The sequence below is a fragment of the Nocardia sp. NPDC019323 genome, from assembly GCF_044389845.1.
Taxonomy (GTDB): domain Bacteria; phylum Actinomycetota; class Actinomycetes; order Mycobacteriales; family Mycobacteriaceae; genus Nocardia; species Nocardia implantans.
The window spans coordinates 388,329-445,999 of sequence record NZ_JBIRYN010000006.1 but is presented as its reverse complement, the minus strand read 5'-3'; the positions used below and the strand labels follow the sequence as shown (position 1 = coordinate 445,999).

Annotated in this window: 41 protein-coding genes (2 of these 41 cut by a window edge); 32 read left to right on the top strand and 9 right to left on the bottom strand. The window is 69.1% G+C overall.

What is annotated here, in order from left to right; genetic code table 11:
• The 16 genes from rplC to ACH49X_RS23935 all read left to right on the top strand — a co-directional run.
• Positions 1-448, top strand: partial view of a 50S ribosomal protein L3 gene (rplC, locus tag ACH49X_RS24010; RefSeq protein WP_195080338.1) — the 3' portion only. The gene continues 218 nt to the left of window position 1, outside the view; the window shows 448 of its 666 coding nt (coding positions 219-666); its start codon lies beyond the left edge, outside the window; the stop codon is at positions 446-448.
• The gene (gene rplD, locus ACH49X_RS24005; protein ID WP_195080339.1) at positions 445-1,140 is read left to right on the top strand and encodes a 50S ribosomal protein L4; all 696 of its coding nucleotides are present in this window, start codon (positions 445-447) and stop codon (positions 1,138-1,140) included. The genes rplC and rplD overlap by 4 nt, the downstream gene beginning before the upstream one ends.
• A complete protein-coding gene (gene rplW / locus ACH49X_RS24000; RefSeq protein ID WP_011207266.1) occupies positions 1,137-1,442 on the top strand; it encodes a 50S ribosomal protein L23 in 306 nt (101 codons plus the stop codon). Before rplD ends, rplW begins: the two co-directional genes overlap by 4 nt.
• Before the next feature lie 33 nt (positions 1,443-1,475).
• Complete coding sequence (gene rplB / locus ACH49X_RS23995; RefSeq protein ID WP_039795441.1) at positions 1,476-2,312, top strand: 50S ribosomal protein L2; 837 nt, start codon at positions 1,476-1,478, stop codon at positions 2,310-2,312.
• Between the two features lie 15 nt (positions 2,313-2,327).
• Positions 2,328-2,609 carry a 30S ribosomal protein S19 gene (rpsS, locus tag ACH49X_RS23990; RefSeq protein WP_043719741.1) on the top strand — a complete coding sequence of 94 codons (282 nt, stop codon included), beginning with the start codon at positions 2,328-2,330 and terminating at the stop codon, positions 2,607-2,609.
• Positions 2,606-3,010, top strand: coding sequence for a 50S ribosomal protein L22 (rplV, locus tag ACH49X_RS23985; RefSeq protein ID WP_039795443.1), 405 nt, complete (start codon positions 2,606-2,608; stop codon positions 3,008-3,010). The genes rpsS and rplV overlap by 4 nt, the downstream gene beginning before the upstream one ends.
• Positions 3,011-3,805 (top strand): 30S ribosomal protein S3, encoded by a 795-nt coding sequence (gene rpsC / locus ACH49X_RS23980; protein ID WP_067808069.1) that lies wholly within the window; start codon positions 3,011-3,013, stop codon positions 3,803-3,805.
• Between the two features lie 3 nt (positions 3,806-3,808).
• Positions 3,809-4,225 (top strand): 50S ribosomal protein L16, encoded by a 417-nt coding sequence (rplP, locus tag ACH49X_RS23975; RefSeq protein ID WP_063021258.1) that lies wholly within the window; start codon positions 3,809-3,811, stop codon positions 4,223-4,225.
• The gene (rpmC, locus tag ACH49X_RS23970; RefSeq protein ID WP_040864843.1) at positions 4,225-4,464 is read left to right on the top strand and encodes a 50S ribosomal protein L29; all 240 of its coding nucleotides are present in this window, start codon (positions 4,225-4,227) and stop codon (positions 4,462-4,464) included. The genes rplP and rpmC overlap by 1 nt, the downstream gene beginning before the upstream one ends.
• Complete coding sequence (gene rpsQ, locus ACH49X_RS23965) at positions 4,461-4,733, top strand: 30S ribosomal protein S17 (protein WP_043719750.1); 273 nt, start codon at positions 4,461-4,463, stop codon at positions 4,731-4,733. Before rpmC ends, rpsQ begins: the two co-directional genes overlap by 4 nt.
• Before the next feature lie 214 nt (positions 4,734-4,947).
• On the top strand, positions 4,948-5,769 hold the full coding sequence (locus ACH49X_RS23960; protein WP_357207734.1) for a phosphatase: 822 nt from the start codon (positions 4,948-4,950) through the stop codon (positions 5,767-5,769).
• Positions 5,770-6,335: 566 nt separating this feature from the next.
• Positions 6,336-6,914 (top strand): helix-turn-helix transcriptional regulator, encoded by a 579-nt coding sequence (locus ACH49X_RS23955; protein WP_357207732.1) that lies wholly within the window; start codon positions 6,336-6,338, stop codon positions 6,912-6,914.
• A 277-nt stretch (positions 6,915-7,191) separates the two neighbouring features.
• Positions 7,192-7,347: a hypothetical protein gene (locus ACH49X_RS23950; protein ID WP_157111988.1), complete on the top strand. Its 156-nt coding sequence runs from the start codon at positions 7,192-7,194 to the stop codon at positions 7,345-7,347.
• 180 nt (positions 7,348-7,527) lie between these two features.
• Positions 7,528-8,697 (top strand): asparagine synthase-related protein, encoded by a 1,170-nt coding sequence (locus tag ACH49X_RS23945; protein ID WP_357207729.1) that lies wholly within the window; start codon positions 7,528-7,530, stop codon positions 8,695-8,697.
• Between the two features lie 7 nt (positions 8,698-8,704).
• Positions 8,705-10,462, top strand: a complete 1,758-nt coding sequence (locus ACH49X_RS23940; protein ID WP_357207726.1) for an ABC transporter ATP-binding protein — start codon at positions 8,705-8,707, stop codon at positions 10,460-10,462.
• Positions 10,459-12,153 carry a bis-aminopropyl spermidine synthase family protein gene (locus ACH49X_RS23935; protein WP_357207723.1) on the top strand — a complete coding sequence of 565 codons (1,695 nt, stop codon included), beginning with the start codon at positions 10,459-10,461 and terminating at the stop codon, positions 12,151-12,153. The genes ACH49X_RS23940 and ACH49X_RS23935 overlap by 4 nt, the downstream gene beginning before the upstream one ends.
• Positions 12,154-12,214: 61 nt before the next feature.
• Here ACH49X_RS23935 and ACH49X_RS23930 read toward each other — a convergent pair whose 3' ends face one another.
• Positions 12,215-13,144: an NAD-dependent epimerase/dehydratase family protein gene (locus tag ACH49X_RS23930; protein ID WP_357106739.1), complete on the bottom strand. Its 930-nt coding sequence runs from the start codon at positions 13,142-13,144 to the stop codon at positions 12,215-12,217.
• Positions 13,145-13,387: 243 nt separating this feature from the next.
• On the opposite strand from ACH49X_RS23930, the gene ACH49X_RS23925 reads away from it, so the two are divergent.
• From ACH49X_RS23925 to ACH49X_RS23915, 3 genes are all read left to right on the top strand, one after another.
• Complete coding sequence (locus ACH49X_RS23925; RefSeq protein WP_195080343.1) at positions 13,388-13,867, top strand: EXLDI protein; 480 nt, start codon at positions 13,388-13,390, stop codon at positions 13,865-13,867.
• 43 nt (positions 13,868-13,910) lie between these two features.
• Positions 13,911-16,061: an MMPL family transporter gene (locus ACH49X_RS23920; RefSeq protein WP_357106736.1), complete on the top strand. Its 2,151-nt coding sequence runs from the start codon at positions 13,911-13,913 to the stop codon at positions 16,059-16,061.
• Positions 16,062-16,374: 313 nt separating this feature from the next.
• Positions 16,375-18,417: an ATP-binding protein gene (locus ACH49X_RS23915; RefSeq protein WP_357106733.1), complete on the top strand. Its 2,043-nt coding sequence runs from the start codon at positions 16,375-16,377 to the stop codon at positions 18,415-18,417.
• A 64-nt stretch (positions 18,418-18,481) separates the two neighbouring features.
• Here ACH49X_RS23915 and ACH49X_RS23910 read toward each other — a convergent pair whose 3' ends face one another.
• From ACH49X_RS23910 to ACH49X_RS23885, 6 genes are all read right to left on the bottom strand, one after another.
• A complete protein-coding gene (locus ACH49X_RS23910) occupies positions 18,482-20,992 on the bottom strand; it encodes a hypothetical protein (RefSeq protein ID WP_357207721.1) in 2,511 nt (836 codons plus the stop codon).
• Between the two features lie 399 nt (positions 20,993-21,391).
• Entirely contained in the window at positions 21,392-22,135 is a 744-nt protein-coding gene (locus ACH49X_RS23905; protein ID WP_195080347.1) for a CPBP family intramembrane glutamic endopeptidase, read from the bottom strand.
• A 270-nt stretch (positions 22,136-22,405) separates the two neighbouring features.
• Positions 22,406-23,335, bottom strand: coding sequence for an RluA family pseudouridine synthase (locus tag ACH49X_RS23900; protein WP_357207719.1), 930 nt, complete (start codon positions 23,333-23,335; stop codon positions 22,406-22,408).
• A gap of 112 nt (positions 23,336-23,447) precedes the next feature.
• Positions 23,448-24,029, bottom strand: a complete 582-nt coding sequence (locus ACH49X_RS23895; RefSeq protein ID WP_195080349.1) for a putative glycolipid-binding domain-containing protein — start codon at positions 24,027-24,029, stop codon at positions 23,448-23,450.
• A gap of 5 nt (positions 24,030-24,034) precedes the next feature.
• The gene (locus tag ACH49X_RS23890; protein WP_195080350.1) at positions 24,035-24,487 is read right to left on the bottom strand and encodes a TIGR03667 family PPOX class F420-dependent oxidoreductase; all 453 of its coding nucleotides are present in this window, start codon (positions 24,485-24,487) and stop codon (positions 24,035-24,037) included.
• Positions 24,488-24,585: 98 nt separating this feature from the next.
• On the bottom strand, positions 24,586-24,780 hold the full coding sequence (locus ACH49X_RS23885) for a hypothetical protein (protein WP_195080652.1): 195 nt from the start codon (positions 24,778-24,780) through the stop codon (positions 24,586-24,588).
• A gap of 352 nt (positions 24,781-25,132) precedes the next feature.
• Between ACH49X_RS23885 and ACH49X_RS23880 the strand changes: the two genes are divergently transcribed.
• Positions 25,133-26,986 carry an ABC transporter ATP-binding protein gene (locus ACH49X_RS23880; protein WP_195080351.1) on the top strand — a complete coding sequence of 618 codons (1,854 nt, stop codon included), beginning with the start codon at positions 25,133-25,135 and terminating at the stop codon, positions 26,984-26,986.
• Complete coding sequence (locus ACH49X_RS23875) at positions 26,983-28,719, top strand: ABC transporter ATP-binding protein (RefSeq protein ID WP_195080352.1); 1,737 nt, start codon at positions 26,983-26,985, stop codon at positions 28,717-28,719. Before ACH49X_RS23880 ends, ACH49X_RS23875 begins: the two co-directional genes overlap by 4 nt.
• Positions 28,720-28,773: 54 nt before the next feature.
• Here ACH49X_RS23875 and ACH49X_RS23870 read toward each other — a convergent pair whose 3' ends face one another.
• Entirely contained in the window at positions 28,774-29,475 is a 702-nt protein-coding gene (locus tag ACH49X_RS23870; RefSeq protein ID WP_357207716.1) for a siderophore-interacting protein, read from the bottom strand.
• Positions 29,476-29,591: 116 nt separating this feature from the next.
• Positions 29,592-30,056: a hypothetical protein gene (locus ACH49X_RS23865; RefSeq protein ID WP_195080354.1), complete on the bottom strand. Its 465-nt coding sequence runs from the start codon at positions 30,054-30,056 to the stop codon at positions 29,592-29,594.
• 214 nt (positions 30,057-30,270) lie between these two features.
• Here ACH49X_RS23865 and ACH49X_RS23860 point away from each other — a divergent pair, with 214 nt between their 5' ends.
• The 11 genes from ACH49X_RS23860 to nbtC form a co-directional block, all read left to right on the top strand.
• Complete coding sequence (locus ACH49X_RS23860) at positions 30,271-31,557, top strand: SidA/IucD/PvdA family monooxygenase (protein WP_357207713.1); 1,287 nt, start codon at positions 30,271-30,273, stop codon at positions 31,555-31,557.
• 43 nt (positions 31,558-31,600) lie between these two features.
• Positions 31,601-32,539, top strand: a complete 939-nt coding sequence (locus tag ACH49X_RS23855) for a methionyl-tRNA formyltransferase (protein ID WP_357106715.1) — start codon at positions 31,601-31,603, stop codon at positions 32,537-32,539.
• A gap of 9 nt (positions 32,540-32,548) precedes the next feature.
• A complete protein-coding gene (locus ACH49X_RS23850) occupies positions 32,549-36,661 on the top strand; it encodes an amino acid adenylation domain-containing protein (protein WP_357207710.1) in 4,113 nt (1,370 codons plus the stop codon).
• Positions 36,658-37,653 (top strand): ABC transporter substrate-binding protein, encoded by a 996-nt coding sequence (locus ACH49X_RS23845; protein WP_195080358.1) that lies wholly within the window; start codon positions 36,658-36,660, stop codon positions 37,651-37,653. The genes ACH49X_RS23850 and ACH49X_RS23845 overlap by 4 nt, the downstream gene beginning before the upstream one ends.
• A 12-nt stretch (positions 37,654-37,665) precedes the next feature.
• On the top strand, positions 37,666-39,297 hold the full coding sequence (locus ACH49X_RS23840; RefSeq protein ID WP_195080359.1) for a condensation domain-containing protein: 1,632 nt from the start codon (positions 37,666-37,668) through the stop codon (positions 39,295-39,297).
• Positions 39,294-43,586, top strand: a complete 4,293-nt coding sequence (locus ACH49X_RS23835; RefSeq protein WP_323124522.1) for an AMP-binding protein — start codon at positions 39,294-39,296, stop codon at positions 43,584-43,586. Before ACH49X_RS23840 ends, ACH49X_RS23835 begins: the two co-directional genes overlap by 4 nt.
• A 142-nt stretch (positions 43,587-43,728) precedes the next feature.
• Entirely contained in the window at positions 43,729-47,184 is a 3,456-nt protein-coding gene (locus tag ACH49X_RS23830; RefSeq protein ID WP_357207706.1) for an amino acid adenylation domain-containing protein, read from the top strand.
• A 42-nt stretch (positions 47,185-47,226) separates the two neighbouring features.
• Complete coding sequence (locus tag ACH49X_RS23825; protein ID WP_357207751.1) at positions 47,227-53,349, top strand: amino acid adenylation domain-containing protein; 6,123 nt, start codon at positions 47,227-47,229, stop codon at positions 53,347-53,349.
• A 7-nt stretch (positions 53,350-53,356) separates the two neighbouring features.
• Positions 53,357-54,109 carry an alpha/beta fold hydrolase gene (locus ACH49X_RS23820; RefSeq protein ID WP_357106701.1) on the top strand — a complete coding sequence of 251 codons (753 nt, stop codon included), beginning with the start codon at positions 53,357-53,359 and terminating at the stop codon, positions 54,107-54,109.
• On the top strand, positions 54,109-55,428 hold the full coding sequence (locus tag ACH49X_RS23815) for a polyketide synthase (protein ID WP_357207703.1): 1,320 nt from the start codon (positions 54,109-54,111) through the stop codon (positions 55,426-55,428). The genes ACH49X_RS23820 and ACH49X_RS23815 overlap by 1 nt, the downstream gene beginning before the upstream one ends.
• Positions 55,421-57,671: the 5' portion of a nocobactin polyketide synthase NbtC gene (nbtC, locus tag ACH49X_RS23810; RefSeq protein ID WP_357207701.1), read on the top strand. The gene runs 836 nt beyond the window's last position; only the first 2,251 of its 3,087 coding nucleotides appear in the window; its start codon is at positions 55,421-55,423; the stop codon falls past the right edge of the window. Before ACH49X_RS23815 ends, nbtC begins: the two co-directional genes overlap by 8 nt.

The window sequence follows — 57,671 nt, the reverse complement described above, 5'->3', positions numbered from 1 at the left end:
CGGTCAGTTCACCAAGGCCGGGGTCACCCCGCGCCGCCACGTCGCCGAGATCCGCGTCGCGGACGCCTCCACCTTCGAGGTCGGCCAGGAGATCAACGCCGACGTGTTCGAAGAGGGCACCTACGTCGACGTCACCGGCACCAGCAAGGGCAAGGGCTTCGCGGGCACCATGAAGCGCCACGGCTTCCGTGGCCAGGGCGCCTCGCACGGTGCGCAGGCCGTGCACCGCCGTCCGGGTTCGATCGGTGGCTGCGCCACTCCCGGCCGCGTGTTCAAGGGCATGCGCATGTCGGGCCGGATGGGTAACGACCGGGTCACCACGCAGAACCTGTCGGTGCACAAGGTGGACGCCGAGAACGGCCTGCTGCTGATCAAGGGAGCGATCCCGGGTCGCAAGGGCGGCGTCGTGATCGTCAAGAGCGCCGTGAAGGGTGGTGCGCACGCATGACGAGCCTCGAGAAGAAGGCCAACCTGACGCTGCCGGTCAAGGAGATCGGCGGCAAGACCAACGGCACCGTCGACCTCCCCGCGGAGATCTTCGACGTGACCGCCAACATCGCGCTGATGCACCAGGTCGTCGTGGCCCAGCAGGCCGCGGCCCGCCAGGGCACGCACGCGACGAAGACCCGTGGCCAGGTCTCCGGCGGCGGCAAGAAGCCGTACCGGCAGAAGGGCACCGGTCGCGCCCGCCAGGGTTCGACCCGCGCGCCGCAGTTCACCGGCGGTGGCACCGTGCACGGCCCGCAGCCGCGCGACTACACCCAGCGCCTGCCCAAGAAGATGAAGGCCGCCGCCCTGCGTGGCGCCCTGTCCGACCGGGCGCGCAACGAGCGCATCCACGTGATCACCGAACTGGTGGCCGGGCAGACCCCGTCCACCAAGACCGCCAAGAGCTTCCTGGCCGAGCTGTCGGACCGCAAGAAGTTCCTGGTCGTGGTGGGCCGCGAGGACGTCGCCGCGTGGAAGAGCGTGGCGAACCTGCAGAACGTGCACCCGATCGCTCCCGACCAGCTCAACACCTACGACGTGCTCAACAGCGACGACGTGGTGTTCAGCGTCGAGGCGCTCAACGCGTTCGTGCACGGCCCCGCGGAGTCTCCGCAAGACACTGCGGCGATTGCACAGGAGGAGAGCAAGTGACCACCATCGCCGACCCCCGCGACATTCTGCTGGCGCCGGTCATCTCCGAGAAGTCCTACGGACTGATCGAGGAAGGCACCTACACCTTCCTGGTGCACCCGGACTCGAACAAGACGCAGATCAAGATCGCCGTGGAGAAGGTCTTCGGTGTGAAGGTGACCAGCGTCAACACCGCCAACCGTCAGGGCAAGCGCAAGCGGACCCGCTTCGGTTACGGCAAGCGCAAGAACACCAAGCGCGCGCTCGTGACCATCTCGGCCGACAGCAAGCCCATCGAGATCTTCGGAGGCCCGGTCGCGTAAGCGCCCGGGAGTCCAGAAAGCAGAGAAGAACTCATGGCAATCCGTAAGTACAAGCCGACTACGCCGGGCCGTCGCGGCTCCAGCGTCTCGGACTTCGCCGAGATCACCCGGTCGACCCCGGAGAAGTCGCTGCTGCGCCCGCTGACCAAGTCCGGCGGCCGCAACGCCCACGGCCGGATCACCACCCGGCACCGCGGTGGCGGGCACAAGCGCGCCTACCGCCTGATCGACTTCCGTCGCCTGGACAAGGACGGGATCCCGGCCAAGGTCGCGCACATCGAGTACGACCCGAACCGCACCGCCAACATCGCGCTGCTGCACTTCGTGGACGGCGAGAAGCGCTACATCATCGCCCCCAAGGGCGTGACACAGGGCACCCGCATCGAGTCCGGCCCGACGGCCGACATCAAGCCGGGCAACAACCTGCCGCTGCGCAACATCCCGACCGGTACCACCATCCACGCGGTGGAGCTGCGTCCGGGCGGCGGCGCCAAGCTGGCCCGCTCGGCCGGCATGAGCATCCAGCTGCTGGGCAAGGAAGGCCCCTACGCCACGCTGCGTATGCCCTCCGGTGAGATCCGTCGCGTCGACGTGCGCTGCCGCGCCACCGTCGGCGAGGTCGGCAACGCCGAGCAGTCGAACATCAACTGGGGCAAGGCCGGCCGTATGCGCTGGAAGGGCCGCCGCCCCACGGTCCGTGGTGTCGTCATGAACCCGGTCGACCACCCGCATGGTGGTGGTGAGGGCAAGACCTCCGGTGGTCGCCACCCGGTCTCGCCGTGGGGTCAGCCGGAAGGCCGCACCCGCAAGCCCAACCGTCCGAGCGACAAGCTCATCGTCCGCCGTCGCAAGACCGGCAAGAAGCGCTGAAGGAGGAGGTAAGAAATGCCACGCAGCCTCAAGAAAGGCCCGTTCGTCGACGACCACCTCCTGAAGAAGGTGGACGTGCAGAACGAGAAGGGCACCAAGCAGGTCATCAAGACCTGGTCGCGTCGTTCGACCATCATCCCCGATTTCATCGGGCACACGTTCGCGGTGCACGACGGCCGCAAGCACGTGCCGGTGTTCATCTCGGACAACATGGTCGGGCACAAGCTCGGTGAGTTCGCGCCGACCAGGACGTTCAAGAGCCACGTCAAGGAAGACCGGAAGAGCAAGCGGCGATGACGACGACCGAGACTCAGAACCCGACTGCGCGCGCGACCGCCAAGCACGTTCGCGTCACCCCGATGAAGGCACGCCGGGTCGTGGACCTGGTCCGCGGCAAGCGCGTCGAGGATGCCCTCGCCCTGCTGAAGTTCGCGCCCCAGGCCGCGAGCGAGCCGGTCGCCAAGGTCGTCGCCAGCGCCGCGGCCAACGCCGAGAACAACCTCGGCCTGAACCCGGCCACGCTGGTCATCTCGACGGCGTACGTCGACGAGGGCGCCACCCTGAAGCGGTTCCAGCCGCGTGCCCAGGGCCGTGCGTTCCGCATCCGCAAGCGCACCAGCCACATCACCATCGAGGTCGAGAGCATCCCCACCGCCGGTGGAGCCACTCGTAACCGCCGGAAGGGAGGGGCAAAGTAAATGGGACAGAAGATCAACCCCCACGGCTTCCGCCTCGGTATCACCACCGACTGGAAATCGCGTTGGTACGCGGACAAGCAGTACGCGGACTACGTGAAGGAAGACGTCGCGATCCGTAAGCTGCTGGCCACCGGCATGGAGCGGGCCGGCATCGCCAAGGTCGAGATCGAGCGCACCCGTGACCGCGTGCGGGTGGACATCCACACCGCGCGTCCGGGCATCGTGATCGGCCGCCGCGGCGCCGAGGCCGACCGCATCCGCGCCGAGCTGGAGAAGCTCACCGGCAAGCAGGTGCAGCTGAACATCCTCGAGGTGAAGAACCCCGAGTCGGATGCGCAGCTGGTGGCCCAGGCCGTCGCCGAGCAGCTGTCCAACCGTGTGGCGTTCCGTCGCGCGATGCGCAAGGCCATCCAGTCGGCCATGCGTTCGCCGAACGTCAAGGGCATCCGTGTGCAGTGCTCGGGCCGTCTCGGCGGCGCCGAAATGTCGCGCTCGGAGTTCTACCGCGAGGGTCGGGTGCCGCTGCACACGCTGCGCGCCGACATCGACTACGGCCTCTACGAGGCCAAGACCACCTTCGGTCGCATCGGCGTGAAGGTCTGGATCTACAAGGGCGACATCGTCGGTGGCAAGCGTGAGCTCGCCGCCGCTGCCGCCGCGCCCGAGCGTCCGCGCCGGGAGCGGCCGAGCCGCCCGCGTCGGTCCGGTTCGACCGGCACCACGGCGACCAGCACCGAGGCCGGGCGCGCCGCCACCGCGGTGGCCGACGCTCCGGCAGAGACACAGGAGGGCTGACGCATGCTGATGCCTCGCAAGGTGAAGCACCGCAAGCAGCATCACCCGGGCCGTTCCGGTACGGCCAAGGGCGGCACCTCGGTGGCGTTCGGCGATTTCGGCATCCAGGCGCTGGAGCCGGCCTACGTCACCAACCGGCAGATCGAGTCGGCGCGTATCGCGATGACTCGCCACATCCGCCGTGGCGGCAAGATCTGGATCAACATCTACCCGGATCGCCCGCTGACCAAGAAGCCCGCCGAGACCCGTATGGGTTCGGGTAAGGGTTCGCCGGAGTGGTGGGTCGCGAACGTCAAGCCCGGTCGCGTGATGTTCGAGATGAGCTACCCGAACGAGGAGACCGCTCGCGAGGCCCTGCGTCGCGCGATGCACAAGCTCCCGATGAAGTGCAGGATCGTGACCAGGGAGGAGCAGTTCTGATGGCTACCGGAACACCGGCCGCAGAGCTCCGCGAGCTCACCGAAGAGGAGTTGGTGGCCAAGCTGCGCGACTCCAAGGAAGAGCTGTTCAACCTGCGCTTCCAGATGGCGACGGGTCAGCTGGACAACAACCGTCGTCTGCGCGTCGTCCGTCACGAGATCGCGCGCATCTACACGGTCATGCGTGAGCGTGAGCTCGGTCTGGCCACCGGACCCGCTGGCAAGGGAGATGCCGCATGAGCGACAAAGCAGAAGGGCAGCGCGGCACCCGCAAGGTGCGGGTCGGCTACGTTGTCTCGGACAAGATGAACAAGACGATCGTCGTCGAGCTGGAAGACCGTAACCGGCACCCGCTTTACGGCAAGATCATTCGCACCACCTCGAAGGTGAAGGCGCACGACGAGAACGAGATCGCCGGCATCGGCGACCGCGTTCAGCTGATGGAGACCCGTCCGCTGTCGGCCACCAAGCGCTGGCGTCTGGTCGAGGTCCTGGAGAAGGCCAAGTAAGCCTTCCTGCCACGGCGTGCAACCCGAAGGCCCGCTTCCCGTTCCGGGAGGCGGGCCTTCGCCGTGTCCGGGCGCGTCCGGGAATTACGCTGCGGTACACCCCTGGATCGGTACTGTCGGGTTCGTGTTGCGGGTAGCGATCGAGCGCACCGGCGTCCCGGCCGGACCGAAACCGCGATCGCTGGCGCCGACGGCCGATGCGGAGGTATGAGCGGTGGGGAAAGCGACTCGACCCGACCGGCCCGGTGACCGGGAGCGGCTGCGGGACCATCTGCTGAAGACGCGGATCGCGGGGGATGTCGCGACGCCTCGGGAAGGGAATCTCGCGAACTATCGCAAGATGGTGAACAAAGACCCGGGGTACCAGTTCGGGCTGACGCTGCGGGATTGGACGTTCGCCGAGACCTTGGAGATGATGGCGCGTCTGTGCGGGGTCGGGGCCGATCCGCGTCATACGCGAGGTCCGGACACCATCGACGTCGACCTGACGCTCGACGCGCTCGACGCGATGGGAGAGCGGATCGGGCTCGCGGCCCGCCGCGGGGAGACGGTGATCCTGGCGACCGGGCATCCGGACACGCTGATGGGCGTCTATCGCGCCGTCGAAGACGCGCTGCGGGCGGCGGGCTGTGCGGTGCTCACCCCTGCCGCCGGGTGGTCCTACCGGGCCGGCACGCCCTTCGGTCCGCAGCATCGCGAAATCGTCTACACCTCAGGAGTCGCCGCGCTCGCCGCCGACGGCACGCTGCGGCACACTCACGACCCGCATCCGATGCGGGCGGTTCTGCGGGAACTGCGCGACGCCGCGACCGGCCGATGGCCCGGTCTGGTCATCGCCGACCACGGCTGGGCCGGAGCGGCGGGCGAGGCGGGTATCGACACCGTCGGATTCGCCGACAGCAATGACCCCGCTCTGTTCGCCGGTCAGGCCGAGGGAAAGATCGCGGTCACGGTACCCATCGACGACGGCGTCCACCCCGGCCACTACCGGCCTCTGACCGCGTATCTGCTCGACCGCGCGGGGCTCGGCGGGTAACGCCGACCGTGTGTCGCGGCCAAGGCTTCGCCGCTCGGACCATGGGCGCCAACGAATCTCGGCTTGTTCGGCGAACCGCTCGGCCGGTATTTGCGTCTATTGTGGACGGTGGGCCGACTCCAGGACGGAGGTGAGGTGTGCAGGAGACGGGAGACTCCAGCCCCGCACGGGCGAGCATGCCTCGAGTATGGGCGGCCGCAGTCAAGGGGGTGGGATGTCGGTTCGAGCGTATCGGGCACGCCTGCGCGGGGGAGCGCTCCTCCGCGATCCGGAGGTCGGATCGACCTCGGTCTGTCGATGTCGGCATGTGATGCCCCCGTGAGCGTCGCGAACTGATCGCGAGTGCGGGCGGCTCTGCCGCGGCGGGCGGCGCGCGGCGGTATCGAACGAGTGGCGGGCGCGCGGTTCGGCCGCGTTCGAGATGTCCGGCCTCGGCGTGTGCGTCACCATCGTAACGGGGGCGACAAGCGAGAAAGTCGCGCATTCTTTTCGAGTGGGAGGAGGCTCGATAGGTCATTGTGGCGGTTCGGCTAAGTGACAAATCAGTGATCTCGCGAAGGATGATCATGGGGCGGGCGTTGAAGAAATTGAATCCTGACCAGTCGGCACAACACAGATTCGGGGCGGAATTGCGGCGATTGAGAATATCGCGCAATTTATCACAGGTCGAGCTGGGGCGCCTGCTGATGCACAGCGGATCGACTGTGGCGAAAATAGAGAAAGCCGAGCGATGGCCTAGTTCGGAATTCGCCGAACGCGCCGACGAAGTCCTCGGCGGTGGGGGGAAACTACTCGAACTACTGTCCATGGCGCGTCGTGAACGGGCGATCGGACTATCCAATGTGCGGAGTGGCATCACCTGGAATTCGAGAAGCAATTCCGAAGCCTCCGCGCGGACGCGCGGTCGGTGCGACGGTTTCGGCGGCCAGTCGACCGGCGATCCATCCGCGCCGGGCTCGGCGGAAGCCACAGAGTTGGACAGCGTGGTCGCGGAATGCCTGGCTGCGCTGCGCAGCGCGGTCGAGGAGCATCCCGAGGGAGAGTACCTGACCAGGCATGTCGACTTCGTCATCGACGTGATCGACTACCACTTCGGCGGCCGTGTGCGGACGGCCTACCGGTTCGCCTACCGCGCGGGTGCGTGATGGCGTAGGTGGGTGTGAACGCTTCATCGAAGCCGGGGGCCGCAGTACGCTGCGGCCCCCGGCTCGCGTTTCGGCACGCCGCGGGCAAAGCGGCTCGCGCATCCGTCCAATTCCTGTGCAAAACCGTGTCGGTGCTCGAATACTCCCAGCATCCATTCGTACATCCGTATCGTCCGATTCGAAATCATTGAAACCTCATTCTGGTCCGGGTTTCATGGGAATCGGCGCTCGGTTGAATCAACCGGACGCACCGAAGAAATTGATGAAGGAGATATCGATGGCGAAGAAGAGCAGCCCCGGCGACGGCACCCACGGCAAGGGCGTGCGCGGCGGTCGTGCCGATGCCTACGACCGCACCGCGGCGGAGGGAATTCAGAGCAACATGGTCGCTCTGGCGGAGACCGTGAAGTCCTTGCAGAAGGCGCCCAAGTAGGGCGGAACTCCGGAGGCTTGCCCAGGTCCGCTCGGACCGGGCAGGCCTCCCTTCTGTAAAGGGGGGAATATCATCGTGCTGACGAATAGCATTTCGCGGAGAAAGCTGGCGCTCTGGCTCGCCCTCCCCGCGATCAGAGGCGAGTTCGGCCCAACGCATCCATTCGAAAACGAGCCGGACATGGTGCTCGAGCAGCCGTGGCCCGCGCCCGACCGGAGCCTGCGAGACCTGCGCGCGGAATTCGTCGCGGCCATCGAACGTGTGGTCGGCGACAGCGCCGATATCGCCGTGTCCACGTCGGGCGGGCTCGACTCGCTCGCGGTCCTCGTCAACGCCGTACGCGCTTTCGGCGACGAGCGGAAGGTGAGGGCGGTCGCCATCGAGATGATCGACGATCGGGGCCGGTCCAACATCCCGGTCATCGAGCGGGTTTTGCGCGGTCTCGATCTGCGTTGCGAACTGCGCACGGCCCCGCTGTCGCAAAGGCCGGCAGGCCGCCCGCAGTGGCACCCGGAAGGTCCGCGGCTGGACGCGCTGCCGGACGCCAACCGCGTTGTCGCCGAGCTCGCGCATGCCGCGGGCGCGGAGGTCATCCTCTCCGGCGACGGCTCCGACGAACTGCTGGGAAGTACGCAATTCCTCACCCTCGAGCTGTTGCGCGCGGGCCGGTGGCGTGACCTTCCCGGCTACTGGCGCGATCATCCGGGCGAGCACTACTCCACGGCGAAGCTGGAAGCCGTCGCGCTGCGGGCCGCGTTCGAACGGAAGCGGAAGCGGGCGATGCTCTATCTCGCCTCATCCTGGCCCGAACTGTGCCGCAACCCGTCGCACGACTTCTTGCGAGAGCCCTACCGCGGCCTCGCCGACGAATGGGCGGGGTCCTGGATCGGATCGTTGGTCGCCATGCACGAGCACCACCACGCCACCTTCGCGACGATGGATGCCTGGAGCAGCCTCTATCCGCATCAGAGGCTGCGCACTCCAGGATTGGTCCGCGCCGAAGATCCCTTCCTGGAACCAGGATTCGTCGCCGACGCCCGCAGACTGCCCCTGCACATGCGGTACGACCCTGGCTACCCGTGCGCGTACTGGCGGAGGAAGTCGCAGGTCGTCAAGCTGCTGCCGGCCGAGGCCGTGCCATACCTGCCCACGGAGAAGCAGATATTCTCCCGAGCGATCCTGGATCGTGTCGATACCGAGGTACTCGCAGCGGACACGCTGGTGGACTGCGGAATCCTCGACGCGGGGGCGCTGCGCAAAGAAATTGATCCGATGGTAGCCACCCGTATCATGGAAGTCGAGCTGTGGCTTGCCGAAGCGATTGATCTCGGCTACGAGATCGTGGATTGACGGGATCATGAATTCGACAGTGGACACGCCGGCGCGAACTTCGCTGCGGGATCTGCTCGCTTGGACCAAAGGCAATCGGATCAGATTGTCTTTCGCCGGATCGGCGGCCTTGCTCGCGGCGGGTCTCGGGTTGCTGCAGCCGATGATCGTCAATTGGACCATCGACCGGGCGATCGCCAAGAATTCGGTAGTCCTGTTTCTCGTGCTGCTGGTGGCGGTTTTCCTCGCCCAGGCCATCCTGCAGGCCTACGCGCTGTTCCGGCTCGATCAAGCGGGGGAGCGCATGATCCTTCGCATCCGAAGAGCCCTTGTCGATCGCCTGATCAGGGTCGATTTAGCCGTGCTCGCAAAGCAGCGGCTCGGCGACTTGATTTCGCGCGCGACGACCGATACGACCCTGTTGCGCGACGCGTTGGTCTATGACGTGGTCGGCGCCGCCGTCAACGGTGTGATCATCATCGGCGGAATCGGGATGCTGCTGTGGCTCGACCCTCTGCTCGCCGTCATCGTGCTGACCTTGGTGTTCGCCGCCGGCTTCGTCGTCGCCGGTGCGCTGAAAGGCATTCGCCGGGCCGTGACGGCCGCGCAGGACAGCACCGGTGCGCTCGCCTCCGACCTGGAGCGGGTACTCAGCGCGGTGCGCATGGTTCGCATCCATCGAATGGAAGAGCGGGAATCGGACCGATTGTCGCGGGTGGCCGGTGAGATCTACCAGCACAACGTGCGGGCGGCTCGGTTGAGCTCGGCGATATCGCCCGCCATCGAAATGGGCATCCACGCCTCCTTCGTCGTCGTGATCGTCGTCGGCTTGCAGCGTGTCTCCAGCGATCAGATGATGATCGGCGAACTCGTCGCTTTCCTGCTGTATGTGAATTATTTGTCCGCGCCGATGATGGGGCTCTTGGATTTCGGACGGGCACTGCAGACGGGACTCGCGGCGCTCCAGCGGGTGGACACGGTCCTCGATCTTCCCGCCGAGACGGATCGGCAACCTGAAACGGATCGGCCGGGTGGGGCGAACCGTCCTTCTGAAACGTCCGGCCTGATTCTGCGGAATGTTCGATTCAGCTACGGGGACCGGCCCGTGCTGCGCGGCATTGATTTTCGTGTCGCGCCGTGCACTATGGTCGCCATCGTCGGACGTTCGGGCGCAGGGAAGAGCACGATACTGAGCTTGCTCGCCAGATTCTACGATCCGTCCGAAGGCTCGATCGTGTTGAACGGGCGCGACGCGCACAGTGCGCATTCCCTGAGTGACTGGCGCGCACGAGTCGGCCTCGTCGAGCAAGATTCTCCGATCATGTTCGGAACGCTGCGCGACAATATCTGCTATGGCACGCGGGAGCCCGCAGAGAATTGGTTGGAGCAGGTCGTGGAAATGGCGGGCCTGGCCGATCTGCTCGAACGTCTCCCCGAAGGCCTGGACACACCGGTCGGCGAGCACGGGACGTCGCTGTCCGGCGGTGAACGGCAGCGCGTCGCGATCGCGCGGGCCGTATTCGGGCGGCCCGAACTGCTGCTGCTCGATGAGCCGACCGCGCATCTGGACGGCATCACCGAGGATCTGATCGCCGAGAACTTGCGGCGCCTCGCGCAGGAGTGCACCGTGCTGGTCGTCGCGCACCGGCCTTCCACGGTTCAGGCGGCCGATCAGATCGTGGTGATCGAGGACGGGCGCGTGGCCGCCGCGGGTGGTTATGCGGAGGTGTACGACCGGCTCCCGACGTCGATGCGAGGTGGACCGGCCACTATCGTGAGGACGTGACCGATAACAACCGTCTCGACAGTGGGGGTCTGGCGATCGAGAGGGTGGCCGCAGTTGTCGAAGCTGCCGGTGTGGCCGGACGTCAGCTGCGGGAAGTCGTCTACGCGGTCGGCACGGAGGAGCACACGCTCGCTTCGCTGGTGCGGTCGACGGCCGTCCCGCGGCGGACCGTGGAAGAGGTCTTGTCGGCGCTGGGGGACGACCTGGAGTATCAAGGGGAAACCTTCCGGCTGCGCGGCGAGCGGGTGGAAAGCTACGCCGCGCGATTCGATTTTCCGCAATTGCGGAGTACCGTGCTGACCGATCCGCTGGCGGCGCGGATGGCGCAGTACGCCGACACCATCCGGATCGTGCGGGACCTGATCGAGCGGGCGCCTGCTTCGCGCCAGGACATCGACCACGTCTCGGCCACAGCGGAAACCGTTGTGCGGCGGGCGCTGTGGATGGATTCCACTTTCGACTTGGCCGGGTCGCGGATTCTCTTCGTCGGCGATCACGATCTCACCTCGATCGCCACCGCGCTGGTGTGCCCGCGGGCGAGTATCACGGTGGTCGATCTGGACGAACGGATTCTCGAGTTCATCGATACCGAGACCGCGCACCTGCCCAACGAGGTGCAGTGCCTGTTCGCCGATCTTCGTCTCGGCCTGCCGACAGCCGCCGCACGGTCCGCCGATCTCGCGGTGACGGATCCGCCCTACACGCCGGAAGGCATCAAGCTTTTCCTCGCCCGAGGTCTTGCCGGCCTTCGCGACAAAGAGAATTCGCGGATTCTCATGGCTTACGGCTTCAGCGCACGGCAACCCGCCTTGGGGCTCAAGGTGCAGAACACCGTCCGCGATCTGCATCTGGCGACCGAGGCGATGCTGCCGAGATTCAACCGGTATCTCGGTGCGCAGGCGGTCGGGAGTTCGGCCGATTGGTACGTGTGCAGGCCGACCTCGCGGACCTGGCGTTCGCTCGAGTCCGCGCAAGGCGGCGTCGCTGCGAACATCTATACCCACGGTCCGCAATCCCTCGAAGGAGGTACCGGGCAGCTCGACGGCGAGTTCGTAAAGTACCTGCTGGAGCAGACCACGGGGGAGGCCACGGTGCTGGTCGGCGACGGATGGGGTGGCAGTGCCGAAGGTCGGGCGAAAGTCGGGCTGGACACGTTGCTCGCCAACGGCATACCCGCCGCGCACAGTCGGCGTGGACTCTGCACTGTCGTCGCGAACTTGGCGAAGGACCCCGGCGGCTGGCTGCTGCGGGTCTTGCTGGCCGCCAACTGCCGCGAGGTGGTCGCCGTGGTGCCCGATTCGCATCCCGACGTGCGCGACGCTCGGTCCCTGCAGCGATTGTCTTCGCTGGTATCCGCCAAGTACGCGCTGCGAATCGTCCGAGATACACCGCGAGCCGGATATCTGATCGTGCGGGCGGAGGCGGTCGACGCTGCCGGCCCGGACGACGCGGTCGTCGGTTTCCTGTTGAGCCGTGCGCACGGCAAAGTCGGAAACGTGTGGCGAGACGGGTTGATTCGCCATGCATCAGATGAAACCGAGCTGACCAAGCGGCAGGCGAGAGATCTGGTGCAGACGACGGCGTCGAAGAGCAAGCTGCTCGGACTGCCGCTGATCGAACTCGCCCGCCACGACGTCGCCACGGTGGTGGCGGATGCGCGCGCGTCGATGCACGCACTCGCGCACGGTTGACCGGCGCGGGAGTGATGCGCTCGGAAGGGCTGGTTCGCGGGCGATGGTGGGATCGCAGCGATCAAGACGGGCCGGGTGATCCTTTGGTCTCGTCGGACCGGGCGATATGCCAGGTATCGCGAACGATCGTTTCGATGTCGGAATGGCGAGGACGCCACGGTAGTTCGTTCGTCGCCTTGGTGGGATCGCTGATGAGGGCGGCCGGTTCCGGCGCAGGCGGCCGGTGGGTCAGCCGGATCCGGCGGCCGGTCTGTCGTTCGACCGCGGCGACGACGTCGAGGATGCTGCTGCCGCGGCCGCTGCCGATGAGGTAGCGCCGCCATTCGCCGTTCGGCGGCATACTTTCGACGCACGCGACGAAAGCGGCCGCGGCGTCGGCGATGTGCAGGTAGTCGCGCACCGCGCTGCCGTCGCCGTTGACTTCCAGAGCCGAGCCGTTCATCGCGGCGGCGAACGCCCGGGGCACCAAACGCGTCGGATCGGGGTCCGCGCCACCGGCTACGTTCGTCAAGCGCAGCACGGTAGCGGACAAGCGACCGGCGCCCGCCTGCGAACTGATCGCCCACTCGGCCGCCAGCTTGCTCGCCGCGTAAGGATGCGGCGGTGCGTCGGGCAGACCTTCGGTCATCGGCTGTCGTTCGGGAGTTCCATATATCGATCCGGTCGAAGCGAAGACGATCCGCGACACTCCGGCGGCGGCCATGGCATCCAGCAACGCGACGGTCCCGCCGGTATTGACGCGAAAGTAGCCCAGCGGATCGGCCGTCGACTCCCGGGCCCGAGTGAGCCCGGCGAGATGGCACACCGCCTCGACCCCCTCCAGCGCTTCGCGCAGCCCGGCCTCGTCCAGCAGGTCGGCGACCCGGGTCACCGCCCGCAGGGCCGAACCCCTCGCGCGCACCATCGCGATCGGCTCGTGCCCGGCCCCGGCCAGCAGTTCCACCACCGCCCGGCCGAGATATCCGTTCGCTCCGGTCACGAGAACTCGCACCACACGATCTTGTCATCGAGTGGGGGTAGCACCTGGACAACGTCCGGCCGGTCGGACTGGTCGAGTAGGCGAGCGGTTCGGTGTTCGGGCAGGCTGGCAGGTCTTGCGCTATACGTATACATCTACTTATAGTGAGATGACGGCCCGGAGGGTCCGGGAGCATCGAATCCGCATCGGTAGAGCGGGCCGGTCCACGGTAGACGCATGCCCACATGCGCACTGATCTATGAAACGGGGACAGTTATGACCAGTGATCCGAACAAGCCGCTTGATGCGGAGACCGTCGAGGCTCCGGCCTACGGCGTCACCATCGTGAAGGAATCGGCCGAGCCGGGCGACGCGGAGGAGCTGCGCCAGATCGTGTTGCGCGTGGGGCCGGGAGGCGGACGGCAGCAGCGGTTCTTCGGCAGGCTGCTCGGCGAATCCCGCGAATACGGCAAAGCCGGGATGAACGTGGTGCGGGTCTATGTGAGCCGCAAGGGCAAATTCGTGGTGCACCGCCGGGAGTCGGACTGGCGCGAAATGTCGGTCGCGATCGACTGGACCGAATGGAAGAATTGGCGCGAGCTGCTGCGGCCGGGCAGCGGCGAGCGTGAGTGGGGCGATTACACGGTGGAGATCGTGGACTCGCCCGCTGAGTTGCGCGGCCGGATTCCGGAGCACATCTACCGGACGGTCGTCGACGTGGCCGAGAACCCGAACTCGCAGGACCTGCAGATCTGAGATACCGCCGCTTTTCCACTTTCCGGAAAGGATCTATTCGCAGATGTTCGCACGACTGGGGGCCGTGGTCGTCCACAATCCGTGGAAGGTGATCGGCCTGTGGGTGCTGCTCGCCATCGCGGTGGTGGCCGCGGCGCCGGAGCTGAAATCCACCACAGACCAATCCGCGTTCCTACCCTCGCATTACGAGTCGATTCAAGCGCTGGAGTTGCAGCAGAAGGCTTTCCCGGACAGCTCGGCTCCCGCCGCGATCATCGTGTTCGCCCGGAAGGACGCCGCGCCGTTGACCGACGCGGACGCCGCCTCGGTCGTCTCGATCGGCAACGGCCTGCGCGAGGCGCAGATCAAGGACGTCATCGGGATACAACCGACGCCGCCGTCACAGAACCGCTTGGTGCAGATCATCGCGGTGCAGATGACGAAGGTGACCAATCCGAACGACACCACGCAGGGCGACGCGGTCAAGGCGCTGCGCAAGGAGTTGAAGGACCGCGTCGCGGGCACCGAGCTGAAGGCGGGCATCACCGGCCAAGCGGCGCAGGTGCTGGATCAGCGGGAATCGGGCGACAAGGGCTTGGCGATCGTCGGCATCGCCACCGTCGTGCTGATCCTGGTGCTGTTGCTGATCATCTTCCGCAGCCCCGTGATCGCGTTGCTGCCGATCGTCGTGATCGGCGCGATCTCCAGCATGGTCAGCGGGTTGATCGCCGTGGTCGCCAAGGCCTTCGACTTGCAGATCGACGCATCGATCAACGCCATCCTGGTGGTCGTGCTGTTCGGCGTCGGCACCGACTACATCCTGTTCCTGATGTTCCGTTACCGGGAGCGGCTGCGAGCCGGCGAGGATTCGAAGACCGCCATGGTCAGCGCCGTCACGCGGGTGGGTGAGGCGATCACGTCGGCGGCGGGCGCGGTGATCATCGCGTTCATGGCGCTGGTGTTGTCCACCCTCGGCATGTTCCGCGCCATGGGACCGGCGCTGGCGATCGCGGTGGCGGTCGCGCTGGCGGCGGGGCTGACGCTGGTTCCCGCGGTGGTCTCGCTGCTGGGCACCAAGGTGTTCTGGCCGTCGAAGGCGTGGCGCACCGAGCCGAAGGGGGCGCGGTTCACCGCGATCGGCAACGCGCTCGGCCGGCGGCCCGGTCTGTTCGCCGCGGTCTCCGGCGGAGTGCTGGTGGTGCTCGGGATCTTCGCCCTGGGGTTCCACCCGACGTTCGACCTCAGCTCCGGATCGACCTCGGAGGCCTCGGAATCCGTCGTCTACAGCAAGGAGTTGGTTAAGGGCCTGCCCGCCGGGACAACCCAGCCGACGGACGTCCTGTTGCAGTCCGGCGCAGGCGAATTGGCGGCCGACCAACTCACCGCCTATCGCGCCGCGCTGGCCGCGGTGCCGGGCGTGGGTCAGGTGGCCGAGCCGAAATTGTCCACGGACAAGTCGATCGCCGACTTCGCGGTGACGCTCGACGCCGCACCGGAATCGGACGCCGCGCTGGACACCGTCTCCGGCCCCCTGCGCGATGTCGCCCATTCGGCCGCGCCCGCAGGCGCCACCGCCGCGGTGGGCGGTCTGACTTCGGTCTTCGTCGACTTCCAAGAGGCGATGGCGCGTGACTACTCGATCGTCTTCCCGGTGGCGGCGATCCTGATCATGATCGTGCTGGGATTGCTGCTGCGCAGCCTGGTGGCGCCGTGGTACCTGATGGCCTCGGTGTTCCTCGGCTTCGCCGCCACGCTCGGCGCGGCGGTGCTGGTGTTCCAGCACTTCCGGGGCGAGACCGGCCTGATCTTCACGCTGCCGGTGATCATGTACCTGTTCGTGGTCGCGCTGGGCACCGACTACAACATCCTCATGGTCGCCCGGTTGCGGGAAGAGGCGCGCGAGGGCAACGAACCGAAACAGGCCGCGGCGCTGGCGGTGCGGCACACCGGCCCGACCATCGCGGCGGCCGGCGTGATCCTGGCGGGCACCTTCGCGTCGATGATGCTCGCGGGCAACAACGTCCTCGCGCAGATGGGCTTCGCCATCTCGGTGGGCATCGCGATCGCCGCCTTCGTCATGGCGATGTTCTTCACGCCCGCGCTCACGGCGCTGATCGGGCACAAGGCGTGGTGGCCTGGGCACGGGGACGAGAAGCCCGGTGGGGCGGGGCGGGAGTCTCGGGAGGTCGTCGGGAGTTCGGTCGGCGAGGGCTGATCGAAGCCGGAGCGTTCACCACCGACGCTCGCGAGATCGGAATAGAGCTGTGCGCCCATATCGTTGGGCGCACAGCTTTTCGTTCGATAACGCTCGTAGTGCGACGATCACCGATTGCGAAAACTACGGCACTACCCACCCGGTTCGAGTGAAGAGTCGGCTAATGAAGTAGTGGCGCGAGATTTCCTCGTAAGACGTCCCGTTTCGTCGGTGCTGACGAGTCCTGTCTTCTTTCCGCCAACTGGCCATGCTGCCTGGGATATCAAGCAGCGCCCCGCTAGAGTGGGGCTTCACAGCATCGAGGGAGGGCATGATGGCGCTGACAACTTCTCTGGCAGGCAGGGTACGGAATACCAGCCTCCCTAAAAGCCATTCGCTGTTGCCGCTGCTGGAGGCCGTCGTCAACGGTCTGCAAGCGATCGATGCACGCTTTGGTGAGGACACCGAACACGGCCACCTTCGGGTTACGATCCGGCGGAGCGGACAGGATGAGCTCGACTTCGACTTGTCCGACGCGGGCCGTGTGACGCTGAAACCGATAGCAGGATTTCTCATCGAGGACAACGGCGTGGGATTCACCCCAGCCAACATGAGCTCGTTCGAGACACTGGACAGTGACTACAAGGCGGAGATGGGTTGCCGCGGCGTAGGACGCCTGCTCTGGCTCAAGGCGTTCGACAGGATTTCGATACGGAGTACGTACCTCGACGACGACGGCGATCTTCGCGCACGGCAGTTCAAGTTCTCCGTAGACCGCGAAGTCGAGCACGACGAGGCGCCGGAGTGCTTCGATGAACCAGGCACAGTCGTCCATCTGGACGGATTCAAAGACGCCTTCCAGAGAAGCGCGCCGAAGACGGGCGAGACCATCGCCCGTGCGGTGTTCGAACACTGCATTTGGTACTTCCTCAGGCCCGGCGGCGCCCCTGACGTGACGATCGTCGATGACGAGGATGCGATCTCGCTGGCGAAACTGATGGAAGAATTCGTCTTCTCCGAGTTGCCTCAGACCGCCGTCGAGGTCAAAGGCAAAAAGTTCGACATGGTCAATCTTCGCCTCAAGTCCTCGACACGCAATTTCACGCCTCGGCTGTACTGGTGTGCGGCCAACCGCGTCGTTGTCGAGGAAAACCTCACCGGGAAGGTCCCAGGGCTGTACGGAAGGCTGAAGGACGACTCAGCAACCGAGTTCACATATGTCTGCTACCTGTCGTCCGATTTTCTGGACGCCCACGTTCGAGCTGATCGCACCGCGTTCGACATCAACGAACGACTGGCGGATCCGACGTTGGAAGACGATATCTCGCTGGAAGATATCCGTTCGGGCGTGCTGCGGGAAGTAGAACAGCTCCTTGCCGACTCACTCGCCGCAGCCCGCGACGCAGGCAAGCTGCGAGTCCTCGAGTTCGTCAGCAACCACGCGCCTCGGTATCGCCCGGTCCTTTCCAGGCTCGAGTCACTCGGTGTGACCGTGGACCCGTCGATCAAGGATGCAGACCTCGAACTCCTGCTTCATCGCAATCTACAGAAGCTGGAGGCCGATACCATCACTCAAGGCCAGGCGATCTTCGCAGAGGCCGGCTTCGCTCCCCTGGAGGAATACCGGGAACGCTTGAACCAGTACCTCGACAAAGTCAGGGACATCAATCAATCCGACCTGGCGGCGTATGTCTCCCGCCGTAGAGTGATTCTCGACCTATTGTCCAAGCTCATCAGGACGAACGAGCAGGGCAGGTATTCTCGAGAGGACGCTATCCACTCGCTGCTCATGCCTATGCGCACAGACTCGAATGAGATCGGCACCGACGCGGCCAATCTGTGGATCATCGACGAGCGGCTGGCTTTCCACGACTACCTCGCCTCCGATAAAACGCTCAAGAGCATGCCGATCACGGGTTCGGAGTCGACGAGGGAACCGGACATTCTTTCAACCCGACTCATCGACACGCCGGTGCTGGCAGCGGAGGGTGAGACGTTGCCATTGGCCTCGATCGTCGTGGTCGAGATCAAGCGGCCGATGCGGAACGACGTGTCGGAAGACAAGGACCCAATCCTTCAGTCGCTCGACTACGTGAAGCGCGTGCGAAGCGGCGGTGTAGTGACCGCTGCAGGACGTCCGATCCCGGCGTCACAGGATTCGCCGGCATTCTGCTATATCCTCGCCGACCTGACTCCGACACTGGTGAACAGGTGCGAGTATGCGAACTTGCGGCGGACTCATGACGGCCTTGGCTTCTTCGGCTTCAACGAGCCGGCCAAGGCGTACATAGAGGTCATGTCGTTCGACAGGCTCGTCAACGCCGCAACAGAGCGTAATCGAGCGTTTTTCGACAAGCTCGGATTGCCGTCGAGCTGACCGCCGAGTATGGCGGTTATCCGGTAAGCGAGTTGTGTTGAGGCGCAAGGCCCTAGGTAAGCGCTCAGACGATGGTTGCGTAGGGGCGGTGGACTTTGAGGGCTGAGTCCAGGACTCGGGTGACGGCGGAGCGGGGGAGGCCGAGTTCGTTGGCGATGGCGGGGGTGGAGCCGCCCTGGTCGGCTAGCGTCAGGATCTCTCTGACCTCCTCGATCGGGAGGTGGGACAGGCGGCGGCCGGTGATGGCGCGTGCGATCGCGGAGATCTCGTCGTCGTCGGTGTCGGCTTCCTCGGGCTCGGTGGGGAATTCATCGTCCTCGTCGTCGTCCGCCTCGAGGACGGGTATGGGTTCGACGCGCGGACGCGAGGGCTCGGGGGCTTCCTCGAGCGCCAATTGTTCGCTCTCCGTGTCGGCGGAGCGGTCGTTCTGCTCGGCGGTCGCCGACTTTCCGCGTTTCGCGCGCGGTGCGGTGGCGTTCGGGTGCACCTGAGCGGCAGTGTCGGCAGTCGCTGGGGGCGGTGTGCGCATGGGTTCGGTGGAGCCAGGGTGCCGGACTTCGTCTCCGTGATGCGCTCGCTCGATCGAACGGCCGTCTCGATCGGTAGACGCGTGCGGTGACGCGCCACCGTTCGCGCCTGCCGACGGGTGCTCACGGAACGCGAAGCCGTCGTGCAGGTCGGCGAGTGAAATCTGCTGTGCCGCTGGTTGCGAGAGCTGGCTGTCGGACGCGGGCGCTTCTGCTGGACTCGACGTTCCACGCTCGACATCGAGTGGGTGAGACTGTGGCGCTGGGGTTTCGTCGGCAGCGACGGCGTCCGTGGGGTGCTTGATGACGAGCGGCTCGGTGTGCTTGTCGACTGGGTCGGCAGGAGGCACTGTGCTGGTGGGTATCTCGGTGGAGTGACCGTTGGCTGCCGAAGCAATATCGTGCCCGTTGACCCGCGGGTGACCGGTCGTGTGGAACGCATCGTCGGTGCTGGGGTGGGCGGTGTTCCCGTCGCCACTCGAATACCGCACGGTGCCGTCGGCAGGGCTCGCCGGGATGATGTGGCCGTTGGTGGCAGGGCGCGAAGCGTGCCCGTTGGTGTGCGGGTGCGCGTTTCCGTTGGTGGGCGTCCGGTTGGTTTCGCCGTGGATCGGCAGTGGGTAGCCGTTCACGGGCAGGTCGTGCGAGTGGCCGTTGCGAGGACGCGAGAGCGCGGCGCCATTCGGACCGGTGACGGCCTCATGGCCGTTGCGTGATTGCTCGTCGGCGGAGTGCGAAGCGGTAGTGTGCGTTTCGCTGTCCACCGGGACCGTCCCCGTCCGAGGGAGGGTGACGGGATGGCCGTTGATCGGCGTATCGACGGCGTGACCGTTGGTCCTGCGCGCATCGGTCGGGCCCGAGGCGGCGGAACCTTCGTACATTTCGCTGTCCACGGCGTCCGCCGTCGTGGGCGGTGTGCGGTCGACGGTGATCGGATGGCCGCCGATCGGTGGTTCGGCCGGATGATCGTCGGCCGCCGACTTCCGGTGGGCGTGAGCCGGGGCAGGGGCGGCCGCTGCGGCCGGGTGGGTGAACTCGTCGGGACGAGCGTCCGTCGTCTTGTCCTGGACAGTGGCGCAGACCGGCGTTTCACGCCCGGCGGGAGTGCCCCGATGTTCGGTTCGCGTTCCTGGATTCGCGTCGTAGCGACCATCGGTCACGGGTGCGGCGTAGGTATCGCCTTCCGTAGCGAAGCGGCGGCTGTTCGTCGCCGCAATCGGCTGGTAGTCACCGTTCTCCGGCATACCCGCAGCGAATCGCGCATCGACCCGGACGGTGCGCGGGTCGGGATCGATCACCGGCGCTCCGTCGATGAGCACGGCGTACCGCGCGGAAACCCAGGCGTGCAACCAGATCACGACGCCGACCATCACCGGGGCGATCGCGTACTCGGCGGCGCGGCCGAGGTCGCCCGCGGCGAGATGCGGTCCGGTGTTGAGGGCGACGGTCGTGCCGAGCAGCGCCGCCTCGAAGAAGATCACCTTGCCGCGCGCCAGCTCCCGGCCCCAGCGCGCCGCGGTCGTCGCCGCGACCATGATGGTGATGACGGGGATGGAGATCATCGCCTCGATGCCGTAGCTCAACCAGTACAGCGGGTCGGACATGTCACCGCTGGGCACCAGATTGTGCTGCACGTTGACACCGGCCCAGACCATGCCGAGCACGACGACGGCGATCAAGGCGCGCGAGGACCACTCCGCACGCCGGTAGAGCTGCGCCAAGCGCGCGTCCTGGCTGGAGGCCCGCCGCCGTGCGGCCAGCGCGCGCCGATGCCAGCGGGCGTCGGCCTCCTCCGCGCGGCGCAACGCCGCGGCCGACTTCCGGTCGCGCCGCTCGGTGGCCAGCTCCGCCTCGATCGCCCTGCGCCGCTGCTCTCGGCGGCGCGCGCGAATCCATTCCGCCAACTCACGCTCCGCGGCGATCTCGCGTTCGGAGAGCACCTCCAGCAACGCCGGATCGAGCTGCAGGGGCAATTTGCCGCGCGCGGTCTCGACTTGCTGAGCCAGCGCGGCAATCTCGGAACTACCGTTCGAGGGTTCGTCGGGCATCGCGAGCCTTCCCAAGAGCAGGTCTCATGTCGTAGCGGTGGAGACATGATTGCTCGAACATATGTGTGATCGAAGTGAGATTAAACCGACCTGTTCCCGTGGTCAACGTAGCGGTCTCCCGGGGGGAAGGCGACACGCCGAACAGGCAAAATTCGCACCTCGCCGCGAATATCCGCATGAGCGGCGCTTTTATCGTTGGTCTCCGCGTGTCGAAACTCAGTTCGAATGCGCGCAGAGCGATCACGCGAATTCCGCCGCGTGGGGTTGCCGCCCGCGCGCTCGAGCCCGAGGGGAACGCGGAGCGACGGCGGCCGGTCACCGCGCGTTTCAGCGCGAAGCAAGACCGGGACCGCCGTTCGTGGCCGCCGGCGAAGTTTGCGACGACAAGTCGCGACAGAACTAACGCAGCGTGGTGTGCCAGACGATGGCGGCGGCCAACGCGCCCGCGCCGTTGACCGACCAGTGCAGGGCGATCGGGGCGAGCAGGCTGCCGCTGCGGTGGCGCAGCCAGGTGAACACGACGCCCGCCGCGGCCGTCGCGAGGACGGCGAGCAGGATGCCTGCGATCTGTCCGGTCACGCCGCCGCCGACGTACTCGCTCAGGCCGCGATTGCCAGAGGTGAGGCCGAGGGAGGACGCGATGTGCCAGAGGCCGAACAGCAGGGAGCCCGCCGCGAACACGCCGCGCGCGCCGTAGGCGCGGTGCAGGGTGCCGTGCAGTACGCCGCGGAAGGCCAGTTCCTCGGGGATCGCGGTTTGCAGCGGGATGACGATCATCGAGGCGATCAACGCGCCGGAGACGGTGGCGTAGCGATCGGCCAGGAAGAACGGACGGGTCATGGGCAGCGCCGCGCCGATCGCGACGGCTGCGAGGACCACTGCCACCGCGGCGAGCGCGTAGAGCGAGCCGCGCCGCCAGTGCCGGGGCGAAAGGCCCAGTTCCGACCAGCCGAGGCCGCGCCTGCGCATCAGCGCGAGCAAGGCGATCGCCGCGATCGGCACCGTGACGATGTTCGCCCACGCGGTGGTGAAATGCGCGATCAGATTGGTGCCCGCCAAGACCATCACTACCACGGCGACGTCGATGTAGGCGTGCAGTCTGTGGCGTGGGCGGGGCGGTGCTGCTAGGTCCGGCTCAGACATCTCGACCGAGTCTACGGAACAAGAACACGTTCACCATAGATTGCGGCGCTATTGCTGGATCGATCACTTTCCCGCCGCCGTCGCGGGCGGCGGGGGACGGCGCTCGCGTGGATGGCGAGGCGGGCGCCGGAGAGCCGTGTGTGGGGAGCGGGGCGGCGCTCGTCCGGGCAGGTACGGCGTTGAGCCGATCCGCGTCCGGTGGCGCTGCCCGGGCGAGCGCCGGTTGCGGCTCCGCTGGTTCAGCCGAACGGCGGGCGGATCGTGGATTCCTCAGCCGGCCCACCCGTGCGGATCGGTCCAGGCCTGGAGCGTGCGGGTGGTTTGGAAACGGCGTGGCTCGCGAGTGACCGGATCGGTGAACTCGAGCGAGGCGGCCAGCAGTTGCAGCGGCCTGGTGAAGTCGTCGACCGGCTTGTCGGTGAGCACCGGGTAGAAATCGTCACCCAGGATGGGGATGCCGAGGCTGTTCATGTGCAGGCGCAACTGGTGGGTCCGGCCGGTGTGCGGGCGCAGGCGGTAGCGGCCGAGTCCGTCGCGGTGCTCGAGCAGTTCAATCTCGGTCTCCGCGTTGGGCTCGCCTGGCACCTCCTGGGCCGCGAGCACCTGCTTCTCCTTGATGATCCGGCTGCGCACCACGCGGGGCAGTGTGAGGGCGGGATCGAATCGGGCGATCGCCTCGTACTCCTTGCGCACGGTGCGCTTGTGGAACATGGTCTGGTACGCGCCGCGGCGGGCGGGATCGACGACGAAGAGCACCAGTCCGGCCGTGACGCGGTCGAGCCGATGAGCCGGAACCAAGTCGGGGAGGTCCAGCTCCCGGCGCAGCCGCACCAGCGCGGTCTGGAGGATGTGCTGACCGCGCGGGATCGTGGCCAGGAAGTGCGGCTTGTCGACCACCAGGATGTCGTCGTCGCGATGGACGACGGGGATGTCGAACGGGACCACCGTCTCCTGGGGCAGATCGCGATGGAACCAGACCGCGCCGCCGGGCACGTACGGCGAGTCCGGGGCGATCGGACCCTCCAGGTCGACGATGCCGCCCGCGTGCAGCAGCTCATCGATGCGCGCAGGAGACACCCGGGGCAGGCGTTCCACCAGATGGTCCCGGATGGTCGCCCAGTGGCCCTGCTCCGGCAGTCGCAACCGGGCCGGGTCCAAGCCGTGCCGCTTCGGCAACGGCGGTTGTTGCCGCCTTCTCATCGGTACCGACCTTAATAGGCGCGGTCGGACGTCGTCCGTCCTCGGTCCGCGCATGGCCGGAGCCGAGGCGGAGGTACGCCTGACCGCAGGTCCGTGACCCGGGGTCGCGGGCTCAGTGTGCGCGGATCGCGATGCCGGGGTAATCGAGCACCAGGCCCGATTTGTCGTAGTCGAGGGTGCAGGCGAAGTCGAACTCCGGGGCGGTGTACTGGAAACGCGGCCCGTGCGCGCCGTCGGCCACGCGGACGTAGCGCTGCTCCAACCGGGCTACCGCGGCGCCGGAGGCGTATACGCAGGCCGCGGGGGCGTCCGCGCTGTCGCCGATCTCCCGCGCGGCCCGGTGCACCGGCAGCGCGTTGGTCAGCGCGGAGGACTCCAGGTCCACGTCCAGGCAGCCGTCGAGCAGCGGCGCGGGCATGCCGTCCAGCAGCCAGGAGCCCGCACCATCGGACTCCAGCACCAGCGTGTTCCAGCCGCCGGGCTTGCGCACGGCCACCTGAGCGCGGCGTGTGCGCCATTCGGTGTCCAGTGCGATCCGGTAGTCCACCACCCAGGGGTAGCCGTCCTCGACGGCTGTGGTGCAGCCGTCGATCAGCACGCCCTGCTCGGTGACCCGGAAATAGGCCACCTCGAATCCCTCGCGGGCGGTGCGATGCCGCCACGCGGCGGTGGGTGGCGGCGGCGCGAACATCATCGGGATCAGAATCCGCGCAGGCGATCGGGCGTCACACGCAGCACGACGGAGTACTCGGCGTAGAACTGCTCGTCGGTGATCCCGAGTGAGCGGAGGCCGTCGGCGTACTTCGTGGTGAAGGCGTCGATCTCCGCCGCGCCGGGGCGCTGCTCGACCACGCGCGCGGTGCCCGTGAGCACGACCACGTCGCCGCCGGTCGCGGTGCTGTTGAGATTCAGCGCGACCCGAGGGTTGCGCTGGATGTTGCGCACCTTCGGCTGGCCGGGCTTGCTGAAGATCAGGAATTCGCCGTCGCGCCACTGGAACCAGACGGGGTTGGGCTGCGGTGTGCCGGTGGGGCCGACGGTGGTCAGCCAGAGGACGGACTCGCGGTTCAGTCGCGCGGCGACTCTCGCGCCGAATTCGGTCTCGGTATCGACGACGGGGGCGGCGGAGCGATCGGATGCCGTTGCGGTCATGGCAAGGACAACGCCACCGCTGCCGTGACGATTCCGCCGCACGGACGACAGCCGCTCCGACACCGGGGGAACTCGTCGCGGCGACCACGGTGTGGCCGTCACGGCGTGGCCCGTTCGTCCAGCACCATCAGCCGGGCTTCGACCAGCGTCCTGCGTGCGCGCCTGCGGACCCGGCATATCTCGACGCCGCAGTCCAGGTGCACCTGCATGGCGCGGTGCGCTTGATTCGCGGTGAGTTCGCCAGGGTCTTTCGCGCAATTGGACAGAATCGAAAGGGTGTCTGCGCCAAACATATTCGTCACCCCTGTGTCCGATGGTTTCGCTTGCATGGGAAGTTAGCGATGCGCAGGGGCTATCGCGCCAGGACGCGGGTTCGTTCATGAAGGTTTCCCGAGCGCGTCGAGAATTCGAAAACAGAGGGTTCGCAGTAGTTTTCGCACATTGACGAAATAAGTCGCGAAAGACAACGCCTGGTGTGGGCCGCACCCTCGGGGTGGATCTCGCGTACGAGGCCGCGAGGCGGGTGTGGGGCCGGAGCGCCGGACGGGCTAAAGTAACTTAGCCTAACCTTCCTTAATAACCCCTTCTGTGTGAGTATGGGGCGAATCGGGAACGAACGCCGGGACGGGCGAGAGACGAGGACAGATGACGGTGGAGGCCGCGCCGCTGCCGGTGGCGGACACGGGGAACCGGCCGCCGAAGGCGGTGCTCAGAGAACACAAGCGGCGGGAGGCGCGGGCGCGCAAGGAGATCCTCGCGCCCGTGCGCGGGCACCTGGCCGCCGCGAGCGTCGTCATGGCCGTCGCGTCGGTGTGCGCGGTGGCGCCGTTCGTGCTGATCGTCGAAGTGTGCCGCGCACTGCTCGATCAACCCGTGGACACCGGCCGGGTCTGGCGACTGCTCGCGGTCGCCGCGGTGGTGCTGCTGGCCCGCGCCCTGCTCCAGGCCGGTGCGCTGACCTGGACGCATCTGGTCGACAGTGGTTACCAGCTCGCGGTGCGGCGGGCACTGGCCGCCAAGCTGACCAGGGTGCCGCTGGGCTGGTTCGGCGAGCGGACCTCGGGCGAGGTGAAGAAATACCTGCAAGACGACGTGGAGGCGCTGCACTACCTGGTGGCGCACGCGCGGCTGGAGTTCGTCGGCGCGCTCACCGTTCCGCTGGTCACCCTCGGCTACCTGGTCACGGTGCAGTGGCGGCTCGCCCTGGTGCTGCTGCTGCCGATCCTGGCCTACGCCGTGCTCTACAGCCGGATGATGGACCGCGACGGCCGGGACCGCTACGTCGTCTACACCCGCTCCGAGCAGCGCACCAAGGAAGCGGCCATCGAGTTCGTCGACGGCATCCAGGTGGTGCGCGCGTTCGGCCAGGCGGGCAAGGCGCACAGCGTCTTCCAGGACGCCGTCGAGCACCAGGCGCGCAGCGTCGACCGGCTGAAGACGCCGATCATCAAGGTGCAGGCGGCCTCCGACATCGTCGTCACCCCGGTGTTCGTGATGCTGGTCGTGGTCTTCGCCGGGCTGGCCGCGGTGGGTCTGGACTGGGTGCCGCCGCTGGACGTGCTGCCGTTCCTGCTGGTCGGCCTGGGCCTCGGCAGTTCGTTGCTCAACCTCGGCTACGGCGCGCAAGCGTTGCGCGCGGCGGCGGTCGCGGCGCAACGACTCTACGACCTGCAACAGACGCCGGAACTGAGCACCGACGCGCACGCATCCGATGCGGCGCCCTCCGCGCCCGCTGGACTGGTCCGGTTCGAAGGCGTCGGCTTCGGTTACCGCAGCGGCCACGACGTGCTGCACGACATCGATCTCGAACTCGCGCCGGGCACCATCACCGCGCTGGTCGGCCCCAGCGGCTCCGGCAAGTCGACGCTGGCCAAACTGCTGCCGCGCTTCTACGACGTGGGCGCGGGCCGGATCACCATCGGCGGCAGGGATATTCGTGACTTCCCGAGCGAAGAGCTCTATCGCACCGTTGGTTTCGTCTTCCAGGATGTGCGGCTGATCCGCGGGACCATCCGGGAGAACCTGCGCCTGGCCCATCCGGACGCCGATGACGCGGCGGTGGAAAAGGCGGCCCGCGCCGCGCAGATCCACGACCGGATCGTCGCGCTGCCACGCGGATACGACTCCGAGATCGGCGTCGACGCGACCCTCTCCGGCGGCGAGGCGCAACGGCTCTCCATCGCCCGCGCCCTGCTCGCCGACACCCCGGTGCTGGTGCTGGATGAGGCGACCGCCTTCGCGGACCCGGAATCCGAAGCCGCCGTGCAGGACGCGCTGGCAGTTCTGGTCGCGGGTCGCACCGTGCTGGTCATCGCGCACCGGCTGCACACCATCACCGGAGTGGATCGCATCCTCGTGCTCGAGGGGGGACGGCTGGTGGAGCAAGGCGAGCACGCGAGCCTGGTCGCCGCGGGCGGCACCTATCAGCGACTGTGGGAGATCAACGAGGCGGCGCTGGGCGAGATCGCCCTCGTCGAACGTGCGGAGGGCGTCCGATGATTCGCAAGGTACTCGACCTGGTTCCGGCCGAATTCGCCCACCTGACGCCGAGGTTGTTCGCCGCGATCGTGGCCCAGGCGCTCAGCCAGGCGCTGGCGTATCTGCTGCTGGTGCCGGTGTTGCAGGCGCTGTTCGACGACGACCTCGGCCGCGCGTGGCTGTGGGCGCTGGGCATGCTGGCCGCGGTCGCGGGCGTGGTGGTGTTCGGTTACCTGCAGGCCGCGATCGGACTGCGCGTCGGCGTCGGCATGCAGCGCGGATTGCAGACCCGGCTCGGCGACCACCTCAACGCGCTGCCGCTGGGCTGGTTCGAGACCCACGACGCCGGACCGCTGGGACGGCTGATGGTCGAGAACGTGCGCGAACTGCAGGGCCTGGTCGCCTACCTGCTGGCCAAGATCCTGACCGGCGTCATCGTCCCGCTCGCGGTCGCGGTGGGCATGCTGCTGGTCGACTGGCGTATCGCGGTGGCGATGCTGCTCGCCGCGCCGGTGCTCTATCTGGTCAACGGCCTGGCGAATCGCGCCTACACCGGCGCGGACAAGCGCCTGCACGCCGCGGCGGCCGAAGCCGATTCGCGCGTCATCGAATTCGCGCAGGCGCAGCCGGTCCTGCGGGCCTTCGGCGCGGTGGGCGCGGGCAACCGCGCGCTCGACGCGGCGCTGGCCGGGCAGCGGTCGGCGGGTGCGCGCATGGTCTTCGCCAGCGTGCCGGGCCTGATCCTGTTCGCGCTGTTCGTGCAGGCGGTGTTCCTGCTGCTGGTGTACGTCGCGGTCGCCCGGGTGACCGACGGCGCGATCTCGGCCGCCGCCGCCGTCGCGCTCGTCGCGGTGAGCTCGCGATTCATCGAACCGGTCAATCAAGCCGCGCAGTTGGGCAACGCGCTGCGCTCGGCGGCGACGGCCGCGGACCGGATCACCGAATTGCTCGCCGAACCGGTGCTGCCGGAGGCCACCGCCCCGGTCACGCCCGGCGCGCCATCGGTGATCTTCGACGACGTGAGCTTCGGCTATCGCGATGGCGAGCCGGTGCTGTCGGGCGTCACCTTCAGCGTTCCCGCGGGCACCACCACGGCCATCGTCGGACCGAGCGGCGCGGGCAAGACGACCCTGCTGCGGCTGGCCGCCCGGTTCTACGACGTGGATTCCGGCCGGGTGGCGGTGGGCGGGCACGACGTGCGTGACCAGCCGTCGGCGACGCTGTTGAGCCAGCTGTCGCTGGTCTTCCAGAACGTCTACCTGTTCGACCAGTCGGTGGCCGACAACATCAGGATCGGCAAGCCCGGGGCGGACGACGCCGAGGTGCGGCGCGCGGCCGAAGCGGCGCGGGTGGACGAGATCGTCGAGCGTCTTCCCGACGGTTTCGACACCCGCGTCGGCGAGGGCGGCACCGCGTTGTCGGGCGGTGAGCGGCAACGCGTCTCGATCGCGCGGGCGCTGCTGAAGGACGCGCCGATCGTATTGCTGGACGAGGCGACCAGCGCGCTCGACCCGCACAGCGAGGCGGTGGTTGTGCGCGGCGTGCACGAGATCACCAGGGACAAGACGGTCATCGTCGTCGCGCACCGGCTCGCCACCATCGCGCACGCCGACCAGATCCTGTTCCTGGACGGTGGCCGCATCGTCGAGCGCGGCACGCACGACGAACTGCTGGCGCTGGGCGGCCGCTACGCCGCCTTCTGGAACGAGCGCTCCCGCGCGACGGGTTGGCGGCTGGAACCGGCTCCGGCCTAGGCGGGCACGAGGTCCCGTCGCCGGACAGGCGGCGGGGCCCCGCATCGGTGGGAGTTACTTCCAGTAGGCGCGCGCTTTGATCGCGGTTTTCGGCAGCGCGTGCGCGGTTTTGAGCGTCTTGACGATCGAGCGGGTGGTGTGACCGTCGCAGGCCACCCAGGCGAAAGCGTCCTCCGGGCAGTCGATCTCGTGGGCCTGCTCGCGCATCAGCCGCCCGTCGTCGACGCGCTGCAGCCAGGTGACCTGGTGGTGCGGCTTGTTGCGGACCGGGAGGGTGCGGTCGGACTCGTACTGCCATTCCAGCCAGACCCGTGCCGGGGTGTCGCCGATCGCGTCGAGCAGGGAGTTGATCGCGGGCAGCGACGCGGTGTCACCGAAGATCAGATACTCGCTGTGGGCGGTCTCCGGCAGCTGGAAGTCCGAACCGAGGACCGAGGCATCGATCTCGTCGCCCACCACGGCATTTCGAGCCCATTCCGCGGCCGGGCCGTCGTGCAGGGCGAATTCGATCCAGAAGCGGTCGTTCTCCGGGTCGGGGTCGACCAGGGTGTATCCGCGCTGATGTTCTCTGTCCCCGTTGGGGATCCACAGCCGCACCCACTGGGTCGGGTGCACCGGATGGTCGGCGAGCAGGCCCCCCGCGCTGAAACCGAGCCGGACGAACTTGTCGGTGATCTGCTCGGTCGAGGTGACGGTCAGCCGATAGTCATCGGCCCGCCACGCCTTCAACATCAAGCCTTCGAATCCTCTGCCCATGCGACTAAGGCTAGCCTAATCACACTTGGAAGTGGAGGCGTAGGCCGTGCCGACGCGAAAACGGCCCCGGAACTCGGAAGCCGAGTTCGACGGGACCGTTTTCGCGCCGCGGTCGATCAGACGCTGCAGGGGACCGACGCGTAGTAGCCGATGGTGCACTCCGATTCGCGGGTCAGCTTCCAGGTGCCATCGATCCGGCGCCAGGACACCTCGATCGCCGGGAAGGGGGAGAAGCCGTCGACGGTGGTCATCAAGTTGGCGGAGAGGGTGTCACCGTTGACGCTGACCGGACCCTGGACCGACCAGCGGAAGCTGGGCACCGAGTTCATCACGCCGGCGATCTGATCGATCATCGGCAGTCCCGCCTCGCCCGCCTCCAGTTCGGCGGCGCGGGCGGAGCGCGACGCTCCGGTGTTCAGCAGCACCTGCAACTTGGCCTGCAGTTCCCCGACCGAAGGCGCCGCGGTGCGGACCACGGCGGGCGCCGCGGTAGCGGGGGCGATGCCGGCGAATCCGCCGACGAGCGTGGCCGAGACGATGGCGAAGGCCGCCGCGGTTGCTCTGATCTTGCGGTTGTTCATCTGCGTACTTCCGTTTCGTTCCAGGGCGATTGCTCGCCTGCCCCTGCGGAGTTCGCCACAGGAGCGGTTGCCTCTAGCAATATAAGGTAAGCCTATGCAAACATGTGTGCGTGCATGTCCAGTCTCACGGTGACGCCGTCGCGGGCGACCAGCCGCACAGCTGAGTGCCCGACCGATAGCTGAGCAGTGGCTGGAAACACAGATGGGAGAACCGGTGGACAGACTTCTCGTGGTCGGTGGCGGCCCCAAGGCCATGGCCGTGGCGGCGAAGGCGCACGTGCTGCGCGAACTGGGATTGGCGGCGCCGGAGGTCGTCGTCGTGGAATCGCAGGCGGTCGGCGGCAATTGGCTCTCCAGCGGCGGATGGACCGACGGTCAGCACCGGCTCGGCACCAGCCCGGAGAAGGATGTCGGCTTCCCGTATCACTCGACCTGGGCGCGGGGGCACAATCGCGCCATCAACGAGGCGATGCAGCGGTTCAGCTGGACCTCTTTCCTGATCGAGCGCGGCACCTACGCCGAATGGGTGGACCGGGGCAGGCCGCATCCGCACCACCATGTGTGGGCGAAATACTTGCAGTGGGTCGCGCGCAAGACCGGGGTCGAGCTGGTGCTCGGCACGGTGCGCACCATCTCGGCGGCCGCCGACGGCTGGCTGGTCCGCGTGGTGGACGCGAACGGCGTCGAATCCGAACTCGACGCCGACCGGTTGATGATCACCGGCCCCGGGCGCAGCGACCGCGCGCTCGCCCGGCACCCGAAAATGCTGAGCATCGCCGAATTCTGGGATCTGGCCTGCCGCAGGCGGTTGCCCGCGTCCTCGCGGGCGGCGGTGATCGGCGGTGGGGAGACCGCCGGATCGGCGCTGGACGAACTGGTGCGTCACGACGTGCTGACCGTGTCGGTGATCTCCCCGGCGGCCACGATCTACACCCGCGGCGAGAGCTTCTTCGAGAACTCGCTCTACAGCGATCCGGCCAAGTGGCGGGCGCTGAGCCTGGGGGAGCGGCGGGATGTGGTGCGGCGCACCGATCGCGGCGTCTTCTCGGTGCGGGTGCAGGAGAATCTGCTCGCCGACAGCCGGGTCCATCATCTGCAGGGCCGGGTGGTGCGGGTGGCCGATCAAGGTGATGGGGTCGCGTTGACCCTGCGCAACGATCTGCGCCCGGATCAGGTGCACGCGTTCGACTTGGTGGTCGACGCGACCGGCGGGCAGCCGCTGTGGTTTCTCGAACTGTTCGATTCCGACGCCGCCGATCTGCTGGAGCTGGCCATCGGCGGGCCGGTCACCCAGGCGCGGCTGGAGGCGGCCATCGGCCACGACCTCGCCGTCTCCGGACTCGAGGCGAAGCTCTATCTGCCGAATATGGCGGGGCTGGCACAGGGGCCGGGATTCCCGAATCTCAGCTGCCTGGGCGAACTTTCGGATCGAGTGCTGGCCGGTGCGCCGGTGCGCTCGGCCACAGTGCGCCACTTCGGAGCGAACTCGGCATTTGCATAGGGTAGGCTAGCCTTACTTAGAGTTCGTCGAGGATAGGTTCGGTATGCGCATCGTGTCGTTCGGCTTCCAGACCTGGGGCCGCAAAACCCTGCAGGCCCTGATCGATTCCGGTCACGACGTGGTGCTCGCGGTGACGCATCCGGCCAGCGAACAGTCCTACAAGGCCATCTGGTCGGATTCGGTCGAGGAACTGGCGCGCGAGCACGGGATCCCGGTGCACCTGACCGAGCGCGCCGACGCGGAGACCATCGACCTGGTCAAGCGGGCCGAGCCGGACGTCATCGTGGTGAACAGCTGGTACACCTGGATGCCGCCGGAGCTGTACAACCTGCCTCCGCACGGCACGCTCAACCTGCACGATTCGCTGCTGCCCAAATTCACCGGCTTCTCGCCGGTGCTGTGGGCGCTGATCAGCGGGGAGACCGAGTTCGGGCTGACCGTGCACCGGATGGACGAGCAACTGGACACCGGCGACATCCTGGTGCAGCATTCGCTGCCGATCGGCCCGGAGGCCACCGGCACCGAACTCGTGCTCGCCGGAATGGAACTGATTCCCGGGGCCGTGCGGGAAGCGTTGCACGCGCTGGAGACCGGCACCGCGGTGTGGCGGCCGCAGGACAAGACGCAGCGAACCTACTTCCACAAGCGGTCCGAGCGCGACAGCCGCATCGACTGGCGCACCCACGCGGTCGATCTGGAGCGGTTCGTCCGCGCCCTTTCCGAGCCGTACCCGCGCGCGTTCAGCTACTACCGCGGCGAGAAGATCGAGGTGCTGGCGGCGCGCGTGTCGGAGGCGCGCTACGGCGGCACGCCCGGCCGGGTGATCGTGCAGGAGGGCGGCGGCACCGTGGTCTGCGGGCCGGACGCCTACCGGGGCAACCCCGGCTTGGTGCTGACCCGGGTGCGCACGTCGGACGGGGTGGAACGGTCGGGAGCCGAATTCTTCACGCGCGGGGGCTATCTCACCGATTCGCCGGAGTGATCCGCCGCCATGTCGACCATCGCCGATTCCGCGCGTCTACGCGACGGCGCGGAGCCCGCCCGCGCCGGTGACGAGCGGGTTCCGCTGTCCTCGGGCCAGCGCCGGGCCTGGTTCCTGCAGACCAGGGACCCCGACGACGCCACCCTGAACATCTGTTTCGCCTACCGGCTGACCGGCCCGCTCGACGCGGCCCGGCTGCGCGCGGCCGTCGATCGCGTGGTGGCGCGGCACGACATCCTGCGCACCACTTACGGATCCGGCCCAGACGGCGAGCCTTACCAGCTGGTCCACGACGATCAGTCCGCACCGTGGCTGGAAGTCGACATCGCCGATCTCCCGGAATCCAGCCGCAACCGCCGGGTCGAGGTGCTGGCGCGCCGCGCGGTCGGCGAACCGTTCGACCTCACCCGCGCCGCGCCGCTGCGGCTGCTGCTGTTGCGCACCGGCCCGTCGGAGTTCGTCTTCGTGCTGGTCATCCACACGATCTGCTGGGACGACGACTCCTGGAGCGTGTTCCGCGCCGAGGTCAACGCCGCCTATCGCGGCGCGCCGGCGACGACGCCGACCCAGTACGTGGACGTCGCGGTGCACGGCACCACCGGTGAGCCGGAGGACGCCGCCGTCGAGTTCTGGCGCCGCACGCTGCGGCCGCTGCCGGAACCACTGGAACTGCCGAACCGATCCCCGCACGCGGGCACGGGGAACCGGCAGGCGGGCCACCGAGTGCTGGACGTGCCCGCCGAACTCGTGGACCAGGTGTACGCCTTCGCGGGCGACTACGACACCAAACCGTTCGCGGTGCTGCTGGCCGCCTACTACACGGTGATCCACCGCTACACCGCCGCGACGGATTTCCTGGTGGCGGTGCCGGTGTCCAACCGAGGTCCCGCCGCGGTGTCGGCCATCGGGTACTTCGGCAACACGCTGCTGCTGCGCGCCGGGTTCGCTCCGGAACATTCCTTCGCCGATTTCGTCGCGCTCGTCGCCGAGAGCTGCGCGGCGGGATTCGCGCACCAGCATGTCGGCATCGATCGCGTTGTCCGTGAGGTCAACCCGGATCGCGCCGACGGACGCGACGGGCTGGAGCAGCTGGTGAGCGTCGGTTTCGGGGTGCGCGAGAGCGCGCGCGGATTCGACTTCGACGGCGTCACCGCGCACGGAGTGCAATTCGGCGGGTCGGTGGCCCAGTTGCCGCTGCGCCTCAACGTGGTGCTCGACGAGCGGGGCGTGCACCTGGAAGCCGAATATGCCGCGGACCTGCTGCCGGACGCGGTCGTCGAGCAGTTGCTGCGGCACTACCTGCATCTGGTCGGCGCGGCGGTGACCGAGCCGACCCGCGCGGTGGGCGATCTCGAGTTGTTCCCGGCGGCGGAGCGGGAACGCGTCGCGGCGCTGTCGCACGGCGAACTGGTCGGCACGCCGCCGACCACCGTGCCCGCGCTGCTGCAACGGCGTGTGGCCGCCACCCCGGACGCGGTCGCGATCATCGCGCCGGGCTTGGCGAACACGGCGCCGGTCACCCTCACCTACGCCGAGCTGCACAGCCGGGCCAACCGGCTGGCGCACTGGCTGATCCGGCAGGGAATCGGGACCGAGGACGTCGTCGTGCTGCGACTGACCACCTCCGTGGAGTTCGTCGTCGCGGTGCTCGCCGTGCTCGCGGCGGGCGCGGCCTACCTGCCGATCGACCCCGCCGACCCGGCCGATCGAGTCGACGCACTCGATCGCGCGGCCGGTCCCCGCCTGCGGCTCGGGCAGCACGAGCTGGCGGCCGCCGAGCAGGCCGCCGAGGGCCTGCCGTCGCACGCGCCGACCGACGCCGAACGCGTGCGCCCGCTGCGGCCGGACAATCTCGCCTACGTGCTCTACACCTCCGGCTCGACCGGCAAGCCCAAGGGCGTGCCGGTGCCGCACGCGGCGCTCGCCGAGCACCTGACCGGCTTCGCCGCGGAGGGCGGCATCACCGCGGCCGACCGGCTGCTGCAATCGGCGCCGCTGAGTTTCGACGCCTCGCTGCTGGACATCTTCGTGACCCTCACCGTCGGCGCGAGTCTGGTGATCCCCAAACCCGGTGCCTTCCGGGACATCCCGTACGTGGCGGACCTGATCGAACGCTGCGGTGTGACCGTGCTGCACATGGTGCCCTCCCAGTTGAGCACGTTCCTGATGCTGCCGGAAGTCAGCGAGTGGCAGGCGCTGCGCTACGTCCCGGTCGGCGGGGAAGCGCTGCTCGGCGAGGTCGCCGACCGATTCGCGGGTGTCTTCGATGCCGAGTTGCGCAACCACTACGGACCCACCGAGGCGGTGGTGTCGGCGACGCACTTCACCGTCGACGGCCCGCAGGGCACCGGGATCGTGCCGATCGGCGTGCCCAACCGCAACGTCCACGTCTATCTGCTCGATGCTCGCCTGCACCCGGTGCCCTCCGGCGTCGTCGGCGAAATATATCTGGGTGGAACGCAATTGGCGCGCGGATATCTCGACCGGCCGGGATCGAGCGCGGAGCGGTTCGTCGCCGATCCGTACCGGCCGGGCAGCCGCATGTACCGCACCGGCGATCTGGCCCGCAGGGACGAGGCGGGCGTGCTCGAATTCGTCGGCCGCGCCGACGAACAGGTGAAGGTGCGCGGTCACCGGATCGAACTCGGCGAAGTGCGGGCCGCCATCGCGGGCCATCCCGCGGTGGCGCGCTGCGAGGTCGTCGCGGTGACCGACGCCGCGATCGGTCCGATGCTCGCCGCCTACGTGGTGGCGGCCGAGGACGACATCGATCTCGACCAGATCCGGGCGCACGCGGCGGCCGTCCTGCCTGATCACATGGTGCCCGCCGCTTTCGCGGTCCTGGCGGAGATTCCGCTGACCGCGCACGGCAAGCTCGATCGCCGCGCGCTGCCGGAGCCGGTGCGCGGCGCGGCGCACGCGTACCGGGAACCGAGCACCGCAGGCGAGATCCGGCTCGCCGAGCAGTACGCCAGGATTCTCGGCCTGGACCGAGTGGGCGCGGACGACTCGTTCTTCGAACTCGGCGGGCATTCGCTGCTGGCCAATCGGCTGCTGGCCTGGATAAGGGAGGAGTTCGGCGTGGAGATCGATGTCCGCGTGCTGTTCGACACCCCGACGGTCGCCGAGCTCGCCGCCGCGCTGGAAGCGAGTTCCGCGGGAACGCGCGACGATCTGAGCGGGGAGCAGCGCAGGCGGGTGCTCGGCGAGTGGGCCAACGGCGTCGCGCTGTCGGACGTGCCGGGCGTCGAAGAGTTGATCCGCTCGGCGCGCACCGTTCCAGGCCCGCGTCGCGCCCTGCTGTGCGCGGGCGAATCTCTCACCTACGACGCGCTCTTCGAGCGACTGGCCGCGCCGCGCGCGACGTCGGCGCATCCGGTGGACACGCTGGTCGCCTTGCTCGCGCGCACGATCGCGCACGGCGAGGACGACGCGCTCGCGGCCGCGGTCGCCGATCGCCGCGCCGTCGCCGCGCACCAGCGCTCGCGCAGCGCCGATCCCGCCTTCGCCGCGCCCGACGTGCGGCTGCTCGCGGTGACCGGCGACGCGCGGCGCGCCGTTGTGGAACTGCTCGCCGCGCTCGCCGACGGCGCCAGTCTGCTGGTCGCCACCGAGGCGCAACGGGTCGATCCGGTCGCGCTGGCCGAACTCGTCGCCGCGCACGCGGTGACCCACGTGGTGCTGGCGCCGGTGACCGCGGTCGCGCTCGCGGACGAACTGCCGCAACTGCCCAGTGTCCGGCGCTGGGACGTGGCGGGCGTCGACGCGCCCGCGACGCTGTCCACCCGGCTGGCGGCGATGTCGGCGGATTCGGTCGCGGTCGCCTGCTACGGCGTGCCCGAATACGCCGGGCCGGTGGCCAGGGGACCGCTGGACGGCAGCGGCCGGGTCAGGCCGATTCCCGGTGCGCGGGTGCTGGTGCTCGACGCCGCGCGGCGTCCGGTGCCGCCCGGGGTGATCGGCGATGTCTACGTGGGCGGAGCCGGGCTCGGCGCGCCGGCCGACGCGGCGCGGTGGGTCGCCGACCCCTATCTGGTGGGCGGCCGGCTGGTCCGCACCGGTGATCGCGGCTGGTGGGACACCGACGGGTGGCTGAATCTCGACAAGGAGCTGACGAAATGAACACGGTCCGAACTACGGGGCGTCCGCGCCGGGGCACGCTCGGCCGGATGGGTCTGGCCGCGCTCGCGCTGAGCCTGGTCTGCTCGCTGGCGGCCTGCGGCTCCAGCACCGGCGACGACAGCGCCGACGGCGCGGTGAAGATCACGCACAGCCTGGGGGAGACCGAGGTTTCCGGCACCCCGCAGCGCGTGGTCACCCTCGGCAACCAATGGCTCGACGCCACGCTCGCGCTGGGGGTGACGCCGGTCGGTTTCGCCGACAACATCTCCATCGGCGCGCAGTCCAAGCCCCCGTGGGCGCCGGACTCGCTCGCGCAGGCAAAGGCGCTGAGCATGGGCGGCGACATCGTCGAACAGATCGCGGCGCTGGAGCCGGACCTGATCCTGGTGCCCGGCTTCATGGTCGACAAAGCGATGTACGACAAGCTGTCCAAGCTGGCTCCGACCATCGGCCCGGTGACGCCGGGCGCGCAGGTCGACCGGTGGGCCGATCAGGTGAACACGCTCGGCAAGGTGCTGCACCGGGAAACCGAGGCGAGCAAGGTCGTCTCCGACGTCGAGGCCCGCATCGACGCGGTCGGCGCCAAGTACCCGAAGCTGCGCGGCAAGACCTTCTTGACCTGCATGCTGACCGGTCCCGCCCAGTTGATGGTGCTCGCCGACCCGAAGGACGGTTCGGCGGCGCTGTTCACCCGGCTCGGCATGGACATCCCCCAGAAGATCGCGCAGGAGGCGCCCGCGGGCGGCCGGTTGGCCCTGTCGCCGGAGCGGCTCGGCGACCTCACCTCCGACCTGCTGATCTGCGGCGCGATGCCGGTATTCGCGGAGAAGTTCAAGCAGCTGCCCGGATACGCGGAGCTGCCGTCGGTGCGCAACAACGGCATCGCGTTCGTCGACGTGACCACCATCAGCGCCATCAACACCCCCACGGCTCTTTCGGTGCCGTACGTGCTCGACAAGCTCGACCCGACGTTCGCGGCCGTCGGTAAGTAAGGAAGGAACGCAATGTCGGATTCGTCCGTGAACGGGGCCACCACCGGTGACCGGGGCACGCCGCTGTCGCTCGCACAGCAGGCGGCGCTGCTGCCCGAACGGTTGCGCCGGGTGCCCGCAGCCAATCTGTTCGTCGCGCTGGAGATCACCGGTGAACTCGACGGAGACGCCTTCGAGCAGGCCGCGGCCGCGCTGCTGGCCGAGCACGAGATTCTGCGCAGCGTCTTCCCGGACGACCGGCGCATGCCGTATCAGCGTGTGCTGCCGGTGCCGGACACGGTGGTCGAGGTGGTCCACGCCGACGCCGCCGCGCTCGGCCCCGCGCTGCACGCCGACGCCGAGCACCGATTCGACCTGGTGCGCGGCTTGCCGATCCGGATTCGCCGCTACGACTCGGGCGATCGCGCCGTCGTCTCGATCGCGGTGCATCCGGTGGCCGCCGACGACCGCAGTCTCGAACTGCTGACCGAGGCGCTGTTCGCGGCCTATGAACTCGGCACCGCGCAGCCGGCGACCTCGCAGTACCGCGCGTACGTCGCCACGCAGCTGCGCGCCCTGGCCAATCGGGACGCGCCCGAACTGGCCTACTGGACCGAACGGCTCGCGGAGCTGCCCGAGCGGGCTGTGCCGGTGCCGGGCGATGCCACCGGCCCTACGCGGCACAGCTTCACGGTTCCCGCCGCGACGCTGTCGGCGCTGCGCGGCGAGCAGGAGACGACGGCGGCGTTCGCCGCGGTGCTGGCGCGGGCGCTGCGGGACGCGGGCCTCGGTGATGACGTCCTGATCGGCGTCATCGATCCGGCCCGCACCGATCAGACCGAGCACAGCCTCGGCAATTTCGCCAATCACCTTGTGCTGCGCCTCGATCCGACCACAGGACCGCGCGAACTGCTGGCGGTCGCCGGGCAGCGCCTCGCCGAGGCCCGCGCGCACGCGACGGCCCGCATCGAGCGGCTCACCCACGAACTGAAGGGCGCGGCGGCGGTGACGACCGGTGCGCTGTTCCAAGCGCTGCTCGGGGTGCGCGCCGAGCGGCCCGGCATCGTGACCGCCGACTTCGCTGTGCGGGAGACGATGCGGCGCTCCGGCCGTCCACACGGCGTCGATCTGGTCGTCGACGTCGTGACCGGCGCGCAGGACGCCACCGTGACGATCGAGTTCACTTCCGCCTTCGCGGCGGCGGGCGAGTTCGCCGCCCACCTGGAGGCGCTGTGCGCCGCCTTCGCGCAGGGCCGCGACGAGCAGGCCGAGATCGCGCTGTTCGCGGCAGCGGCAGCGGGTGACGGGTTCGGCGGACCTGGTCTCGGCGGCCCGCCGCAGACCGAGGCGGAGACCTTGATCGCGGCGGCGATCAGGAAGGTGCTCGAGTTCGACGACGATGACGAGATCGGCCGCGCCGACACGTTCTTCGCACTCGGCGGCGACTCCATCGCCGCGTTGCGCCTGGTCACCGAACTCGGGGAGCAGGGGTACGCGCTGGACGTGCAAACAGTGTTCGCGCATCCGTCGATCCAGGAGCTGGCGTCGCAGCTGACCGACGCGGCGCCGGCGCAGCCGCAAACCGCCACTGTCGCGCCGATGGCCGCCTCCGGCCTCGATCCCGCGGCGCTGGCCACCCTCGGCAAGAGATTCGGCGCGTCGTGAGCGCACCGCGAATCCTCGATGTCGTAGCGCTCTCTCCGCTGCAACGCGGTCTGTACTCGGTCAGTTCCCTGTCCGGCCCGGTGGACCCGTATCTGGTCACCTTCGCGGTCCGGATCGAAAACCTGGCCGACATCGCGCCGCTGCGGACCGCATTCGATCAATTGCTGACCCGCTATCCCCATCTGGGCGGCGCGGTGGTCACCGACGGCCTGCCGCATCCGGTGCTCGTGATCACCTCGGCGGGCCGGATCGGCTGGCAGGAGGTGGATCTGCGCGACGCCGACGATCCCGCCGCCGCCGCCATGCTGCTGTACTGGGCGGAGGGCCGCAAGCGCATCGACCTGGACAACGGCCCCTTGTTCCGGGTGACCGCGGCACGGGTCGGCGCGCGCGACTACGAGCTGATCTGCACCGCCCATCACATCGTCGTGGACGGCTGGTCGATCCCGCTGCTGTTCGCCGACCTCATCGCACTGCACGCCGGGGCGGGCGCGACCCTGCCGCCCGCTCCGCCGCTGCGCGACCACGCGGCATGGCTGGCCTCGCGCGACACCGCGGAGTCGGTGCGGGCGTGGAGCGAAGCGCTCGCGGGGCTGGCCCCCATGCCGATGCTGGCCCCGCCCGCCCAGGCCGATATCCCGGTGCTGGGGCAGACCCGGCTGGATCGCGCGTCCACCGCGACGGTCACCGGCTGGGCGCGGCGCAACGGCCTGACGCTGAACACCGTGCTGCAAATGGCCTGGGCGCGAGTGCTTTCCGGGCTGACCGGCCGCGACGATGTCGTCTTCGGTCAGACCACCTCCGGCCGCGACGCCTCGTTGCCCAACGCCGACCGGCTGGTCGGCGCGCTGGTCACCACGATTCCGGTCCGGGTCCGCGCCGACGAGCGCGCGCCGGCGGCGATCGGCGCGCAACTGCAGCGCGAGGTGGCCCTGCTGCGCGCACACGAGTATCTGGGGGTCGCCGAGATCACCCGTCAGGCCGGTATCGGGCAGCTCTTCGACACCCTGCTGGTCTTCGAGAACACGCCGCTGGGCGCCGTGACGGAACGGATGCCGATGGCGGGCGGCGCGACGATGCTGCCGCGGCGGGTCGATTCGCCGAGCCACTATCCGATCGCGGTCGTCCCGGTGGTCGAGCAAGACGAGCTGATCGTGCGGGTCGAAGTCCGGCCCGACCTGGTGTCCCGATTCCAACCGGACCGGCTGGCACGGCGTTTCGCCGAGGTGGTGCGGCGCATGGTGACCGCGACCCGCGCGTGCGACGTGAACATCCTGCTGGACGACGAACCCGCGGCCCTGGTCGCGCCCGTGCCGCGCGCGGCGGAACACCCGACGGTGCCGGACGCGTTGTTCGCCGCGGCCGCGCGCGCGGGTGACGCGGTCGCCGTGGTGGACGAGGACGGCGAACAGACGTTCACGGAATTCGCCGCCGCCGTCACGGCACTGGCCGAAGGCTTGCGCAGCGCCGGAGTGCGCGCGGGTGACGCGGTCGCCGTCGTGTTGCCACGGGATCGCCGAGTGTTGCACGCTCCGTTCGCGATCGGGCGGATCGGCGCGCTGTGCGTGCACGTCGATCCCGCTACGCCCGCGGATCGGCTGGCCTACATCCTGGAAACGTCCGGTGCGCGAGTCGTGCTCGCCGATCAAGCCTTCGGCGATGTGCTCGCGGAGTGCGCGGACGTGCGGCATGCCGGTACCGGCCCGCACGGCGAACTGCACCTGGCCGGGGACCGCGAGCGACGTCCCGCCGAGGGACCACGGCCGGGCCCGACCACGCCGTTCTACGCCGTCTTCACCTCCGGCACCACCGGCAGGCCGAAAGGCGTTGCGGTGTCCCACGGCGCGCTGCTCAACCACTGGGCGAACCACGAGCGCCGCATCCTCGCGCCGGTGGCGGCGGAGGCGGGACGGCGGCTGCGCGTCGGGCACGGCTGGTCCACCGGCTTCGACGCGGCATGGCAGCCGACGGTGGCCCTGCTGAGCGGGCACACCGTCGTGTTGCTCGGCGACAAGGTGCGCACGGACGCCGAACAGGTGGTCGCGGCGATCGAACGCCATCGCATCGATGTCTTCGACACGTCGCCGTCGATGCTGAGCAGGCTGATCGTCTCCGGGCTCTTCCTCGAGCGCGACGGTCGCGAGCACTGCCCGCTGCGGGTGCTGGCGCTCGGCGGCGAGGCCATCTCGCTCGACACCTGGGCGCGGTTGCGCGCGCTCGACGGCACCAGGGTGATCAACTTCTACGGGCCCACCGAGACCACGGTGGAAGCGCTGATGGCCGACGTGCTCGAGCACGAGGGGCCCACCATCGGACGTCCGTTCGACGGCATGACCGCCGAAGTGCTCGATCATCGGCTGCGCCCGGTGCCGCCGGGCGGTCACGGGGAGCTGTACCTCTCGGGGCCGCAGCTCGCGCTGGGCTATCTCGGCAGGCCGGGCACCACCGCCGCGGCGTTCGTCGCGGGGCCGCGCGGAAGGCGCTATCGCACCGGTGATCTGGTGCGGCGCACCGACGCGGCGACCGTGGTGTACGAGGGACGGGCCGACAGTCAGGTCAAGATCAACGGCTACCGGGTCGAGCCGGACGAGGCCACCGTGGTGCTGCGGGAACTGCGCGGCGTCGAGCATGCGGCGGCGCTAGCGTTCGTCGAGAACGGCCGGACCAGGCTCGGCGCGCTGGTGGTCGCGGATCGCTCGGTCGAGGAGATCCGCGCCGCGCTCGCCCGGCGGCTGCCCCAATTCCTCGTCCCGAGCCGCATCGTGCACGTCGATCGGATTCCGTTGAATCGCAACGACAAGCTCGACGTGCAGGCGGCGACGGCGTTGCTCGCCCGGCCCGCGCGCGAAACGCGGGGCGGTGCGCCCGCGACCGAGACCGAGCGCGCGCTGCTCGAGGTGATCGCCGCGATGGGCGACGCCACCGCGGGGGTCGGACTCGACGACAGCCTGCTGGACCTCGGCATCGACAGCATCGGCGTCATCGATCTGGTGTCGCGCCTGCGCGGCGCGGGCTTCCGGGTGCGCGCCGAGGACGTGCTCGCGGCGACGGATCTGCGGCAGCTGGCGGCGGTCCTGTCGAGCGCGGAGCAACCCGAGGAAGCGCCGCGGGTGCCTGCGGGTACGGTCATCCCCCTGACCGCGCTCGCGCACGAGATCATCGCCAACGGCGACTATCGCTACCTGGCGCAGAGCCAAGTGCTCACGGTGCCGGTGGACGCGACGCCCGCCGACATCGTCGACCGGCTGGAGGCGCTGGCCTCCGCGCATCCCACGCTGCGCTCCCGGCTGGACTGGACGGCGGAGCGGACACCCGTGCTGATGGTCGGCGAATCCTCCGGCGTCGCGGAGCAATTCGAGATCGCCGACGACGAATCGGGCGCCGCGGCGGCCCGGCTGGCCGCCACGGTGGACCGGCTCGACCCCGAGTCAGGCCGCATGATGGCCGCCACGTTGCTGAACGGCCGGGAAGGCAAGCGGCTGCTGCTGTCGATCCACCATCTCGCGGTGGACGTGGTCTCCTGGCTCATCCTGGGTGACGACCTGCGCAGGCTCGCCGAAGGGCAGCCGCCGGTCAACGAGTCCAGGCCCGAGCCGGGGCCGATCCACGCGCCAGCGGCGACCCCGCCGATACTGGGCACGCCACTGGGCGGCAGGTTGACCGACCCCGCCGTCGATCGAGCGGGCAAGGCGTGGCAGCGGGTGGTCGAGCTGGACGCGCGGCGGACCGCCCGGCTGCTGGACGCCGCCGCCGAGAACGACGTGCCGCTGGAGGATTTCCTGCTGCTGGCCTGTGCGCGCGGCTTCGCCGACAGCGCCGACGCCGCCGGGCGGGTCGCGGTGACCAGGGAATCGCACGGCAGGCCCGCCGACGACGACAGCAGGCAGGTCGGCTGGTTCACCGTCGAAGAGACCGTGCTCGTTCCGCTCGCCGCGGCCCAGGCGTGGACTCCCGGCTCGGGCGCGGCCCCGGTGCGGGAGCGCACGCTCGACGCGCGCGGCCAGTTGCGCCTCAATCACCTCGGCCGGTTCGATCTCTTGCGATTCGGCTCCGGTCCGTGGACACCCGCGCCGCTGGCGGAGTTCACCGCCGAGTTCGGCATCGCGGCGCATCCGGATCTGCCGCTGCGTTTCACCGTGGACATCACCACAGCGGTGGTGCCGAGGGCGGACGGGCCGGTGCTGGTCGCTCAATTCGACGTGAATTCAGCGGTGTTCGACGAGGCCGAGGTCGAAAAGCGCTTGACGCGCTGGACGGCGGTCCTCGCCGATCCGGAGGTAGCCGGGTGAATGCCGGAGCCGGAACGGTGCGTGCGTAGGTTAGGCAACCACACTCTGCCGCATGACGGGGTCTATGGGTTAGGATCCATTAAGTTAGGCAAGGCTTGCCTTTTAAATGCGCAGGCCGGTGTTCGGTGCGGTGAGGAGTCTGATGCTCGGCAAGGCGGAAGTTCGCGAGATCGTTGCGACGGACCTGGGAGTGGCTCCGGAAACCATCGGCGACGACGACGATCTCGTCGGTCTGGGCATGCACTCGATGAAGCTGATGCGTCTGGCCGCGCAATGGCGCAAGCAGGGCTACGACGTGCGCAGCTCCCATCTGGCACTGCAACCGACCATCGCCGCGTGGGCCGAACTGCTCGCGGCGAGCCGGGCCGGGGAAACCGCAACCGAGGCCGCGGCGCAGGCCCCCACGACCGAAATCGCCCCCGAGTCGGACGAATTCCCGCTCGCCACCATGCAGCACGCCTACTGGGTCGGCCGCAGGCAGGACCAGCGGCTCGGCGGCGTCGCCGCGCACCTGTACGTCGAATTCGACGGCGCCGGACTGGAAGCCGACCGTATGCGGCGCGCGGTCGGGCGGCTGCTGCGCAGGCACGACATGCTGCGGGCCCAGTTCTCCGACAGCGGCACCCAGCGGATTCTGCCCGAGCCGCTGGTGCCGGTCTTCCACGCGAACGACCTGCGCGACGGCCACGACACCGGCGCGATCGAAGTCGAGCTGGAGCGGATCCGGCAGGACAAGAGCCACCAGCGCATGGACGTCGCGGCGGGTCAGGTGGTGGACATCGCGGTCACCGTCCTGCCGGGCGGAAAGCACCGGCTGCATCTCGATGTGGACATGGTCGCCGCGGACGCCCAGAGCTACCGCAGGATTCTCGACGATCTGGCCGCGCTGTACGAGGCCGACGACGATGCGCTGACGCCCATCGGCTGCACCTTCCGCGAGTACCTCGCCGCGAAGGAGCGCACCGCCAAGGACAACTCGGCCGACGCGCGGTGGTGGGCGGGCAAGATCGGCGACCTGCCCGACATCCCCTCGCTGCCGGTGGTGCCGGAGAGCGATCGTCCCGACCCGTCGCGCAGCATCCGCCTGCATCACTGGTTCGACGCCGAGGCGAAGGCGCGATTGCACGCGAACGCCCACGGCAACGGCGTGACCCCGGCGGTCGCCCTGGCCACCGTGTTCAGCGAGACCATCGCGCGCTGGTCGGCGCGGCAGCGCTTCCTGCTCAACCTGCCGCTGTTCAACCGCGAACCGCTGCACGACGACATCGACCGGGTCGTGGGCGATTTCACCAACTCGGTGCTGGTGGACGTGGACGCACGCGAGACCGAGTCGATGGTGGCGCGGGCCAAGCGGTTGCAGCGCGAACTGCACACCTGCGCGGCGCATTCCGCCTACGAGGGCTTGGACGTGCTGCGCGACCTCGGCCGCGAGCGCGGCGCCCCGGTCACCCCGTCGGTGGTGTTCACCTCGGGCCTGGATCTCGGTGAGCTGTTCTCCGAGCGCGTGACCCGGGTGTTCGGCGAGCCGGTGTGGATCATGTCGCAGGGTCCGCAGGTGGATCTGGACGCCCAGGTGGCGGAGTTGTCCGGTGGCCTGCTGGTGAACTGGGACATCCGCAGGGACGCGCTGCCAGAGGGCGTGGCCGAGGCCATGTTCGAGCAGTTCCGTCGCACGCTGGAGGCGCTGATCGAACCGGACGCCGACTGGACGGCGGATCTGCGCATCGAGTTGCCCGCGGCCCAGCGTGCGGTCCGGGCCGCGGCCGACGACACCGACGCCGACCTCGGCGCGCGCACCCTGCACGGCGCGTTCTTCGACGCGGCGCGCGACCACCCCGAGCGCATCGCGCTGTACTGGCGCGACAGCGGGACGAGCAGCTACGGCGAACTGGCGGACCAAGCCCTCGCGGTCGGACACGCGCTGACCGCGGCGGGCGTTCGTCCCGGCGACACGGTGGCCGTCATCGTGGCGAAGGGCCACCGGCAGATACCCGCCGTGCTCGGCGTGCTCGCGGCCGGAGCCGCCTACCTGCCGATCGGCACCGATCAACCGAACGCCCGGCGCGATCGCATCCTGCGGCGCGGCGCGGTCTCCGTGGCGCTGCTGGACGAACCGGCCGAGCTGCCCGATGGCGTCACCGGGCTGACGCTCGCCGACGCGCTCGCAGGCCCGCGACTGGACCGCGCGCACGACACCGACCCGAACGCCGTGGCCTACGTGCTGTTCACCTCCGGCTCGACCGGCGAGCCCAAGGGCGTCGAAGTGAGCCACCGCGCCGCGGCGAACACCATCGACGCCATCGACACCCGGTTCGGCATCGGCGCGGACGACCGCACCATCGGCCTGTCCGCGCTCGGCTTCGATCTGTCCGTCTACGACATCTTCGCCCCGCTGTCCCATGGCGGCGCGCTGGCTTGCGTGGACGCCGACACCGAGCGCGACGCCGCGGCATGGGCGGCCTTGATCGCCGAGGCGGGCGTGACGGTACTGAACTGCGCGCCCGGCCTGGTCACCATGCTGGCCGACACCGCGAGCCCGCAACAGCTTCGCTCGCTGCGCGTCGTGCTGACCGGCGGCGATCGGGTGAAGACTCGACTCGCGCAGCGGATGCGCGCCGCCGTGCCCGGTCTGCGCTTCGCCGGGCTCGGCGGCACCACGGAGACCGCGATCCACTCGACGGTGTGCGAGGTGACCGACGACTTCCCCGCCGAATGGGACAACGTCCCCTACGGCGCCCCGCTGCCCAATGTCCGGCTGCGCGTGGTCAACGAGCGCGGCGAGGACTGCCCGGACTGGGTGCCCGGCGAGCTGTGGATCGGCGGGGCGAGCGTCGCCGACGGCTACCGCGGCGATCCCGAGCGCACCGCCGAACGGTTCGCCGAACGCGACGGCGTGCGCTGGTACCGCACCGGTGATCTGGCCCGCTACCTGCCGGACGGAACGGTCGACTTCCTCGGCCGCGCCGATCACCAGGTGAAGATCCGCGGCTACCGCGTCGAGCTGGGCGAAGTGGAGTCGGCGCTGGCCGCGCTGCCCGGCGTGGACGAGGCGGTCGCACTGCTCACCGAGGCGGGCAGGCTGGCCGCTGCGGTGCGCGCGGATGCCGAAGTGACCGCCGACGCCGTCGCCGCCGCACTGCGGGAGTTGTTGCCCGCCTACATGGTCCCCGACGTCATCGAGGTGCTGGCCGACATCCCGCTGACCGCCAACGGCAAGCTGGACCGCGCCGCGATCCGGCGCAGGCTGGGCGCGGACGACGCGGCGGCGCGCATCACCTATGTGCCGCCTGCCGACGAGGTGGAGGCGGCGGTCGAGTTCATCGCCGCCCAGGTGCTCGGCGTGGACCGGATCGGTGTCGCCACCGACTTCTTCGACGCGGGCGGTAATTCGATTCTGGCGACCACGTTCACCGGTCAGGTGCGCGGCCTGCTCGCGGTGTCCGGCTTCGGCGTCACCGGCGTCTTCGAGGGCAGGACGGTGCGCGGGATCGCCGCCGGACTGCGTGCCGCGGAAGCGGATCCGGCCCGGTTGGAGCGCGTCAGCCGGATTCTGCTCGAACTCGCGCAGGTGAGTGTTCCCGAGCCCGCCGCGGTCTGACGACCCGCTCGGTTCTGTCCCACAAGGATTGGTGTGACGCAGATGCGATCGCTGGAAGAGCTACAGGAAGCGATGCGGGCCCGGCTCGCGGAAGAAGGGCTGGCCGCGGCGCCCACGGTGCCGGTGCGCCGGGACCCGGCCCGCGCGCCGTTGTCGTTCGGGCAGCGTTATGTATGGGCGCATCTGCAGATCGCACCGGACAGCACTGCCTACAACCTCTGTCTCGCGCTCACTTTCGAAGGCGAGGTGGTCGACGACGCGCTGCGTCGCGCCTTCCTCGCGCTGGCGCGGCGTCACGAGGTGCTGCGCACCACCTACCACAACGACGAGCAGGGCGAGCCCTACCAGCTCATCCACGCCGACCTGCCGCCGCGGGTGCGCGAGGTCGATCTCACCGCACTGCCCGCGCCGCAGGCGCGCGCCGAACTGGACGCGCTGGTCGCCGCGGCCGCGCACGAGAGCTTCGATCTGTCCCGCGAGTCGTCCATGCGGCTGACGTTCGCGCGCACCGACGCGCGCACTCTGACGGTGGTGCTGGTGATCCAGCACATCGCCTGGGACGGCATGACGCTGCCCGCGTTGTCGCGCGACGTGGAGCGGTTCTACCGGGAAGCGCTGGCCGGTGCGATCCGGGTGGAGCCGCCGCGCCTGCAGGTCGCCGATTTCGCCGAGTGGGAGCAGGATCGTTTCGCCGAGCAGGACCACGCCGCCGACGAGGCGTTCTGGGCCGGGCGCTTCGACGGCGACGTGCCCGAACTCCAGCTGCCGTACAACCGGCGGCCGGTCACTGTCACCGAGCGCGGCGCACGGCTGGACCGGCTGCTCACGACCACCGCGGACGCGAATCTCCGTGCGCTGAGCGCCCGTTGCGGCGCGACGCCGTTCGCGGTGTTCCTGGCGGCGTACTACGTCGCGCTGCGCCAGATGACCGGGCAGACCGAGATCGTCGTCGGCACCACGGTCGCCAACCGGGAAGAGTCCGGTATGGAGCTGCTGATCGGCAACTTCAGCAACATGCTGCCGCTGCGGTTCACCGGAGTACGCGGCGGCGACCGCCCGGCCACGTTCGGCGACCTGATCGAGCATGTGCGCGAGGTGACCACCGAAGCGTTCCGGCACAAGCACTTCCCGCAGGAAGCGCTGGTCCGCGCGGTGAACAAGGCGACGGGCAATGTCGGATCGCGGCTGTTCGACACCATGGTGCTGTTCCTGCACCAGAAGATCGACGGCCCGCAGTTGCCCGGCGCGGTCACCAGCTGGCAGCTGGCCGACCACGGCGCGTCGCTGCTGCCCGTCGCGGTCGAGGCGTTCATGCACGCCGACCGGGTGGACGTGCAGATCACCTATCGCACCGATCTCTTCGACGCCGCCACCATCGAGCGGCTGCACGACTACATCGACCGGACGCTGGCCGCCGCCGCGATCGATGTGCCGGTGGACCGGCTGCTGGTGCTGACCCCGTCGGACGAACTCGCCGTGCGGACCTGGTCGCGCGGCGATGTCGTGCCGATCGAGCGGGACACCGTGGACGCGATGATCCGGCATTCGGCCGCGACCCATCCGGACCGCGTCGCCGTGGTGTTCGGCGACATCGAACTGAGCTACGCCGAATTCGACGCGCGGGTCAACCGATTCGCCAGACTGTTGCTCGCGCACGGCGTCCGCAACGGCGACCGCGTCGGCGTCTACGCCGAACGCAGCGAGCGACTACCGGTGGCGTTCGCCGCCGTGCTGCGGGCCGGGGCGGTCTATGTTCCCGTCGACCCCAGCTATCCGGCCGATCGCGTCGAGTACATGCTCGGTGACGCCGAGCCGGCCCTGCTGGTGCTGGCCGCGGCGGAAACCGTTGCCGTCGAAGGCATCGCGGTGATCGACCTGGACGCGCCGGAAACCGTCGCCGAGCTCGCAGGCCACGACGATTCGCCGATCCGTGAAGTGGAGCTGTCCCGCCCGATCCACCCCCTGGACGCCGCCTACCTGCTCTACACCTCGGGCACCACCGGCAGGCCGAAAGGCGTGGTGATCAACCATCGCGCGGTCGCCAACCACGTGCAGTGGATGCGCGACTATCTCGGCTTCGGAGCCGAGCGCATCCTGCAGAAGGCCCCGATCGGCTTCGATGTGTCGGTGTTCGAGCTGGTGAACGCGCTGTGCACCGGCTCGGCCACGGTGCTGCCGCCGCCGGACTGGTGGCAGGCCGACGTGGAGGCGCTGGCCGCGATCATCCACCGGCACCGGATCACCCAGGTGTCGCTGGTGCCGAGCGTGGTGCGCGCCTTCCTCGACGCCGGACCGGATCCGGACCGGCTGCGCTCGATGCGTTTCGTCTACCTCGGTGGCGAGGCGGTGCCGCCGCCGCTGGTGGAGGAGACCAGCCGGGTCTTCGGCGGCACGGTGCTGAGCCTGTACGGACCGACCGAGGCCGCGATGGACCTCACCCACGAGAACTTCGCCGGTGCGCTGGCGCGGCCGCAGGAGTTCCGGTCGGCGTTGATCGGCCTGCCGGAATGGAATTCGAACGTCTACGTGCTCGACGAGCACCTGCGTCAGGTGCCGCCCGGCGTCACCGGCGAGCTCTACCTCGGCGGGATCCAGCTGGCGCAGGGCTATCACCGCAGGCCCGGCCTGAGCGCGGCCGCTTTCGTCGCCTGCCCGTTCGCCGACGAGCCCGGCGCGCGGATGTACCGCACCGGCGACATCGTGCGCTGGCATCCCAGCGGCAGCCTGGAATACCTCGGCCGGGCCGACGATCAGGTCAAGATCCGCGGGCACCGCATCGAACTCGGCGAGGTCGGCACGGTGTTGCGTCAGGTGCCGGGCATCGCCTCGGCCGCCGCCGTCGCGATCGAACGCGAAACGGACACGGTGCTGGTGGCCTACTACGTGGCCGAGCCGGGATCGGCGCTCGCCGCGGGTACCGACGCCGCGAACACCGAGGCCGTCAAAGCGCAGCTCGCCGAGCGGTTGCCGGACTACATGATCCCTTTCGCCCTGGTGAAACTGGCGGCGCTGCCGCTGACCGCGAACGGAAAGCTCGACCGGAAGGCGCTGCCGGTGCCCGACCTGGGCGGCAGCACCGGGCAGGGCCGGGCGCTGCGCGCGGGCGCCGAACTGGCGGTGGCCGAGGCGATGCGGCAGGTGCTGGGCATCGCCGAGCACACCCACCTCGCGGCCGACGACGATTTCCTCGCGCTCGGCGGCGACTCCATCACCGCGATCCGGATGGCGTCGGCGCTGAAGAAGCGGGGATGGCTGATCACGACCAGCGCGCTGTTCGAGGCGCGCACCATCGCGGCGATCGCCGCCGCCACCGAGCCGCTGGACGCGCTCGCCGCGCCCGCGCTGACCGAGGTGGGCGACGGCACGGGCTGGATTCCGCTCAATCCGATCGCCACGCTGCTCGTCGAGCGGCGCGCCGACCACTCCGCCTACAGCCAGGCGATCGCGGTGGTCACTCCGGCGGACAGCTCGCCGCGGCGGCTGCAGACCGTGATCAACGGCATCATCGACCGTCATCCGCTGCTGCGGGCGCGCATCGCGACCGGCCCGGAAGGCGCGCCCGCGTACTACGTCCCGACTCCGGGCGAACCGATCGTCTACCCGGTCGTGGCGGAAGTCGAGATCGCCGATGCCGCTTGGGAACAGGACGCCGAGCCCGCGCTGCGCGAACAGCTGCGCAAGCTGAGCGCCGAACTGGACCCTGCCGCCGGTCGCATGGTGGGCGCCGCGTGGGTGCGCAGCGCGGATCGTCGCGCCGGGCGGCTGCTGCTCGTCGCGCACCACCTCGTGGTGGACGGCGTCTCGTGGCGAATCATCACCGACGACCTGCGTCACCTGTGGGCCGGTGACGGGGCGTCCGATGAAGGCACTTCGGTGCAGACGTGGAACACCAACCTGGTGCGGCTGGCGCAGTCGGATGCGATCGTGGCCGGACTCCCGGCTTGGCAGGCCGTCGCCGAGCGTCCCGATCCGCCGCTCGGCGCCCGCGCGTTCGACGGCGCGCTGGACACCGTCGCCACGGTGCGCGAGGTCACCGCGGAGCTGACCGCCGCCGACACCCAGTACTTGATGACGACCGCCGCACAGGCTTTCGGCTGCGACTTCCTGGACATCCAGGTGGCGGCGCTCGCCGTCGCGACCCACCGGTTCCGGCGGGCCAGGGACACCGACGCCGACACGGTCTCGCTCACCATGGAGCGGCACGGCCGCGTCGAAACGCTGTTCCCCGGTGTGGATCTGGCCAACACCGTCGGCTGGTTCACCACGGCGTATCCGGTCGCGCTCGACATCGCGGCGGGCGCGGCGGAGCCCGACATGGTGGCCGCGGTGAAGGCGGTCAAGGAGCAGTTGCTCGCCGTGCCGGATTCCGGCATCGGATGGGGCCTGCTGCGTTACCTCAGCCCGGTGGGCAGGCAGGCGCTGGAGCGGTATCCCGCGCCGCAGCTGAGCTTCAACTACATGGGGCGGTTCGCGGTCCCCGCGCGGACCGACGCGCTCGACGACTGGGCCGCCGCACCGGAATTCGGGTATCTGGGCGGCCACGCCGACGACTCGATGCAGGCTCCCGCCTTGCTGGACGTCAACACCGTCGCGGTGCTCGACGGCGACACCCCGACGCTGCACGCCTCGTTCCGGTTCCCGTCCGGCCCGCTGGCCGAGGAGGCGGTGCGCGAGTTCGCCGGGCTGTGGACGGCGGCGCTGCGCGAGCTGGTCGCGGCCGTGCGGGACAACCCCGATGTCGGGCTCACGCCGAGCGATGTGCTCGCCCGCGACGTCACGCAGCTGGATTTGGACCGCTGGCGCGCGCTCTACGGCCGCTACGTCGATGTGTACCCGCTCGCCCCGCTGCAGGCCGGGCTGTACTTCACCGCGCTGAGCACGGCGGGCCGCGACGCCTACACGGTGCAGACCACCATCACCGTGCGCGGTGAACTGGACGTGCCGCGGCTGGCCGGCGCGCTGGACACGGTGCTGAACCGGTACCCCAACCTGCGTATGGCCGTATCGGTCTCGCATGCCGGTCAGCCGTACGCCGTCATCGCCGAACGGATGGACTTCCCGGTCGCCGAAGTGGACTACAGCGGGTACGCAGATGCGGCCGAACGCCTCACCGCTTTCCTCGACACCGACCAGGCGGGCGCGTTCGATCTGTCCCTCGGGCCGCTGATGCGCGCGACCGTCGTCCACCTGCCGGACGCCGAGCACATGCTCGTGCTCACCTCGCACCACATCCTCACCGACGGTTGGTCCGGCCAGTTGCTGCCGCGGGAGATCTTCGCCGCCTACGCGGGCCGCGCCGCGCAGGAGCCGCAGGGCAATCCGGCCACCTTCGCGGAGTTCCTGCGGCTGACCGAGGAACGCGAGCAGCGGACGGAGGCGGTGTGGGACGCCTATCTGGCCGCCGCGCAACCGTGCCTGGTCGCGCCGAACCGGGTGCCGGGCGGCTCGATGCCGGTGCTGCATCGCTTCCCGGTGCCGGACGAGGTGGCCGGCGGCCTCGCCGAACTGGCCGCGGCGACCGGCACCACCGTGAGCGTGGTGTGCCAGCTGGCCTGGGCGAACGTGCTCGCCCTCGTGACCGGCGGCGACGCGGCGGTCTTCGGCGAGGTGGTCTCCGGCAGGCCCGCCGATCTCGACGAGGTGGACAGCGCCATCGGGTGCTTCGTCAACACCGTCCCGGTCGCGGTGGGACTGCCCGCCGACCGCAGCTGGCGGGCGCAACTGACCGAGATGCAGTCGCGCCGCTGGGAACTGATGGAGTACCAGCAGTACCGGCTCACCTCGGCGAATCGCGCGGCGGGCGCGCGCAAGCTGTTCGACAGCATGTTCGTGTTCCAGTCCTACCCCTCCGGGCGGGCGGACCTGGAGCGGCTGCTCGGCGGCGCCGGGCTCGAGCTGACCGGCTTCGAGGGCCGCGGCGCCACCGACAACGCGCTGCTGCTCATGATCTTCCCCGCCGACCTGCTGTTCCCGGGCGAACCGTTGCAGGTCGCGCTGTTCTACGCCGAGGACTCCTTCGACGACAACGACGCCCGAATCATCGAGACCGCGTTCAGCAACACCCTGCGCGCGATCGCGACCGACCCCGACCGCCGCATCGGCGACACCGAGGTCGTCGACGACGCCGACCTCGGGATGTTGGTGATGCGCCGGATGTGGCAGTGAGGAAATGATGGCCAGTTCACCCGGATGGATCCGGAAATTCCACAAACCCCGCGCCGCGGGCAACCCGCCGCTGGTGATCTGCCCGCACGCGGGTGGCGGCGCATCGACCTATCGGCCGTTCTCCAAGGCGCTCAGCGAGCATTTCGACGTCGTGGTCTTCCAGTACCCGGGACGGCAGGACCGGGCGGGCGAGCCGGTCAAGGAGACGATTCAGGAGATCGCCGCGGAGGCCTTCGACGAATACCTCCGCTCGCCGCTGCCGCGGGATGTCCCGGTCACGGTCTTCGGTCACAGCATGGGCACCATGGTGGCCTTCGAATTCACCCGGCTCGCCGAATCGGCGGGCGTTCCGGTACGGCTGCTCGGCGTCTCCGGCGCGGTGGCCCCGTGGCAGGTCGCCGACATGCCGCCGCATCCCACCGAGGACGAGGCGCTGCTCGACCACGTCGGCGCGCTCGGCGGCACCGGCGCGGACGCGTTGGCCAACCGGGATCTGATGCGCATGGCGCTGCCCGCGCTGAAGGCCGACTACGCCGCGTTCGACGCCTACACCTGCCCCGAGGACGTGACGGTGCGCGCCCGCATCCACGCCATGGGCGGCAGCGCGGACGAGTTCGTCGGAATCGGCGATCTGTTCGCCTGGGACGCGCACACCGAACAGGACCTGACCGTGACGATGTTCGACGGCGGGCACTTCTATCTGCACGATCACGTACCGGCGATCACGGACGTGCTCTCCGGCGAGCGAGCGGCGGCATGATGACGGCGAACAACCACGAAGATCCGATCGTCATCGTCGGGATGGCCGTGGAAGCGCCTGGCGGCGTCGACACGCTGGGCGACTACTGGACGGCGCTGGCCGAGTCGCGCGATCTGATCGGGCCGTTCCCGCGTGACCGTGGCTGGCCCGTGGAACGACTGATGGGCATGGCCGACACCGACGGATGGGGCCGGGTCGCGGACGCGGGCGGATTCCTCACCGGCGCGGCGCAGTTCGATCCGGCGTTCTTCGGGCTCAGCCCGCGTGAGGCGGTGGCGATGGACCCGCAGCACCGGGTCGCGCTGCGGGTGGCCTGGCGGGCGCTGGAGAACACCGGCGTCAACCCCGACGCGCTCGCCGGTGCGGAAGCCGGTTGCTTCATGGGCGTTTCGTACACCGAGTACGGTCCACGAGGCGACGAACCGAACGAATACACCGGTTATCGGGCCACCGGGGCCGCGCTCGGTGCGACGGCGGGCCGGATCTCGCATGTGCTCGGTTTGGTCGGCCCTTCGATCAGCGTGGACACCGCGTGCGCCTCGTCGCTGTCGGCGCTGCACTTGGCGGCCAACGCGATCCGCGCCGACGAGTGCGAATGGGCGCTGGCGGGCGGCGTCTGCGTGATGGGCTCGGCGGCGGGCTTCTTCGAGTTCGCCAGGGCGAACGCGCTCGCGCCGGACGGTCAGTGCAGGCCCTACTCCGCGCACGCGCAAGGAACGCTGTGGGGCGAGGGCGCGGGTGTGGTCGTGCTGGAACGCGAGTCGCGAGCGCGCGAACTCGGGCACCGGATCTACGGCCGGGTGCTGGCCACCCGGGTGAACCACAACGGCAAGGGCGCGCCGATCGCGGTGCCCAGCAGTGCCGCGCAGGAGCGGCTGATCCGCAAGACGGTCGCGGCGGCGGGCATCCCGGCCGAGTACGTCGGGATGATCGAGGGCCACGGCACCGGCACCGCGGTGGGCGATCCCATCGAGCTGGTCGCCTTGCAGAACGTGTACGGCGCGGGTGCGGACGCGGGGCCGCTGCTCGGTTCGGTGAAGTCGAATCTCGGTCACGCACAAGCCGCCTCGGGCATGCTCGGCTTGATCAAGGTGCTGCTCAGCGGCCTGCACGGCAGGATAGCGCCGACCAGGTTCGCCGAGGAACCGACCACGGAGGTGGATTGGGACGCCGCCTCCCTACGCCTGGCCGACCGGCTGTCGGACTGGGCTCCGCGCGACGGCGTCCGCTACGGGGCGGTCTCCTCGTTCGGTGTCGCGGGCACCAACGCGCACGCCGTCATCGCCATGCCCGCGCTGGAGGAGGAGATCCATGTCTAGTCACCGGCTTCCGGACGGCAGCATTCCCGTCCTGCTGTCCTCCGACGGCGTCGAGTCGCTGCGCGCCGAGGCCGCCGCGATCCTCGCCTACTTGCAACGGTGGCCCGGCGTCACGCCGGATCAGGTGTCGGACATGCTGCTGCGGACCAGATCGGCGCGACGGCATCGGGCGCTGGCCATGGTGCGCGACCGCGCGGAACTGACCGACGCGCTGCGCGCGGTGGCGGCGGGGCAGCCGCACCCCGCCGTGCTCGGCAACAGCGCCGCGGCGAGCGCGCGCAGGATCGGATTCGTGTTCCCCGGTCAAGGTAGCCAGCGGGCGGGCATGGGCAAGCTCTACTACGAGAAGTCGCCGGAATTCCGCGCGGCGGTCGAGGAATGCGATCTGGTGTTCCAAGAGCTGTTCCAGCTGTCCCCCCTGGAGTACCTGCTCGACGACTCCCTCTCCGACGACGTGCTGCGCACCGTGCAGCCCGCGCTGCTGATGCAGATGCTCGGGCTCGCCGCGATGTGGCAGGCGGCCGGCGTTCGCCCCGCCGTGACCATCGGCCACAGCCAGGGCGAGCTGGCGGCGGCCGTGGTCTCCGGGGTGATGCCGCTGGCCGACGCGGTGCGCGTGGTCACGCTGCGCGGCGGGCTCGTCGACACCCTGGGCGAGCAGGAACGCACCAAGGGCCGGGTGTTCTCGATGGCCGTGCTCGGCATCGATCGGGAGGAATGCGAGGCGCTGTTGGCCCGCAACTCCGGATTCGCCGAACTGTCGGTGATCAATTCGGCGCACGTGCTGGTGATCGGCGGGGATCGCTCGACGGTCGGCGAGATGGTCGCCGAACTGACCGCCCAGGGCAAGTTCGCCAAGGAGATCCGCGTCGCCTATCCGGCGCACACCTCGGTGGTCAGCGAGTTCCGCGACGAGTTCTGCGACAGCACGCTGGTGGACAAGCTGGATCGCGCGCAGTTCGCCGCGACCGACATCGAATGCATCGGCGGCACGCTGGGCGCCGCGATCACCCCGGACCTGCCGGTCGGTGACTACTGGTACTGGAACCTGCGCAACCGCGTGCGATTCGATCTGGCCATCGCCGCCGGTGTGGACAGCGGCGTCGATACGTTCATCGAGATCTCCGAGCATCCGGCGCTGGTACTGGCCCTGATGGAGAACCTGGGCACCGCGACCGTCCAGCGTGATTTCCAGGTGATCGGCACCTCGCGCCGCACCGCAGAGGGCTTGGAGGACTTCACCCGCAACCTCGCGACCGTCGCGGTCAACGACGCCGGATACGACTGGTCGGCCTTGCGCGTGAAATCCGATGCGCGCGAAGAACTTCCGCTGCTCGACTTCCCGAACACCCGGATGAACGAGAAACACCTCTGGGCGCCGTACGAGCGGACCGAGAGCGTCGCGCGACCGACGACCACGCCGGAAGCGCCGACCGCGCCCCCGGCCCGGGTGCGGGAGACGTGGGTGCGGCTGCCCGCGCGCACCCTGGTGCCGCCACGCACGGTGGCCATCGTCGACGGCACCGGACGCTGCGCGGAGCTGGCCGGTGCCCTGCGGACCGCCGCGGCCCGGCACGGCGTGCCGGTCGTCGATCACGACGGCGGCAGCGTGGCTTTCGACACCGTCCTCGTGCTCGCGCCCGCGCCGAGCGACGGCGAGATCGAGTCCGCCGTCACGGCGCTGGCCGAGTTCGTCGGCGGAAGCGCTTGGCTGCCCGACCTGACCGGGGTGGGCGATGCCTGGCTGGTGACCGTCGGCGGGGAACAGGTGCTCGCCGCCGACACCCCCGACCTGTTCGGCGCCGCCGCCCAGGCGGGATTCCGTTGCCTGGCCGCCGAGCATCTCGGCGTGCGCTTGCGCCACCTCGATCTGCCCGCGGACCAACCGGCCGCGGCCATGGCCCGGCAGGCGATCGGCGCGATCCACACCGCGGCCGAGCCGGAACTCGCGCTGCGCGAGGACGGCGTCTACGCCAAACGCCTGATCGCCGACGACTCAGCACCCGAGCCGCTGCACGACGACCGGCTCGCCGAGGTGCTGATCACCGGCGGCACCGGCAAACTCGGACTGGACTTCTGCGAGCAGTTCGTGCGCGCGGGCGCGAAACGAATCACCCTGCTCGGCCGGTCGGGCGGATCGCCGGAGGTGCGCGCCCGGATCGCGCGCATCGGCGAACTGGGGCCCGCCGAGATCGTCGTGCGGGCCTGCGATGTGCGCGACGAGGCGGCCGTGGCCGCGCTGG

What these genes read in the sequence shown, in the direction of transcription:
- rplD (WP_195080339.1), top strand. Translation starts at nt 445, where the DNA reads ATGACGAGCCTCGAGAAGAAGGCCAACCTGACGCTGCCGGTCAAGGAG.
- rplB (WP_039795441.1), top strand. Translation starts at nt 1,476, where the DNA reads ATGGCAATCCGTAAGTACAAGCCGACTACGCCGGGCCGTCGCGGCTCC.
- rpsS (WP_043719741.1), top strand. Translation starts at nt 2,328, where the DNA reads ATGCCACGCAGCCTCAAGAAAGGCCCGTTCGTCGACGACCACCTCCTG.
- rplV (WP_039795443.1), top strand. Translation starts at nt 2,606, where the DNA reads ATGACGACGACCGAGACTCAGAACCCGACTGCGCGCGCGACCGCCAAG.
- rpsC (WP_067808069.1), top strand. Translation starts at nt 3,011, where the DNA reads ATGGGACAGAAGATCAACCCCCACGGCTTCCGCCTCGGTATCACCACC.
- rplP (WP_063021258.1), top strand. Translation starts at nt 3,809, where the DNA reads ATGCTGATGCCTCGCAAGGTGAAGCACCGCAAGCAGCATCACCCGGGC.
- rpmC (WP_040864843.1), top strand. Translation starts at nt 4,225, where the DNA reads ATGGCTACCGGAACACCGGCCGCAGAGCTCCGCGAGCTCACCGAAGAG.
- rpsQ (WP_043719750.1), top strand. Translation starts at nt 4,461, where the DNA reads ATGAGCGACAAAGCAGAAGGGCAGCGCGGCACCCGCAAGGTGCGGGTC.
- ACH49X_RS23955 (WP_357207732.1), top strand. Translation starts at nt 6,336, where the DNA reads ATGGGGCGGGCGTTGAAGAAATTGAATCCTGACCAGTCGGCACAACAC.
- ACH49X_RS23950 (WP_157111988.1), top strand. Translation starts at nt 7,192, where the DNA reads ATGGCGAAGAAGAGCAGCCCCGGCGACGGCACCCACGGCAAGGGCGTG.
- ACH49X_RS23945 (WP_357207729.1), top strand. Translation starts at nt 7,528, where the DNA reads ATGGTGCTCGAGCAGCCGTGGCCCGCGCCCGACCGGAGCCTGCGAGAC.
- ACH49X_RS23940 (WP_357207726.1), top strand. Translation starts at nt 8,705, where the DNA reads ATGAATTCGACAGTGGACACGCCGGCGCGAACTTCGCTGCGGGATCTG.
- ACH49X_RS23925 (WP_195080343.1), top strand. Translation starts at nt 13,388, where the DNA reads ATGACCAGTGATCCGAACAAGCCGCTTGATGCGGAGACCGTCGAGGCT.
- ACH49X_RS23920 (WP_357106736.1), top strand. Translation starts at nt 13,911, where the DNA reads ATGTTCGCACGACTGGGGGCCGTGGTCGTCCACAATCCGTGGAAGGTG.
- ACH49X_RS23915 (WP_357106733.1), top strand. Translation starts at nt 16,375, where the DNA reads ATGGCGCTGACAACTTCTCTGGCAGGCAGGGTACGGAATACCAGCCTC.
- ACH49X_RS23910 (WP_357207721.1), bottom strand. Translation starts at nt 20,992, where the DNA reads ATGCCCGACGAACCCTCGAACGGTAGTTCCGAGATTGCCGCGCTGGCT.
- ACH49X_RS23905 (WP_195080347.1), bottom strand. Translation starts at nt 22,135, where the DNA reads ATGTCTGAGCCGGACCTAGCAGCACCGCCCCGCCCACGCCACAGACTG.
- ACH49X_RS23900 (WP_357207719.1), bottom strand. Translation starts at nt 23,335, where the DNA reads ATGAGAAGGCGGCAACAACCGCCGTTGCCGAAGCGGCACGGCTTGGAC.
- ACH49X_RS23895 (WP_195080349.1), bottom strand. Translation starts at nt 24,029, where the DNA reads ATGATGTTCGCGCCGCCGCCACCCACCGCCGCGTGGCGGCATCGCACC.
- ACH49X_RS23890 (WP_195080350.1), bottom strand. Translation starts at nt 24,487, where the DNA reads ATGACCGCAACGGCATCCGATCGCTCCGCCGCCCCCGTCGTCGATACC.
- ACH49X_RS23885 (WP_195080652.1), bottom strand. Translation starts at nt 24,780, where the DNA reads ATGTTTGGCGCAGACACCCTTTCGATTCTGTCCAATTGCGCGAAAGAC.
- ACH49X_RS23880 (WP_195080351.1), top strand. Translation starts at nt 25,133, where the DNA reads ATGACGGTGGAGGCCGCGCCGCTGCCGGTGGCGGACACGGGGAACCGG.
- ACH49X_RS23875 (WP_195080352.1), top strand. Translation starts at nt 26,983, where the DNA reads ATGATTCGCAAGGTACTCGACCTGGTTCCGGCCGAATTCGCCCACCTG.
- ACH49X_RS23870 (WP_357207716.1), bottom strand. Translation starts at nt 29,475, where the DNA reads ATGGGCAGAGGATTCGAAGGCTTGATGTTGAAGGCGTGGCGGGCCGAT.
- ACH49X_RS23865 (WP_195080354.1), bottom strand. Translation starts at nt 30,056, where the DNA reads ATGAACAACCGCAAGATCAGAGCAACCGCGGCGGCCTTCGCCATCGTC.
- ACH49X_RS23855 (WP_357106715.1), top strand. Translation starts at nt 31,601, where the DNA reads ATGCGCATCGTGTCGTTCGGCTTCCAGACCTGGGGCCGCAAAACCCTG.
- ACH49X_RS23850 (WP_357207710.1), top strand. Translation starts at nt 32,549, where the DNA reads ATGTCGACCATCGCCGATTCCGCGCGTCTACGCGACGGCGCGGAGCCC.
- ACH49X_RS23845 (WP_195080358.1), top strand. Translation starts at nt 36,658, where the DNA reads ATGAACACGGTCCGAACTACGGGGCGTCCGCGCCGGGGCACGCTCGGC.
- ACH49X_RS23840 (WP_195080359.1), top strand. Translation starts at nt 37,666, where the DNA reads ATGTCGGATTCGTCCGTGAACGGGGCCACCACCGGTGACCGGGGCACG.
- ACH49X_RS23830 (WP_357207706.1), top strand. Translation starts at nt 43,729, where the DNA reads ATGCTCGGCAAGGCGGAAGTTCGCGAGATCGTTGCGACGGACCTGGGA.
- ACH49X_RS23825 (WP_357207751.1), top strand. Translation starts at nt 47,227, where the DNA reads ATGCGATCGCTGGAAGAGCTACAGGAAGCGATGCGGGCCCGGCTCGCG.
- ACH49X_RS23820 (WP_357106701.1), top strand. Translation starts at nt 53,357, where the DNA reads ATGGCCAGTTCACCCGGATGGATCCGGAAATTCCACAAACCCCGCGCC.
- ACH49X_RS23815 (WP_357207703.1), top strand. Translation starts at nt 54,109, where the DNA reads ATGACGGCGAACAACCACGAAGATCCGATCGTCATCGTCGGGATGGCC.